45 protein-coding genes and 2 pseudogenes (2 of these 47 only partly in view) are annotated in these 57,122 nt (G+C 72.4%); 21 read left to right on the top strand and 26 right to left on the bottom strand.

The genetic code is table 11. The features are described from left to right. A protein-coding gene (locus tag ABZZ79_RS13615; protein ID WP_356689101.1) for a DUF6879 family protein crosses the window boundary here: on the bottom strand, positions 1–283 show its beginning. The gene continues 320 nt to the left of window position 1, outside the view; only the first 283 of its 603 coding nucleotides appear in the window; it begins with the start codon at positions 281–283; its stop codon lies beyond the left edge, outside the window. After that, positions 276–545, bottom strand: a complete 270-nt coding sequence (locus tag ABZZ79_RS13610) for a hypothetical protein (protein WP_356689099.1) — start codon at positions 543–545, stop codon at positions 276–278. The genes ABZZ79_RS13615 and ABZZ79_RS13610 overlap by 8 nt, the downstream gene beginning before the upstream one ends. A gap of 229 nt (positions 546–774) precedes the next feature. Here ABZZ79_RS13610 and ABZZ79_RS13605 point away from each other — a divergent pair, with 229 nt between their 5' ends. The 4 genes from ABZZ79_RS13605 to pglZ all read left to right on the top strand — a co-directional run bounded on the left by ABZZ79_RS13605 (position 775) and on the right by pglZ (position 10,487). Beyond that, the gene (locus tag ABZZ79_RS13605) at positions 775–1,188 is read left to right on the top strand and encodes a hypothetical protein (RefSeq protein WP_356689098.1); all 414 of its coding nucleotides are present in this window, start codon (positions 775–777) and stop codon (positions 1,186–1,188) included. After that, on the top strand, positions 1,185–3,320 hold the full coding sequence (locus tag ABZZ79_RS13600) for a tetratricopeptide repeat protein (protein ID WP_356689096.1): 2,136 nt from the start codon (positions 1,185–1,187) through the stop codon (positions 3,318–3,320). Before ABZZ79_RS13605 ends, ABZZ79_RS13600 begins: the two co-directional genes overlap by 4 nt. A gap of 352 nt (positions 3,321–3,672) precedes the next feature. Continuing rightward, entirely contained in the window at positions 3,673–7,563 is a 3,891-nt protein-coding gene (locus tag ABZZ79_RS13595) for a phage resistance protein (RefSeq protein ID WP_356689095.1), read from the top strand. After that, the gene (gene pglZ / locus ABZZ79_RS13590) at positions 7,560–10,487 is read left to right on the top strand and encodes a BREX-2 system phosphatase PglZ (RefSeq protein ID WP_356689094.1); all 2,928 of its coding nucleotides are present in this window, start codon (positions 7,560–7,562) and stop codon (positions 10,485–10,487) included. The genes ABZZ79_RS13595 and pglZ overlap by 4 nt, the downstream gene beginning before the upstream one ends. 48 nt (positions 10,488–10,535) lie before the next feature. On the opposite strand, the pseudogene ABZZ79_RS13585 reads toward pglZ, so the two are convergent. Beyond that, positions 10,536–11,216 (bottom strand): annotated as a pseudogene (locus ABZZ79_RS13585) (CBS domain-containing protein); the annotation flags it as partial. Positions 11,217–11,276: 60 nt separating this feature from the next. On the opposite strand from ABZZ79_RS13585, the gene brxD reads away from it, so the two are divergent. From brxD to ABZZ79_RS13570, 3 genes are all read left to right on the top strand, one after another. Next, positions 11,277–12,626, top strand: a complete 1,350-nt coding sequence (gene brxD, locus ABZZ79_RS13580; RefSeq protein WP_356689093.1) for a BREX system ATP-binding protein BrxD — start codon at positions 11,277–11,279, stop codon at positions 12,624–12,626. Next, positions 12,626–14,824, top strand: coding sequence for a DEAD/DEAH box helicase (locus ABZZ79_RS13575; protein WP_356689092.1), 2,199 nt, complete (start codon positions 12,626–12,628; stop codon positions 14,822–14,824). Before brxD ends, ABZZ79_RS13575 begins: the two co-directional genes overlap by 1 nt. Before the next feature lie 274 nt (positions 14,825–15,098). Then, positions 15,099–15,431, top strand: coding sequence for a MazG-like family protein (locus ABZZ79_RS13570; protein ID WP_356689091.1), 333 nt, complete (start codon positions 15,099–15,101; stop codon positions 15,429–15,431). A gap of 7 nt (positions 15,432–15,438) precedes the next feature. Here ABZZ79_RS13570 and ABZZ79_RS13565 read toward each other — a convergent pair whose 3' ends face one another. Further along, positions 15,439–16,005, bottom strand: a complete 567-nt coding sequence (locus ABZZ79_RS13565) for a DoxX family membrane protein (protein WP_356689090.1) — start codon at positions 16,003–16,005, stop codon at positions 15,439–15,441. Positions 16,006–16,174: 169 nt separating this feature from the next. Here ABZZ79_RS13565 and ABZZ79_RS13560 point away from each other — a divergent pair, with 169 nt between their 5' ends. Further along, positions 16,175–16,501, top strand: coding sequence for a nuclear transport factor 2 family protein (locus ABZZ79_RS13560; RefSeq protein ID WP_356689089.1), 327 nt, complete (start codon positions 16,175–16,177; stop codon positions 16,499–16,501). A 289-nt stretch (positions 16,502–16,790) separates the two neighbouring features. On the opposite strand, the gene ABZZ79_RS13555 is transcribed toward ABZZ79_RS13560, so the two are convergent. From ABZZ79_RS13555 to ABZZ79_RS13540, 4 genes are all read right to left on the bottom strand, one after another. Then, entirely contained in the window at positions 16,791–17,576 is a 786-nt protein-coding gene (locus ABZZ79_RS13555; RefSeq protein ID WP_356689088.1) for an SDR family oxidoreductase, read from the bottom strand. Between the two features lie 174 nt (positions 17,577–17,750). Continuing rightward, the gene (locus ABZZ79_RS13550) at positions 17,751–18,752 is read right to left on the bottom strand and encodes a small ribosomal subunit Rsm22 family protein (RefSeq protein ID WP_356689087.1); all 1,002 of its coding nucleotides are present in this window, start codon (positions 18,750–18,752) and stop codon (positions 17,751–17,753) included. Between the two features lie 409 nt (positions 18,753–19,161). Continuing rightward, positions 19,162–20,343 carry a serine hydrolase domain-containing protein gene (locus ABZZ79_RS13545; protein WP_356689086.1) on the bottom strand — a complete coding sequence of 394 codons (1,182 nt, stop codon included), beginning with the start codon at positions 20,341–20,343 and terminating at the stop codon, positions 19,162–19,164. Continuing rightward, positions 20,289–21,593, bottom strand: a complete 1,305-nt coding sequence (locus ABZZ79_RS13540; protein WP_356689085.1) for a multidrug effflux MFS transporter — start codon at positions 21,591–21,593, stop codon at positions 20,289–20,291. The genes ABZZ79_RS13545 and ABZZ79_RS13540 overlap by 55 nt, the downstream gene beginning before the upstream one ends. Before the next feature lie 108 nt (positions 21,594–21,701). Here ABZZ79_RS13540 and ABZZ79_RS13535 point away from each other — a divergent pair, with 108 nt between their 5' ends. From ABZZ79_RS13535 to ABZZ79_RS13525, 3 genes are all read left to right on the top strand, one after another. Beyond that, positions 21,702–22,697, top strand: a complete 996-nt coding sequence (locus tag ABZZ79_RS13535) for a Gfo/Idh/MocA family oxidoreductase (protein ID WP_356689084.1) — start codon at positions 21,702–21,704, stop codon at positions 22,695–22,697. Positions 22,698–22,958: 261 nt separating this feature from the next. After that, the gene (locus ABZZ79_RS13530; protein WP_356689083.1) at positions 22,959–23,597 is read left to right on the top strand and encodes a TetR/AcrR family transcriptional regulator; all 639 of its coding nucleotides are present in this window, start codon (positions 22,959–22,961) and stop codon (positions 23,595–23,597) included. Between the two features lie 228 nt (positions 23,598–23,825). After that, positions 23,826–24,554, top strand: a complete 729-nt coding sequence (locus ABZZ79_RS13525) for a bifunctional DNA primase/polymerase (protein ID WP_356689082.1) — start codon at positions 23,826–23,828, stop codon at positions 24,552–24,554. A 268-nt stretch (positions 24,555–24,822) separates the two neighbouring features. Here ABZZ79_RS13525 and ABZZ79_RS13520 read toward each other — a convergent pair whose 3' ends face one another. From ABZZ79_RS13520 to efeO, 4 genes are read right to left on the bottom strand one after another with little or no spacing between them, the layout of a single operon-like run. Beyond that, positions 24,823–25,827 (bottom strand): hypothetical protein, encoded by a 1,005-nt coding sequence (locus ABZZ79_RS13520; protein WP_356689081.1) that lies wholly within the window; start codon positions 25,825–25,827, stop codon positions 24,823–24,825. Continuing rightward, positions 25,787–26,659 (bottom strand): iron uptake transporter permease EfeU, encoded by an 873-nt coding sequence (gene efeU, locus ABZZ79_RS13515; RefSeq protein ID WP_356689080.1) that lies wholly within the window; start codon positions 26,657–26,659, stop codon positions 25,787–25,789. Before efeU ends, ABZZ79_RS13520 begins: the two co-directional genes overlap by 41 nt. A gap of 3 nt (positions 26,660–26,662) precedes the next feature. Beyond that, positions 26,663–27,973 (bottom strand): iron uptake transporter deferrochelatase/peroxidase subunit, encoded by a 1,311-nt coding sequence (gene efeB, locus ABZZ79_RS13510; RefSeq protein ID WP_356689079.1) that lies wholly within the window; start codon positions 27,971–27,973, stop codon positions 26,663–26,665. 17 nt (positions 27,974–27,990) lie between these two features. Beyond that, a complete protein-coding gene (gene efeO, locus ABZZ79_RS13505; RefSeq protein ID WP_356689078.1) occupies positions 27,991–29,151 on the bottom strand; it encodes an iron uptake system protein EfeO in 1,161 nt (386 codons plus the stop codon). A gap of 202 nt (positions 29,152–29,353) precedes the next feature. On the opposite strand from efeO, the gene ABZZ79_RS13500 reads away from it, so the two are divergent. After that, on the top strand, positions 29,354–30,181 hold the full coding sequence (locus ABZZ79_RS13500) for a hypothetical protein (protein WP_356689077.1): 828 nt from the start codon (positions 29,354–29,356) through the stop codon (positions 30,179–30,181). Continuing rightward, on the top strand, positions 30,174–30,818 hold the full coding sequence (locus tag ABZZ79_RS13495) for a PhzF family phenazine biosynthesis protein (RefSeq protein ID WP_356689076.1): 645 nt from the start codon (positions 30,174–30,176) through the stop codon (positions 30,816–30,818). Before ABZZ79_RS13500 ends, ABZZ79_RS13495 begins: the two co-directional genes overlap by 8 nt. A 239-nt stretch (positions 30,819–31,057) precedes the next feature. On the opposite strand, the gene ABZZ79_RS13490 is transcribed toward ABZZ79_RS13495, so the two are convergent. Continuing rightward, positions 31,058–31,705, bottom strand: coding sequence for a biliverdin-producing heme oxygenase (locus ABZZ79_RS13490; RefSeq protein ID WP_356689075.1), 648 nt, complete (start codon positions 31,703–31,705; stop codon positions 31,058–31,060). Positions 31,706–31,830: 125 nt separating this feature from the next. Then, positions 31,831–32,688, bottom strand: coding sequence for a type I methionyl aminopeptidase (map, locus tag ABZZ79_RS13485; RefSeq protein WP_356689074.1), 858 nt, complete (start codon positions 32,686–32,688; stop codon positions 31,831–31,833). A gap of 59 nt (positions 32,689–32,747) precedes the next feature. Between map and ABZZ79_RS13480 the strand changes: the two genes are divergently transcribed. Further along, the gene (locus tag ABZZ79_RS13480; RefSeq protein WP_356689073.1) at positions 32,748–32,984 is read left to right on the top strand and encodes a hypothetical protein; all 237 of its coding nucleotides are present in this window, start codon (positions 32,748–32,750) and stop codon (positions 32,982–32,984) included. A 168-nt stretch (positions 32,985–33,152) separates the two neighbouring features. On the opposite strand, the gene ABZZ79_RS13475 is transcribed toward ABZZ79_RS13480, so the two are convergent. Both ABZZ79_RS13475 and ABZZ79_RS13470 read right to left on the bottom strand, forming a co-directional pair. Continuing rightward, complete coding sequence (locus ABZZ79_RS13475; RefSeq protein ID WP_356689072.1) at positions 33,153–34,502, bottom strand: MFS transporter; 1,350 nt, start codon at positions 34,500–34,502, stop codon at positions 33,153–33,155. A 585-nt stretch (positions 34,503–35,087) separates the two neighbouring features. Further along, entirely contained in the window at positions 35,088–35,684 is a 597-nt protein-coding gene (locus ABZZ79_RS13470; RefSeq protein ID WP_356689071.1) for a hypothetical protein, read from the bottom strand. Positions 35,685–35,828: 144 nt separating this feature from the next. Between ABZZ79_RS13470 and npdG the strand changes: the two genes are divergently transcribed. Both npdG and ABZZ79_RS13460 read left to right on the top strand, forming a co-directional pair. Then, positions 35,829–36,536, top strand: coding sequence for an NADPH-dependent F420 reductase (gene npdG, locus ABZZ79_RS13465; protein WP_356689070.1), 708 nt, complete (start codon positions 35,829–35,831; stop codon positions 36,534–36,536). Positions 36,537–36,592: 56 nt separating this feature from the next. Further along, on the top strand, positions 36,593–36,799 hold the full coding sequence (locus ABZZ79_RS13460) for a hypothetical protein (RefSeq protein WP_356689069.1): 207 nt from the start codon (positions 36,593–36,595) through the stop codon (positions 36,797–36,799). On the opposite strand, the gene ABZZ79_RS13455 is transcribed toward ABZZ79_RS13460, so the two are convergent. Continuing rightward, positions 36,789–37,589: a site-2 protease family protein gene (locus ABZZ79_RS13455; RefSeq protein ID WP_356689068.1), complete on the bottom strand. Its 801-nt coding sequence runs from the start codon at positions 37,587–37,589 to the stop codon at positions 36,789–36,791. The genes ABZZ79_RS13460 and ABZZ79_RS13455 overlap by 11 nt on opposite strands. Positions 37,590–37,771: 182 nt before the next feature. Between ABZZ79_RS13455 and ABZZ79_RS13450 the strand changes: the two genes are divergently transcribed. Further along, positions 37,772–41,032: a BTAD domain-containing putative transcriptional regulator gene (locus ABZZ79_RS13450; RefSeq protein ID WP_356689067.1), complete on the top strand. Its 3,261-nt coding sequence runs from the start codon at positions 37,772–37,774 to the stop codon at positions 41,030–41,032. 10 nt (positions 41,033–41,042) lie between these two features. Here ABZZ79_RS13450 and ABZZ79_RS13445 read toward each other — a convergent pair whose 3' ends face one another. From ABZZ79_RS13445 to panB, 3 genes are all read right to left on the bottom strand, one after another. Then, entirely contained in the window at positions 41,043–41,855 is an 813-nt protein-coding gene (locus ABZZ79_RS13445) for an ABC transporter permease (RefSeq protein WP_356689066.1), read from the bottom strand. Continuing rightward, positions 41,852–42,877, bottom strand: coding sequence for an ATP-binding cassette domain-containing protein (locus tag ABZZ79_RS13440; RefSeq protein WP_356689065.1), 1,026 nt, complete (start codon positions 42,875–42,877; stop codon positions 41,852–41,854). The genes ABZZ79_RS13445 and ABZZ79_RS13440 overlap by 4 nt, the downstream gene beginning before the upstream one ends. A 537-nt stretch (positions 42,878–43,414) precedes the next feature. Beyond that, on the bottom strand, positions 43,415–44,290 hold the full coding sequence (panB, locus tag ABZZ79_RS13435; RefSeq protein ID WP_356689064.1) for a 3-methyl-2-oxobutanoate hydroxymethyltransferase: 876 nt from the start codon (positions 44,288–44,290) through the stop codon (positions 43,415–43,417). A gap of 262 nt (positions 44,291–44,552) precedes the next feature. Here panB and ABZZ79_RS13430 point away from each other — a divergent pair, with 262 nt between their 5' ends. Continuing rightward, positions 44,553–45,602 carry an endonuclease/exonuclease/phosphatase family protein gene (locus ABZZ79_RS13430; RefSeq protein ID WP_356689063.1) on the top strand — a complete coding sequence of 350 codons (1,050 nt, stop codon included), beginning with the start codon at positions 44,553–44,555 and terminating at the stop codon, positions 45,600–45,602. An 8-nt stretch (positions 45,603–45,610) separates the two neighbouring features. After that, positions 45,611–45,910: pseudogene (locus ABZZ79_RS13425) on the top strand (MFS transporter); the annotation flags it as partial. Between the two features lie 146 nt (positions 45,911–46,056). On the opposite strand, the gene ABZZ79_RS13420 reads toward ABZZ79_RS13425, so the two are convergent. The 3 genes from ABZZ79_RS13420 to ABZZ79_RS13410 form a co-directional block, all read right to left on the bottom strand. Further along, on the bottom strand, positions 46,057–47,811 hold the full coding sequence (locus ABZZ79_RS13420; protein ID WP_356689062.1) for an NAD+ synthase: 1,755 nt from the start codon (positions 47,809–47,811) through the stop codon (positions 46,057–46,059). A 643-nt stretch (positions 47,812–48,454) separates the two neighbouring features. Next, complete coding sequence (locus ABZZ79_RS13415) at positions 48,455–49,033, bottom strand: DUF305 domain-containing protein (RefSeq protein ID WP_356689163.1); 579 nt, start codon at positions 49,031–49,033, stop codon at positions 48,455–48,457. Positions 49,034–49,077: 44 nt separating this feature from the next. Further along, entirely contained in the window at positions 49,078–49,746 is a 669-nt protein-coding gene (locus ABZZ79_RS13410; protein ID WP_356689061.1) for a DUF3105 domain-containing protein, read from the bottom strand. A 328-nt stretch (positions 49,747–50,074) separates the two neighbouring features. Between ABZZ79_RS13410 and glnA the strand changes: the two genes are divergently transcribed. Beyond that, on the top strand, positions 50,075–51,436 hold the full coding sequence (glnA, locus tag ABZZ79_RS13405) for a type I glutamate--ammonia ligase (RefSeq protein WP_356689060.1): 1,362 nt from the start codon (positions 50,075–50,077) through the stop codon (positions 51,434–51,436). Between the two features lie 70 nt (positions 51,437–51,506). On the opposite strand, the gene ABZZ79_RS13400 is transcribed toward glnA, so the two are convergent. The 3 genes from ABZZ79_RS13400 to ABZZ79_RS13390 form a co-directional block, all read right to left on the bottom strand. After that, positions 51,507–53,666, bottom strand: a complete 2,160-nt coding sequence (locus tag ABZZ79_RS13400; protein WP_356689059.1) for an acyltransferase family protein — start codon at positions 53,664–53,666, stop codon at positions 51,507–51,509. A 435-nt stretch (positions 53,667–54,101) separates the two neighbouring features. Continuing rightward, complete coding sequence (locus ABZZ79_RS13395) at positions 54,102–54,551, bottom strand: VOC family protein (protein ID WP_356689058.1); 450 nt, start codon at positions 54,549–54,551, stop codon at positions 54,102–54,104. A 31-nt stretch (positions 54,552–54,582) separates the two neighbouring features. Further along, on the bottom strand, positions 54,583–55,095 hold the full coding sequence (locus ABZZ79_RS13390) for a pyridoxamine 5'-phosphate oxidase family protein (RefSeq protein WP_356689057.1): 513 nt from the start codon (positions 55,093–55,095) through the stop codon (positions 54,583–54,585). Positions 55,096–55,215: 120 nt separating this feature from the next. Between ABZZ79_RS13390 and ABZZ79_RS13385 the strand changes: the two genes are divergently transcribed. Beyond that, positions 55,216–57,122, top strand: partial view of a bifunctional [glutamine synthetase] adenylyltransferase/[glutamine synthetase]-adenylyl-L-tyrosine phosphorylase gene (locus ABZZ79_RS13385; protein WP_356689056.1) — the 5' portion only. The gene runs 1,093 nt beyond the window's last position; the window shows 1,907 of its 3,000 coding nt (coding positions 1–1,907); its start codon is at positions 55,216–55,218; its stop codon lies off the right edge, out of view.

Raw genomic sequence — 57,122 nt, 5'->3', positions numbered from 1 at the left:
GAAATTCCACCACGCGAAGACGGCGGTGCCTGACGCCCGACCTCGACGCCCGCAGGACTTCCTTCGCGTACTCCTCGCGCCTCTCGTCGGCGAGGGTCAGCGCCCTCGACCAGTCGCCGGCGGCGAAGGCTTCCCAGCTCGCGAAGCCGCGCTCCTGGAAGTGCTGGCCGCGCTCCAGCTTGTTGAGGAAGCCGATCCTGCCGCCGTAGATCCGGCTCAGGTCGGCGTGGTACGTGGGGCGGTCCAGGCGGTCGGAGGCGCCGTCCGCAAAGGAGTCAAACACTCGGGATGTCCGGCTTCGCCGCGATGAGCATGTTCCTGGGGATGACCACGAGGCGTTCGTCCGATCCGATCGAGACCCCGCCGGGCAGGTTCTTGCCGAGTGACTCGGTGAGGTCCCGGCCGATGACGGCGATGTCGCCGTTGTCGAGTTCCCAGATGTCGGGACAGTCGGGAGTTCCGGTGGTGTTGCCGAGTTCCTGGGGCGATTTTCCCAGCCGTCGCTTGAAACGCGTGGCCGGATCAGCTTCCCATGGCCTGGACATCCCCATCGCCCCCTCGATCGGTCGGGATGCGTCACTGTAGCCTGCAGTGCGACGACCTGACCAGGTGTCAGGCCTGGTCCGCAAGGGTATTGGCGAGGACTGATTCCTCCCTGTCCCATGCTGCTCGAGAAGGGAATGACAGGGACCGCAATGACGATCACATCACTTCTTGACGGGTGACAGTTTTCAGTTCTGCTGTCTGAAAAATCGGGTGAACGGAGGGGCGGCTGTGGACGCGGAAGTGGCATTGCTCGCACAGAGCGCGGGAACCACCCTGGTCGCGTTGATGGCGACCGACGCCTGGCAGCACATGCGGGACGGGATGACACGGCTCTGGCGCCGGACGCAACCCGAGCGCGCCGACACAGTCGCCGCCGAGTTGGAGGCCGGACGCGAGGACGTTCTGGCCGCCACGGTGGCCGACGACCAGCAGACCCTGGACGAACTGCGCCTCCGGTGGCAGGGGGCGGTCCAACGGCTGCTGGTCGCCCGGCCCGATGCCGTCGAGGAGCTGCGGGCACTGCTGGACCAACTCGATCCGGCGGAAGGCTCGGCCGCCCGACAGATCACGCAGCACGCCACCGCGTCCGGTCAGGGCAGGGTCTACCAGGCGGGACGTGACCAGCACATCACCGAGCGATGACGGGTGGCACGGACGGCCACGCCGAGGACCACGGGCGCGTCTACCAGTCGCGGGGAGACCAGCACATCACCGAGCACCACCACTACGGCGGTGCCGGACCGGAGCGCGGCGGACCGGACTCGGTACGACGCCCGGCGGTCGGCAGGCCCCCCGTCGCGCTCCGCGACCGCAGCGAGGTGATGGAACGCCTGCGGGCGAGCGTCAAGGCGGAGCGTGGCGGCCAGGTCTACGTGCTGTACGGCATGGGCGGCTCAGGTAAGACGGCGGTCGCCTGCGCCCTGTTCCAGGAGGTCACTGGAGAACAGGGCCGGGTGGGCCTGTGGGTCAACGCCTCCGACCGTGCGAGCCTGCGAGCCGGCATGCTCGCAGTCGCCGCCGACCGAGGGGCGGCCCACGGCGAACTGCTCGCCGCACGCAACGGCCTCAGACCTGCCGCCGATCTCACCTGGACGTATCTCGACCGTTCCTCCGAACCCTGGTTACTGGTCCTGGACAACACCGACGAGCCGGAGATCCTGCGGGACGGCAACTGGCTGCGCACCAGCCCGCGAGGCACCGTCCTGGTGACCACACGGCGAGCGGCGGCTCGGTGGTGGCCGGGCGCCGAGCTGCAGTACATCGGCGTACTGCCCCGAGAGGACGCCGCGCTCGTGCTGCACGATCTCGCACCGCACAGCGGTACGACGGAGCAGGCGGCGAGGGTCGCGGACCGGCTCGGGCGGCTGCCCCTCGCTCTCACCCTGGCGGGCGGCTTCCTCTCCCATCAGGTCATCGACCCCTGGACGATGGACGCCTACGGGGACCAACTCGACGGAGACGAACGGGTCCAGCTGATCGACCGGGGAGCCGACGCGCTGTCCGAAGCGGACCCCCGGCATCTGGTCGGCCTGACCTGGCAGCTGACCCTCGACGCCTTCGAAGGGCGCGGGCTGCCCGAAGCGGCGGCCCTGCTCAGACTGCTGGCCCGGTTCGCCGCCGAGCCGCTGCCGCTGACCCTGCTCAACCACGCCGACATCGGCGCCGTACTGCCTCGTGCCCGAACCGAGACAGCCCTCAGAGCCCTCCTCGACCAGTCGCTGTCCGAACTGGTCGACGCCGCCGACGCCCGCTGCGTACAGAGCCACGGCATCCTGCTCGACAGCGTCTCGGCGGCGACCCCCGCGGACCTGCTGCCCGCCCTCGACACGACAGCCGTCCGGCTGCTCGACGCGGCCGTGCCCGGCGTACCCGACGCGGGTCCGCACGATCCGCGACTGCGCCTGCTGGTACCTCACGCGCTGGCCCTGCTGAGGCACATCGGCGGGCCGTCCGCCGCCGACGCCCTGGCCGTCGCGACGCGACTGTCGGTCGCCCTGCACCGGACCGGTGACTACCTCTCCGCCTGGGAGACCGCCCGAAGCGCGGCGGACCTCGCAGAGCGACTCCTCGGCGCGGACCACCGTACGATCCTCGCCGCCCGCTCCAGGGCAGGGCGGGCACTGTTCCGGCTGGGCAGGTACGCCGAAGCCGAAGCGGCGCTCCGCGCGGTCCGGGACGCCCAGGAGCGGCTGTTCGGCGCCGACGACCCCGACACCACGGACAGCGGCTACGGCCTCCAACTTGTGCTGGCGAACCTCGGCAGACGCGAGGAATCCGTCGCACTGCTCCGCGACACCGTCGCCAGGCGCCGCTCGGCGCTGGGCCCCGTGCATCCGCTGACCCTGCGGGCCCGCGCCAGCCTGCTGGAGATGCTGCCCGCCGCCGAAGTGGTTACCGAGGAAGGCGGCACACTGCTCACGCTGCCGACGGAATGCGAGCGGTCCCTCGGCCCCGACCACACCGTGACACTGGGCGCCCGACACAACCACGCGTGGGCGCTGTACCTCCTGGGCCGCTTCGACGAGGCCGACCACGAGATCCGGCGGGTCGCCGAGACGTATGTGCGGCGCTTCGGGCCCGAGTACCCGATCGTGCTCGCCGCCCGGCAACTCCTCTCCAGGACCCGGGCCGCGCTCGGACACGTGGATGAGGGGATCGCGCTGATGACCGACGTCGTCGAGCGGCGTGAACGCGGCCTGGGCCCCGAACACCCCTTCACGGTCGCGAGCCGACAACTGCTGGACGCCTACCGGTCAGGGCGATGGCGGCCGTAGTGATGACGCCGGGATGGGAGCGACCCGCACCGACGGAGCGCGAGGGGACCGACAGGAGTACGGAGGTAGGCTGCTATGCGCAGGCCGTACGGGTGACGTTCAGTACGAGGGGGATGAAAGTGCAGACGCCGCGAACCCGTCTGGACTGACCTGACCGACGCCAGGAACGTCGGTCCTGTCCGGTCACCGCATGGCCGGTCCCGTCCGCGCCATCGGCCAGGAAAGCCGGCCCGCCGCACGGTCACGCGTACCCCCGAGCCCCGCGGACCGGCTTCCGGCCCCGGCGGCGGACCCGCACCACACCGAGTACGAGCAGCAGTACCGACCACCGTCAGGGAGAGCGAGACCCGCAATGGCCCAGCCGCCCCTCCTCCGCGATGTCATCGACATCAAGAAGAAGATCTCCACCTCGGACTTCGTTCTGTCCCTCGCCGAGGCGACGACACCCGAAGGCGCCCAGAACGCGCTGAAGGACTACGTCGTCACCGAGCGGCTGCTGGAGAACTTCGACGAGGCGCTGGCCCTCATCAAGTCCTCGCTCGACGGGCACCGTTCCAAGGCGGCCTACCTGCACGGCTCGTTCGGTTCCGGTAAGTCGCACTTCATGGCCGTGCTGTACGCCCTGCTCAGCGGCGACCCGGCCGCCCGTGCCCGTACCGAGTTCGACCCGGTGCTGACCAAGCACGAGTGGCTGACCACGGACGGCAAGAAGTTCCTGCTCGTGCCGTACCACATGCTCGGCGCGAAGGCCCTCGAACAGCGGGTGCTCGGCGGGTACGTCACGCACGTCAAGAAGCTGCACCCACAGGCCCCGACCCCGCAGGTGTACCGGACCGACTCCCTCTTCGCCGACATCCGGGCCAACCGTGCCACCTACGGCGACGAGGCGGTCATCCGTGGCCTGGGCGGCGGCGACGCGGGCGACGGCGAGACGGACGAGTGGGGTGAGGGCTTCGCCTGGACCCCGCAGCTCCTCGACACCGCCCTCGCCGCCGAGGAGGACCACGAGGGGGGCACCCCGCTCGACCTCCGCAACCCCTCCACCCCGGCCGAGCTGCGCGCCAAGCTGGTCAACGACGCCGGCACCAACCTCTTCCCCGGCTTCGCCCAGAACGCAGCCGAGAACGAGCACGGCTTCATCTCCCTGGACGCCGGTCTGTCCGTCATCGCCGAGCACGCCAAGTCGCTCGGCTACGACGGCCTGATCCTTTTCCTGGACGAGCTGATCCTCTGGCTCGCGACGCTCATCCACGAGCAGAAGTTCGTGGCCCGCGAGGCCAGCAAGATCACGAACTTCGTGGAGGGCGGTGACGCCCGACGCGCCATCCCCGTGGTGTCGTTCATCGCCCGCCAGCGCGACCTGCGCGAACTCGTCGGCGAAGAGGTGTCCGGCGCGGCGGAAGCCTCCATCCAGGACACCCTGAACCTGGCCTCCGGCCGCTTCGACAAAATCACCCTGGAGGACCGCAACCTCCCGCAGATCGCCCACGCGCGCATCCTCAAGCCGAAGGACGCCGAGGCGGAGCGGCTCGTCGACGCGGCCTTCGAGCAGACCAAGCGGGTCGGCACCCAGGTCTGGGACACCCTTCTCGGCTCGGAGAAGGGCACGACCGGCGCGGACGCGGAGTCGTTCCGGCTGACGTACCCCTTCTCACCGGCGTTCATGGACACCCTCGTCCACATCTCGTCCGCGCTGCAGCGTTCCCGTACCGGTCTGAAGCTGATGGGCCAGCTGCTCGCCGACCACCGCGACGAGATCCGGCTCGGGCAGCTCATCCCGGTCGGCGACCTCTACCCGGTGATCGCGGAGGGCGGCGACAAGCCGTTCACCGACAGTCTGAAGGTCGTCTTCGAGGCCGCCGACAAGCTCTACAAGACCAAGCTTCGGCCCTACCTCCTCAGCTCGTACGACATCACCGAGGACGACGTCAGGCAGTACCGCACCAACCCCGAGACCGTCACCGACGCGCAGCGTGCCAACCGCTGCCGGATGTTCGTCGGAGACAACCGGCTCGTGTGCACCCTGCTGCTGTCCGCGCTCGCACCCAGCGTGCCCTCGCTGGCCGAGCTGACCATCCGGCGGCTCGGCGCTCTCAACCACGGGTCGGTCCTCGCGCCCATCCCGGGCGCCGAGGTCGGGATCATCAAGAACAAGGTCGCCGAGTGGGCGGCCAGGTTCCCCGAGATCAAGGAGACCGGCACCGACGCCAACCCCGGCGTACGGCTGGAGCTGTCGGGCGTCGACGTCGACTCCGTCATCGCCAACGCCCAGGTCAACGACAACCCGGGCAACCGGGTCGCCCTCGCCCGCCGCCTGTTGTCCGAGGAACTGGGCGTCGAGCACGGGCAGTTGAGCGACCAGCTCAGCTTCACCTGGCGCGGTACCTCCCGCACTTCCGAGATCGTGTTCGGCAACGTCGCCGACGAGGACGAGCTGCCCGACCACGACCTGATGCCGCAGGAGGACGGCCGCTGGCGGATCGCCATAGACCTCCCCTTCGACGAGGGCGAGTGGGGGCCTGTCGACGACGTCAACCGGATCCAGCGGCTGCGCGAGCGCCAGCAGGGCGAGCGGTCCCGTATCGTCGCCTGGCTGCCCGCGCATCTGTCCGCTCAGCGCTTCGCCGACTTCCGACGGCTCGTCGTCATCGACAAGGCCCTCGCCGACGAGCACCGCTTCGACACCCAGTACGCGGGCCACCTCAACGCCGACAACCGCAGCCGCGCCAAGGGCCTCCTCGAGACCCAGCGCGAGGCTCTGCTCAAGCAGGTCAAGGGCGCCTTCAAGCAGGCGTACGGGCTCGCCCAGAAGCAGGCCGCCGACGTCGTGCCCGACTTCGACGACCATCTCGTCCCGCTGCCCGACGTGGACGGCCTCACCCTGGCCTTCGGGCAGAGCCTGCACGACGGCATCCGGCACGTCGCGGGCAAGCTGCTCGCCCACCAGTACCCGGCGCACCCCGACCTCGACCCCGACGGCACCGGCATCGCCGTCAAGGCCGCCGACACCAAGAAGGTGTTCAGCCACGTCCGGGCCGCCGCCGAGGCGCGTGACGGGCGGGTGGAGGTCCCGGCCGCCGACCGCAAGCTCATGCAGCGGATCGCCGGGCCCCTGCGCCTCGGGCAGCAGAAGGAGGCGTACTTCGAGCTGTCCCGCTACTGGGCCGACCACTTCCGGCAGCTCGCCAGCGCCCAGGGCGTCGCCGGGGACCTGTCGCTGATCACCCTGACCGACTGGACGGACAAGCCCGACCCGCGCGGCCTGCCCGACTTCCTCGCCCGGCTCGTCGTCGCCGCGTTCGCAGAGATGGACGACCGGGTGTGGGTGCGCGGCGGCACCGTCCTCGACCCCGCGCCCGAACTGTCCGCGATCAAGGACCACGACGCGCTGCGCAGCCAGCCGCTGCCCGCCGAGACGGACTGGGACACCGCACGGCAGCGCTTCGAGACGGTCTTCGGGGCGAAGCCGCCGGCCCTGCGGCGCGGCCGGATGGTCAACCAGTTCGCCCGCCAGATCATCGAGGCCGCCCGCGCCCACCGAGACCACGCGGCCGACCTGGTGCACCAGTTGGAGGCCCACGCCACCTTCCTCGGCCTCGACCAGACCGCCGACACCGGACGCCTCGCCCTCGCCCGCCGCTCCCTGCAACTCCTGGACGCCGTCACGGCGGAGGCCGGCAAGGGCGCGGCCGGGGCGAAGAAGACCGTGGAGGCACTCGCCTCCTTCGACCTGGGCGGGACCAGTGCCGACCGGTACGGGACCTCCATCAAGCAGGCACGCAGCGTCGCGGAAGCCGTCGCCTCCGCCCCCTGGAGCACCCTGGAACTCGCCGCCGGGCTCGGCCCCGAGGGTGAGGCGCTGCTCGACTCGCTGCGCAACGTCGCCCGCGACGACCAGCGCACCGCCGACCTGCGCGACGCCCTCGCCCGCACCCAGCGGGAGGTCGTCGCCCTCCTCAAGCGCAGCCAGGCCGCCGCCACCCCACCGCCCGCGCCGGTCGCACCCCAGCCCTCCACGGCCGACGGCCAGTCCCTGGACACGCCGACCAGCGATCCGCGCATCCCGTACACCCCGCCGCAGGAGCCCCCCTCCCCGGCGAGCGGAGGCGGCTCCGCGCGGAAGTCCGGCCGCCGCAGCACGACGGTGTCCCGGGCGGCCGCCGACCTCCAGGCGGAGCTGTCCGAACTGGCCGCCCGCCACCCGAACGCGACCGTCGAGATCACCTGGCAGGTCGTCGAATGACGGACACCGCAACCGCGACCGCCGCCCCGGGCGCGGTCCGGCTGAACACCGCGACCGTCACCCAGTACCTGTCGTCGCAGTCCTCCCTCGCCGCCTCTCTGACCGGTGAAGGCGGGGGCAGGCGCCGGGTGGTGCTGCTGCGGTCCGCGCCTCAGTGGGACGGGCCGGCCGAACCCGCCTGGGGCGAGAGCCGCACGGCCGGTGTCGCGGTGGCGCCGTCGCCGCTCGCCGTCCACGAACTCGTCCTCGATCATCTGGCGGGACGCCGTCCCGGCCCCGCCGTGCTGGTCGTCCTCACCGACCGGGAGCAGAGCGAACTCGACCCGGCGATCCTCGCCCGCGTCCACAAGCTGCGCATCGACACCGTCGACAGCTGGGACGTCGTCCGCGAGGCGTTCGGCGCCCGGCAGATCGACCCCAGGCTCAAGGACTTCAACTGGGCCGCCGAGGCCCTCCTCGACGCCACCCCGCCCGGCGGCTGGCCGGCTGTTCCCGGCGGTTGGCTGTCCCGTCAGTACGCCCTCACCGCGCTCGCCCAGCGCCGCCTGCGCCTGGCCCGCTTCGACACCGAAGGCGGCCCGCGCCGCCCGGGCGACGACCGGCTCGACGCCGGGGCCCTGCTGCACTGGTCGACCAGGCCCGGCGCCCCCGAGCGGTTCCTCGCCCTTCGAGGCCCCGAGCGCGCCGGGCTGGCCGCCTTCCTCGGCGAGCAGGACCAGGCGGGCCTCGCCGGACGCGCCCTGCTCGCCCTCGTCGACACCGAACGCGGCGCGGACGCCGCCGCCTTCGGCCTGGTGTGCACGGCCCTGTGGAAGCATGCCGCCCCCGCCCCCGAGACGTACCAGGCCCGAGGGCGCGCCGAACGTTACTTCGGCGACCGGCCTCCGGCACTCGGCGAACAGCTCGACGCCCTGGTGACCGTCTTCGGGCAGACCGCCGAGGAGTACGTCACCGCGCTGCTGGCGGCCGGACACCGCACCGGTGGCAGCGAGGCCGACCAGGCCCGCGAGGCACGCCGCACCACCGGCATCGTGCTCGACCGCGCGGCCGTACTGGCCCGCCAGTTCGGCGCGGAACACGCCGTCGCGGCGAGCCCTGTCCTGCGTGGTGGCCTCGATGCCCGGTTCACCGCGGTCGGCCAGGCCCTCGCGGCGGGTGACACGCCTGCGGTCGCGGACGCCGTACGCCGCCTCCAGGACCATCGTCTCGCCGTGGAACCCGAGGAGTCGGCCCGTGTCGAACGCGCCCGCATGGGACAGCGTCTCGCCCGCTGGCTGGCCACCGACCCGCCTGCCGAGGCCCCCACCGTCGCCGACGCCATACAGCGGCACGTAGACGAGACCGGCTGGGTGGACCTCGCGCTGGAGCACGTCGAAGCGGGGGGCGATCGGGACCCCGTCCTCAAGGCTGCCTACGACACCCTCGGCACCCGCGTCAGGGACCGCCGTCGGCAGATCGACGTGTCGTTCGCCGGGAACCTGGCCACCTGGACGCAGGCGGGCACCCAGCCGGGTCGCATGCTCACCGTCGAGACCTTCCTCGACCGTGTGGTCGGACCGCTCGTCCCGCGCGGTGAGGAACGCCGGGTGCTGCTGCTCGTGCTCGACGGCATGAGTGCGGCCATCGCGAACGAACTCGGCGAGGAACTGCGCCGTTCCTGGGCGGAGTTCGACCCGCTCTCCGGGCAGGGCGCGCCGCGGCGGCGGGCGATGGCCGCCGCCCTGCCCACGGTGACGGCCGTGTCCCGCACCTCGCTCTTCGCGGGCACCCTGACGAAGGGCACGCAGGCCGACGAGAAGCGGCTCTTCCCCACGCTGAAGCTGTGGGGTGGAGCCCCGGCCGCCGTCTTCCACAAGGACGACCTGCGCACCGAGACCGCGGGCGACACCTTCGGTCCCGCGCTCACGGAAGCGCTCGAAGACGGCAGAACCCATGTCGCCGTCGTCCTCAACGCCATCGACGACCGGCTCGCCAAGGAGCAGAAGCTCGGCGACGGCGCCTGGCGGGTCGCCGACGTGCCCGGCCTGCGCGACCTGCTGAGAGTGGCGGCGGACCAGGGCATGGCGGTGCTCCTCACCAGCGACCACGGTCACGTCGTCGACCGGCACGGCACGAAGGTCGACATCGCGGCCGACCCCGCGTCCGCACGTCACCGCCTGCCTGGGGCGGGTCCGCTCGCCGAACGAGAGATCGCCCTCAGCGGACCGCGCGTCGTGTGGCCCGAGCCGGGCGCTTCCATCGTCGCGCTGTGGGACGCCGACTCCCGCTACACCGCCCTCAAGGCCGGCTACCACGGCGGTGCCTCCCTCGCCGAGGTCACCATCCCCGTGCTCGCCTTCCTGCCGTTCGGGGCGGAACCCCCGAAGGGCTGGCGGGAACTGGGCGACCAGCGGCCGCCGTGGTGGGCCCCGGAGGAGACCGCGACGGCACGGCCGAGAAGCGAGCTCGCCGCCGCACCGACTGCCGGAACGGGCCCCGCTCCCAAGAAGCCGGCGGGGAGGGCGAAGAAGGACCAGGCGGACGTCGCCCGGACGCACGACGCGCTCTTCGACGTCGCGCCGACCGCCGGAGCGGACGACGCCCTGCTCACCCCGACCGCCGTCTCGCACGTCGAAGTACTGGTGACGGCAGTGCTCGACTCGGAGACCTACCAGGCACAGCTCGGCGGGCTGGCCCGCAAGCCGCAGCAGGAACAGGTGCACAAGGCCCTCACCGCCCTGCTGGACGCGGGTGGCACCCTGCCCGTGACCGCCCTCGCCCAGCGCACCGGCATGCCGGTGACCCGGAGCGACGGCTTCGCCGCCGTCCTGCGGCAACTCCTCAACTACGACGGCGTACAGGTCCTGGAGACCCTGCCGGACGGCCGCACCGTGCGGCTCCACGAGGCGCTGCTGCGCGAGCAGTTCGCCCTCGGGACGGGCTGACCGACGACACGGCCCGGGGCGCCTCGGTGAGCGCCCCGAGCCGTTGCCTCACGGCGCGAACGCCCGCAGCACGTTCGCGAAGGTCGTCAGCTCGTCGAGCATCTCCCGCGGAAGCGGCTTCTCGTCGAAGTGGGCGATCCGGTTGCGGATGTCCTTCACTCGCTTCAGCAGGCCGATGAACTGCTCCCGGGGCATGTTGGGCCACTTCAGCGCCGCCCAGTTGCGGTCGGCCCGCTCGGCGAGGGACTGCCGAGCCTGGTCGCCGTCGAGGAGTCTCAGGTAGTCGCCGAACATCAGGTCCGACACCTGGCCGGTGCGGTTCTCCGGCTTCTTGTTCGTCTGGACCGCCCTGATGGTCTCCGTGTCCAGGGCCGCCCCCAGACAGCGGCGCAGCAGCGACTCGATCTCGCCCACGATGAAGAAGGGGCGCGCCGTCCCCTCGAAGCGGTCGGTAACGTCCGAGGCGGTGACGATGCCCGAGAGGCAGCCGTCGTCACCGCGGACGAGCAGGTAACCGTGCTCGCGGATGACGGGGAGGGCGGCGAAGAACTCCTGGCGGGCGTCGTGGACGGGCAGCGAGTCCTTCTCCATGGCGTTGTCGAGCGTGGCAATCTTCCCCGCCTCGTACATCTTGGCGACGGACCCCCAGGTGACGACACCGTGCACCTGGGCCATGCCGGTGGTCACCGGAATCTGGGAGAGTCCCTTCGTGCGCATGAGGAACGTCGTGGCGGCCCGGAATGTACCGCTCTCGTACGTCGATGCCCGAGGGGGTGAAAGACTGTTCCGGTGAGCACCATCGGATCCAGGCGCCCCGCGCAGGTCAGCGCGGCCCGCCGCCGTACCGTCCTCGATGCCCTGCGCCGCGGCGCCGTACCCGAGAGCGGGCTCGATCTGCTCGCCACGGGGCTCGACCGGTTCGAGGCGGCCCTCGACGCCGAACTGGACGCCGTCGAGTCCGGCGGGTCCGTGTTCAAGGCTGTGCGCGGTGAGTACGGATCCGGCAAGACGTTCTTCACGCGCTGGCTCGGGGAGCGGGCCAAACGCCGCAACTTCGCGGTGGCCGAGATCCAGATCTCGGAGAGCGAGACACCGCTGCACAAGCTGGAGACCGTCTACCGGCGGCTCACCGAACGCCTCACCACCTCCAGCTTTCCTCCCAGCGCACTGCGGCCCGTCGTGGACGCCTGGTTCTACGCCCTGGAGGAGGACGCTCTCGCCGACGGCGCGACCGAGGAGGAGCTGCCCGGCGAGGTGGAGAAGCTGCTCGTCGCACGGCTCGCCGAGGTCTCCCGGCACGCTCCGTCCTTCGCCACCGCCCTGCGCGGCTACCGTGCCGCCCTCGCCGACGGCGACGAGGCGACCGCCGCGGGCGTGCTGGCGTGGCTCGGCGGCCAGCCGCACGTCGCCGCCTCCGCCCGCAGGTCCGCCGGGGTGCGCGGCGACCTCGACCACTTCGGGGCGCTGGGCTTCCTGCAGGGACTGCTCACCGTGCTGCGCGACTCCGGGCACACCGGGCTCTTCGTCGTCCTCGACGAGGTGGAGACGCTCCAGCGCGTCCGCTCCGATGCCCGAGACAAGGCGCTCAACGCCCTGCGGCAGCTCATCGACGAGGTGCACTCCGGCCGCTTCCCCGGCCTGTACCTGGTCATCACCGGCACCCCCGCCTTCTACGACGGTCAGCAGGGCGTGCAGCGTCTGGCGCCTCTCGCTCAGCGGCTGGCCACCGACTTCACCACCGACCCGCGCTTCGACAACCCTCGCGCCGTGCAGATCAGGCTCCCCGGCTTCAACCAGCGGTCCCTGGTCGGACTCGGCCTCACCATCCGTGACCTGTACGCCGATGCCGCGGAAGTGCCCGAGCGCGTGCGGAAGGTCGTCGACGACGCGTATGTCGCCGACCTCGCGGTGGCCGTCGGAGGGGCGCTGGGCGGGAAGGTCGGAGTGGCTCCCCGGCTGTTCCTGAAGAAACTCGTCGGGGACGTGCTCGACCGCGTGGACCAGTTCGACGACTTCGACCCCCGGCGGCACTACCGGCTCACCGTCGCCGGCAGCGAACTCACCGATGTCGAGCGGAACCTCGCCGCCACGGTCTCCGGGGACTCCGCGTCTGCCGATGACATCGACCTGGAGCTGTGATGGCGGACGCGGGACGCCCAGCCGGGAAGGACCTGGGTGACGAAGGTGCCGACGTACTGGACCGACTTGACCCCGTAGTCCTGCATCACATCGTCAACACCCTCGGCTGGCCCGATCTGCGCCCCCTGCAGCGGGCGGCGATCACACCGCTCATGGAGGGCCAGGACGCCGTACTGCTCGCGCCGACGGCGGGGGGCAAGACCGAGGCGGCCTGCTTCCCCCTGCTGTCGGCGATGACCGAGCGGAGGTGGACCGGCACGTCCGTGCTGTACCTGTGTCCGCTCAAGGCGCTTCTCAACAACCTGGTCGTCCGCGTCGACTCCTATGCCCAGTGGCTGGGGCGACGCGCTGCGCTCTGGCACGGCGACACCAAGGAATCGCAACGGCAGCGCATCCGGACCGAGGCGCCGGACATCCTGCTGACCACGCCCGAGTCGCTCGAAGCCATGCTGATCGGTGTCAAGACCGACCACGCCCGCCTGCTGGGTAGTGTCCAGGCCGTCGTCATCGACGAAGTGCACGCGTTCGCAGGCGACGACCGGGGATGGCACCTGCTCGCCGTGCTCGAACGGCTGGAGCGGGTCACCGGACGCCCCATCCAGCGCGTCGGGCTCTCAGCGACCGTCGGCAACCCGGCCGAGTTGCTGCACTGGCTGCAAGGCGCGGGCGTCGGCAGCCGCACCGGTCAGGTGGTCGCCCCCGGAGTGCATCTGCCGGCCACCGACGGCAGCGGACACGGCGACGAAGCGAGTCCCGAGCCGTCCAGCAGGCCCGCGGGCGAAGTGGAACTCGACTACGTCGGCTCCCTCGACAACGCGGCCAAACTCATCGCGGCGCTGCACAGGGGAGAGAAGCGGCTCGTCTTCTGCGACTCGCGCCGCCAGGTCGAGGAGTTGGGCGCGGCGCTGCGCGCGCGCGAGGTGACTGTCTTCCTGTCCCACGCCTCGCTCTCCGTCGACGAACGCGCCCGTTCCGAGCAGGCGTTCGCCGAGGCACGCGACTGCGTCATCGTCTCCACATCAACCCTTGAGCTCGGCATTGACGTCGGTGACCTGGACCGCGTCATCCAGATCGACTCACCGGCCTCCGTCGCCTCGTTCCTGCAGCGCATCGGCCGCACCGGCCGGCGTCCCGGCACTGTGCGGAACTGTCTGTTCCTCACCACCCGCAAGGACACACTGCTGCAGGCGGCAGGCTTGTTGCTGCTCTGGTCGCGGGGCTGGGTGGAACCGGTCGTCCCCCCGCCCGAGCCGCGTCATCTCGTGGCCCAGCAACTGCTCGCCGTCACCCTGCAGCAGCACAAACTCGGCGACCAGTTGTGGGACCGGCAGTGGAACGGCCTCGCCCCCTTCGACAGGTCGGCGGCGCCCATCTTGCGCTTCCTCACCGAGGAGGGCTTCCTCGACAGCGACGGTGGGATGCTGTTCGTCGGCCCAGAGGCGGAACGCCGCTTCGGCAAAAGGCACTTCATCGAACTCACCGCCTCCTTCACCGCACCTCCGCAGTTCACCGTCCTGTCCGGGCGCACGGAGATCGGCCGCACCGACCCGAGCGTGCTCACAGAGGAACGCCCCGGCCCCAGGCGGTTGCTGCTCGGTGGACGCAGTTGGCAGGTCACGTACATCGACTGGCTGCGCAAACGCGTCTTCGTCGAGCCGGCCGACGGCGGCGGAATCGCCAAGTGGATGAACGGCGGCGTCGCCGGACTGTCGTACGCCCTGACGCGTGCCATGCGCGAGGTGCTGCTGGGCACGGCCCCGCCGGTCTCCCTCACCCGGCGTGCGGAGGCGTGCCTGGCCGAACAGCGCGAAACCGACGCACCTGGCACCGTCCACCCGGGCGGCACATTGATCACGCGCGTCGGCTCCGATGTCCGTTGGTGGACCTGGGCCGGCTACCGCGCCAACGCCACCCTGGCGGCCACCCTCCAGTCGGTCACCGACCCCCTGCAACGACCCACCGACAGCTGGTTGCGCCTGCGCGAGAACCTCACCCCGGCCGACTGGCGTGCGGCCCGGGAGAACGTCGGCGAGAACCTCGTCCTGCCCGACGTGGACCGCCGGGCCGTACGGGGGCTGAAGTTCTCCACCGCCCTCCCGGAGCGCCTCGCCGTGGCCACGGTGGCCGCCCGTTTGGCCGACTTCGACAGCGCCCGCTCGGTGCTCGGCGAGCCGGTGCGCTTTCAGAACGGCGGCTGAGCAGGAAGAGCCGCCAAGGCACCCTCAAACGGACGCCGAGTGTTACGCCGTCCCGACTTTTCCGATTTTGCGTAGCCATCAAGGTAGCCACGGAGGCGTCCTACGTACCTGCTTGCGCAGGTGCTGGCGATGCCGTGACTCTCCCCGGCGTACAGCCCGACTCGTCTGCCGCTCGCATGCCCTTCGAGCCGCCGTCCCGTCCCCCTCGGGGCGCGGCAGCGCGGGCGTGCAGACTCCCGGCGGCCGGTCCCCGTGCCGTGACACGCTGCCCGGCATGACACACGAACAGACACCGGTCGGCGACCTCTGGGACGGCGTGGACGCCCTGTGGGAATGGCTCGACCAGAACCCCGACTACGGCGGCCGGGAAGGCCTGCTGCTGCGGCTGCTGAAGATCCAGGAAGAGGTCGGCGAGGTCGCGCAGGCGGTGATCGGGGTTACCGGGCAGAACCCGCGCAAGGGCGTCACCCACACCTGGGACGACGTCCAGGCGGAGCTGTGCGACGTGGTCATCACCGCGATGATCGCCCTGCGTTCGCTGACCCCCGACGCCAGGGAGACCTTCACCCGGCATCTGGCACGGGTGACGAAGCGCTCCCTGGGGTGAGGACCCGCTACTCCCCGAGCAGCGCCTCCTGCTCGTCGAACAGGGCCTGCTGCTCGGCCTGTTCGTCCTTGCGGAGCTGCTTGTTGCGGGTGCCCACCACCACCGCGGTCGCCGCGGCCGTCACCGCGAGAGCCGTGGGGACCATCCAGCCGCGGTCGACGACATGGCCGAGGGCGTGGTCGAGGGAGAGGCGGCCGGGGCCCGTGATCGCGAGGCCGGTGGCGGCCAGGCCCAGGGTGGCCGCGTACTCGTAGCCGCCGGACTGGTTGAAGAAGCCGTTCGGGGCGTGCACCGCCGCGGCGCCCGTCATCGCGCCGGCCGCCGCCGCGCCCGCGGCCGGGGTGGCCAGGCCCAGCATCAGCAGCGTGCCGCCGCCCGCCTCGGCGAGCCCGGCCGCGGTCGCGCTGGCCCGGCCCGGCCGGTAGCCCACGGACTCCATGAACTGGCCCGTGCCCTCGATGCCGTGGCCGCCGAACCAGCCGAACAGCTTCTGCGCGCCGTGCGCGGCGAGCACCCCGCCGGCGGCCAGCCGGAGCAGCAGCAGGCCCAGATCACGTCGTTCGTAACAGGTCACGATGGCTCCCGAAGAGACGTCCCCCGTAGTGCGTGTCGTCCCTCCACCGTCCCACCGGGACCCTGAGGCGGCTGTGTCCGTACGGCCGTTCGGGTGGCGGACGGGCCGGGCGCGGGGGCGGCCGCGTACTCCGGTGGCGGGGCCGTGGGGCCGGTGTGAGGCTGACCGCATGACGATTCAGACCGCCAAGCTCCGCGACCCGGCCGTCCGCGCCTTCGTCACCGCCGTCAACGCGCACGACCGGCAGATGTTCATGGATCTGCTGGCGCCCGGCGCGACCATGTCCGACGACGGTTCCGACCGGGACCTCACCGACTGGATCGACCGGGAGATCTTCTCCTCGCACGGCCACATGGACGTGGACCGGGAGATGAACAACGGCCGCGACCTGCTCGCCGGCTACCGCAACGACACCTGGGGCGAGATGCGCACCCGCTGGCACTTCGAGGTGTCCGAGGACGGCAGGATCTCCCGTTTCGAGACCGGCCAGGCGTGATCCGCAGGGATCACCTGGTCATGCGGCAGCCGTTCCACGTGCCGGTGCGTACCCCGTCGTCCCGGACGGGGTCCACCCCCATCCGGCGCCGTGGAACGGCTGCCGCCTCCCCCCTCGGGTTGGCCGGAATCACAGAGCCTCAAGTGTGAAGCTGTTGTGTAGGAGAGTTGAGCATAAGCCTCCTACCGGCCGCAATAGGGCGGAGTTTCAAAATCCGGTTGGGCAATTCGCCGAGCAGGCAAGCGTCGTGGGCGCCGACCCGTGGCCGCGGCCGGCCGAGGTGCGGTTCTCAGCCGCGGCCGATGTACGGCATCGCGGTGGCCAGCACCGTCGTGAACTGCACGTTCGCCGCCAGCGGCAGCTCCGCCATATGCCGTACCGTGCGCGCCACATCGGCCACATCCATCACCGGCTCGGGCGCCACGCGCCCGTCGGCCTGGAGCGCCCCCGTCTGCATGCGGACCGTCATGTCCGTCGCCGCGTTGCCGATGTCGATCTGCCCGACCGCGATGCCGTACGGCCGCCCGTCCAGGGAAAGCGACTTGGTGAGCCCGGTCAACGCGTGCTTGGTGGCCGTGTAGGCGACCGAGTGCGGGCGCGGGGTGTGCGCCGCGATCGACCCGTTGTTGATGATCCGGCCGCCCCGCGGGTCCTGCTCCTTCATCTGCCGGTACGCCGCCTGCGCGCACAGGAACGCCCCGTTGAGGTTGGTGTCCACCACGTGCCGCCACGCCTCGTAGGGCAACTCCTCCACGGGCACGCCGCCCGGTCCGAACGTGCCCGCGTTGTTGAACAGCAGGTCCACGCGGCCGAAACGGCCGACGGTCGCGGCGAACAGCGCCGCCACGTCCTCGGGCCGTGAGACGTCCGTCCGTACGGGGATCGAGGTGCCCTCGGGGGCCAGCGCCGCCGTCTCCTCCAGTGTCTCGGCGCGGCGGCCCGCGAGCGCCACCGACCAGCCGGCGTTCAGCAGTTCCACGGCGACCGCGCGGCCGATGCCGGAACCCGCGCCCGTCACCACCGCGATCCCACGCGTCCCCGAGGTGTGCGCCTCGTCCGTCTCCACAGCGTTCATGGCCCCGCAGCGTACGCGACGGTCCGGAATGCGGGACTTGTTCGTCCGGTGTTTGGGTGTTATGTACATGTTAATGGGTCGGTCGACGCGTCGTACGTGACCGAGGCCGGGGAGCCGGGTCCCAGGCCGGTCTGATCCCGGCCCGCGCGGCCTGATCTCCCGTGTCCCGGGGGCTCAGTCCGCCGGGGGCCAGGCGTCGCCCCACTCGGCGTCGCGGGCCGCCTTGTAGAGGTCGCCGTGGCGCTTGGTGACCGTCGTGCGGCGCAGATGCTCGTCGGCCTCGCACAGGTCGAGGAGCACCTGCCCCTTGCGGATCTGCGGCCGTCGTACGACCCGGGCGGGCGCGGGGGAGACGGGAGAGTCCGCGGCGGGCAGGCGCGTCGCCGCCACATAGGCGAACTTCTCGTCCTCGTACGGCAGCGAGCCGCCCTTGACCTGCCGGTGCAGGGAGGAGCGGCTGACCCGCGCCGCGAAGTGGCACCAGTCCTCGCCCGGCACGATCGGGCAGGCCGCGCTGTGCGGACAGGGCGCGGCGACGCGGAAGCCCGCGGCGATCAGCCGGTCCCGGGCCTCGATGATCCGGGCGTAGCCGTCCGGAGTGCCGGGCTCGACGATCACGACGGCCTGCGCGGCGCCCGCGGCGGCGTCCACGAGGGCCGTGCGGTCGGCCTCGGCGAGTTCGTTGAGGACGTAGGAGACGGTGACGAGATCGGTGCTCTCGATGGTGAGCGCCGCTCCGATCCGAGAGCGCCGCCACCGTACGCCGCCCAGCGCCGGGTTGGCCGCCGCGATCTCCCGGCCCAGCGCGAGCGCGGGCTCGGCCCAGTCCAGCACGGTTACCTCGCGCGGTCCGTCCCAGGTCGCGCTCACCGCCCAGGTCGCGGCGCCCGTCCCGCCGCCGACGTCGATCTGGCTGCCCGGCACCCAGCCGGGCACGGCCCGCGCGAACGCCTCCAGCGCCGCCGACACCGCCTCGAAGGTGGCCGGCATCCGGTACGCGGCGTACGCCGCCACGTCCGCCCGGTCCCGCAGGATCGGGGCGTCGGTGGGGGTGGCCCCCCGGTAGTTGGCGATCAACCGCTCGACCGCCTGCGCGGCCTGCCGCGGCGGGAGACCGTCGAGCAGCCCGGCGAGAGCGGCACGCAGGGTTTCGGCGGGGCTTACGGGGGCGTTCACCCCGCGATTCTCTCAGCTCCCGCCGGCCCTTTCGCCGCGGCTTCCTCGGTCCCTTCGCGGCGGCTTCCTCGGTCCCTTCGCGGCGGCTCCCGTCGTCCCGCGCGGCTCCCGTCGTCCCCCTGTGACCCGTCCCGCCGTCCCCTCCGTGCGGTCCCTGCCGACCGCTGTGCCCCGCGGCCCCCGCCGCCCCTCCGCCGCGGCTCCCGCCGTCCCTGCCGTGCGGTCCGTGCCGCCCGCCCCTGCGCCCCGCCCCGCCGCCCCCTCCCTGAGGTCCCTGCCGCCCCTGCGCCCCGGCCCCCGCCGTGCCCTCCGTCCCGGCCCCCGCCGTCCCCTCCGTGCGGTCCCCGCCGACTGCTGTGCCCCGGTCCCCGCCGTGCCCTCCGTCCCGGCCCCCGCCGTCCCCTCCGTCTCAGGCCTTCGCGGCCGCCCGTGCCAACCGGGTCGCCGCCGCCGCCCTCGGGCGGCTGTCCGGAGGCCGTCGGCACGGATGCACGGTGTTGGCCAGCAGGACCAGGAACGTGTCCGTCGCGGGGTCCAGCACCAGGGACGTCCCCGTGAAACCGGTGTGGCTGGCCGCGCCCCGGCCGGCCAGCTCACCCATGAACCACGGCTGGTCCAGCGCGAACCCCAGCCCCGGCGGAGTCAGCAGCAGCTCCACGAAGTCGGGGCCGAGGATCCGGGCGGGCCCGTGCGAGCCTCCCGCCAGCAGGGCCCGGCAGAACACCGCCAGATCACGGCCCGTGGAGAACAGCCCCGCGTGCCCGGCGACCCCGCCCAGCGCCCACGCGTTCTCGTCGTGCACCTCGCCGCGCAGCATCCCGCGGTCCGCCTTCGCCCACGGCCGCCGCTGGTCCTCGGTGGCCGCGGCCCCCGGGCACGGCCCGAACCGGGTGGCCGTCATGCCCAGCGGCCGGGTGATGCCGTCGTGGATCAGCACGTCCAGCCCGCGCCCGGTGATGCGTTCCAGGACGTGCTGGAGCAACAGCATGTTCAGGTCGGAGTAGACGTACTCGCCCGGCACGCCCACCGGCGCCTCGGCCCGCAGCATCGCGAGCCGCTCGGTGGCGTCGGCGCAGTCGTACAGCGGCAGCTCCGGCCGCAGCCCCGAGGTGTGCGTGAGCAGCTGCCGCACGGTGATGCCGTGCTCGGCCGCCGCGCGGAACTCCGGCAGATACGCCCCCACCAGCGCGTCGATGCCCAGCGTGCCCCGTTCGATCTGCTGCACCGCCGCCACCGAGGTGAACAGCTTGGTCAGCGAGGCCAGGTCGAAGGGTGTGTCCACGGTCATGGCGACCCGTCGCTCGACGGGCAGCTCGACCCCGGCGCCGGTCACCGGGTCCCAGGCCGCGTACCGCACGGCCCACCCCGCCGCCTCGGCCACCGCGAGCACCGGGCCGCGCCCGGCGACCACGACGACGCCCGCGGCCCAGGGCCGCTCCCCGGCGGTCAGCCCGCGCACCTGGCTGACCAGGGCGTCGATCTCCCCGGGGTCGAGGCCCGCCCGCTGCGGCGTGCCCTCGCGAAGTCTCGGCGTGCTCAGTTCTCCTCCCCGGACCCGTAGTTCCCGCTCTCGGCCGCGCCCTCGCGCCACCGTCGCCCCGCCAGGCAGCCCACCGCCGCCACGGCCGCCGCCAGCTGGACCACGGCCATCGGCACGGCGGTGTCCTCCCCGGCGATGCCGACCAGCGGGGAGGCGACGGCGCCGACCAGGAACGAGGACGTGCCGATCAGCGCGGACGCCGACCCGGCCGAGTGCCGGGTGCGCAGCAGTGCCAGCGACTGGGCGTTGGGCAGGATCACGCCCATCGACGTCACCAGCACGAACAGCGCGGCGGCGACCGGCACGAGCCCCGTCTCGCCGAACACGCCCAGCGACATCAGCAGCAGCGCGGCCGCGGCGAGGGCCACCACCGCCAGTCCCGCGGCGAGCACCCGTTCCAGCCGGACCCGCCCGACCAGAACCTTCCCGTTGAACTGCCCGGCCGCCACCAGCCCGACCGAGTTCAGGCCGAACAGCAGGCTGAAGGTCTGCGCCGAGGCGCCGTGGATCTCCTGGACGACGAAGGGCGAGGCCGAGATGTAGGCGAACAGCGCGGCGAAGGCGAAGGACCCGACGAGCATGTACCGGGTGAACGCCCCGTCGGCCAGCAGGGACCGGATCGAGCGCAGGGTCTCCCCGATGCCGCCGCGGTGCCGTTCCCCGGGGGCCAGGGTCTCGGGCAGCCGGGTCCACACCAGTCCCAGCAGCAGCACCCCGATCACCGTCAGGATCACGAACACGCCCCGCCAGTCCGTCACCCGCAGGACCTGACCGCCGATCAGGGGCGCGACGACGGGGGCCGCGCCCGAGATCAGCATCAGCGTGGAGAAGAACCGGGCCATCGCCATGCCGTCGTACAGGTCGCGGACCACGGCCCGCGCGACGACGATCCCGGCGGCGCCCGCGAGCCCCTGCGCGAGCCGGAAGGCGACCAACGTCCCGACGGTGGGCGCCACGGCGCACAGCGCGGTGGCGACGACATAGACGGCGAGTCCGGCCAGCAGCGGGCGGCGGCGGCCCCAGCGGTCGCTCATCGGACCGACCACGAGCTGGCCGAGCGCCATGCCGGCCAGACACGCGGTGAGCGTGAGCTGCACGGTCGCGGCGGACGCGTGCAGACCGCGGGTGACCTCCGGCAGCGCGGGGAGGTACATGTCCATCGCCAGCGGCGGAGTCGCCGTCAGGCCGCCGAGGACGAAGGTGACGAGCAGGCCGGTCCGGCGCGCCGCAGGGGCGGGCGGCCGCTGCGTCGGTGCGGCCGCCCGTGACAGTTCAGGCGTCGAGGCTCCGCCTTCGCCCATGCGCTCCTCGCTCTCAATCCCTCTTCCAGCCGTGCTCCACCGGCTTATGCTCTCAGCTCGAACACAGTGCTGATTGATTGATTGTGGCCGACCGAGGATGGGGCGGGAATGGCTGACAGTGTGCGGTGGGGGATTCTGGCGACCGGCGGCATCGCGGCGACCTTCACGGCGGATCTGGTGGATCTGCCGGACGCGGAGGTGGTGGCGGTGGCCTCGCGCACCGAGGCCTCGGCGAAGGCGTTCGCCGAACGCTTCGGAATACCCAGGGCGTACGGCGACTGGGCGTCGCTGGCCCTGGACGAGGACATCGACGTCGTGTACGTCGCCACCCCGCACGCCTCGCACCGGGCGGCCGCGGGACTGTGCCTGGAGTCCGGGCGGAACGTGCTGTGCGAGAAGGCGTTCACACTGAACGCGCGCGAGGCCGAGGAACTGGTCGGGCTCGCCCGGGAGCACGGGCGCTTCCTCATGGAGGCCATGTGGACGTACTGCAACCCGCTGGTGCTGAGGCTGAAGGCGCTGGTCGAGGACGGCGCGATCGGCGAGGTGCGCACGATCCAGGCGGACTTCGGGCTCTCGGGCCCCTTCCCGCCGGACCACCGGCTGCGTGACCCGCTCCAGGGCGGGGGCGCGCTGCTGGACCTGGGCGTGTACCCGGTGTCGTTCGCGCAGCTCCTGCTCGGCGAGCCCTCGGACGTCGTGGCGAGAGCGGTGCTCTCGAAGGAGGGCGTCGATCTCCAGACGGGTGCACTGCTCTCCTGGGAGAGCGGCGCTCTCGCTTCGGTGCACTGCTCCATCGTCGGCGGTACACCCGTCCGGGCCTCGGTCACCGGCTCCCGCGGCCGCATCGACATCCCCGACGGCTTCTTCCATCCGGACCGCTTCGTCCTGCATCGCGACGGCAGCGAGCCCGAGGAGTTCGCCGCCGATCCCGCGCACGGGCCGCGCACCACCCTCAAGCATGAGGCGCGCGAGGTGATGCGCGCCCTGAGCGCCGGCAAGACCGAGTCGCCGCTCGTCCCGCTGGACGGCAGCCTCGCCGTCATGCGCACGCTCGACGCGATCCGCGAGCGCATCGGCGTGCGCTACCCGGCGGAAGGCTGAGCCCGGGGGTGGGCTGAGCCGGGGCGGCGAGCTGAGCCCGGGGGTGGGCTGAGCTGGGTGGAGGCCCCTGAGCCGGGGTGGAGGGCTGAACCCGTACGGGGGCGCCGGACGCCGGCTCGGATGGCTGGGTCGAGGTGGTGGCCCGGGTCGAAGTGGTGGCCCGGGTCGAAGCGGTGGCTCGGGTCGACTCGCCGCCCGGGTCGACGTCGCCGCCCGGTCGAGGCGAGACGCTCCGTCTCGCCTCCTGATATCGTCGACGGCATGGTCGACAAGCCCGCCCCCGACGCCAGTCGCCGCAGCGAGAAGTCCCGCCGCGCGATCTACGACGCCGCCCTCGCCCTCGTCGGTGAGGTCGGCTACCCCAAGACCACCGTCGAGGGCATCGCCGCCCGCGCCGGGGTCGGCAAGCAGACGATCTACCGCTGGTGGTCCTCGAAGGCCGACGTCCTGCTGGAGGCCTTCCTGGACCTGGGCGAGCAGGCGGCCCTGGCGGCGCGCGAGGCCGGGCAGGGCGCCCCGCGGACCTACGCCCTCCCGGACACCGGAGACCTCGCCGCCGACCTCAAGCTCGTCCTGCGGGCCACCGTCGACGAACTCCTCGACCCCCGCTTCGAGGCCCCCAGCCGCGCCCTGGCCGCCGAGGGCGTGGTCAACGAACAGCTCGGCCGGGAGTTCGTCACCAAGCTCCTGGAGCCCCAGCTCCAGCTCTACGTCGACCGGCTGCGCGCCGCCCAGGACGCCGGGCACGTCCGCCCCGGGGTCGACCCGCGCATCGCCCTGGAGCTGTTCGTCTCCCCGCTCGCCCAGCGCTGGCTCCAGCGCACCGCGCCGATCTCCCACGAGTACACCGACACCCTCGTCGACTACGCCCTCCACGGCCTCGCCCCGCGCGACGCCTAGGAACCCGGATCACCCCGGCCCGCGACATCTGGCACGCGGTGCCGCCCCGGGCGTCGCGAGGTCCGGGAACAAGTCCCGGAAATCCCGGCAAAGCATGCCATCGTCGCTGATCCCGGTGTGGGGTATGTCTCGCCCCACCCTTCCCGGTTGTCGGCTCCGGCCCCCCGGAGCGCAGGATGGTGGGACCATGAGGCATGCTGTCCGCACCACAGCGAGGCGAGGGGACAGATGAGCGCGGAGTTCGCCGGCCGGACCGGCCTGCGGGGCAAAATCTCCCAGTGGCTGCGCCGAAGCGGCCCGGCACAGGCCGCCGCCGACGACGGCCGTGAGGCCCTGCTGCTCGCCACCGCCGAGGCGGGACTGCCGCTCGCGCCCGCCGCCCACCCCGCTCCCGGCTACGGCTGTTCCTGCGACCGCGTCGGCTGTCCCACCCCCGCGCGGCACCCGGTGTCGTTCGCCTGGCAGACGCAGTCCACCACCGACCGCGCCCAGGTCGAGCGCTGGGCCCGGCACCAGCCCGAGGCCAACTTCATCACCGCCACCGGCATGACCCACGACGTCCTCGACGTCCCGCTCGAAGCCGGCCGCGAGGCCCTGGAGCGGCTGCTCGCCGCCGGTGTCGAGGTCGGCCCGGTCGCCGCGAGCGACGACGGGCGCATGTACTTCTTCACCCTCACCCGGGGCACCCCCGAGGACGAGGACGAGTGGTGGCCGTGCGAGCTGGACTGCCACCCCGAGACGATGGACGAGCACCCCGGGCTGCGCTGGCACTGCCGCGGCTCCTACGTCCTCGTGCCGCCCGCGCAGCTCCCCGGCGACGGTGGCAAGGCCGTGCACTGGGTACGCGGCCCGGAGCACGCCCTGCCCGAACCCCTGACCCTGCTGGAGCACCTCACGGATGCCTGCGCGCGGCACGTGGGCGGCCATACGGCAGCGGTGTGGCCGCTGCGGCACTAGGGTCTGTCGGCGGGAGTTACGTCCGCGACGTGGTGCTCGCGTGCGTTCGCGAGGGCACCGTCGTGGCTGGTCGCGCAGTTCCCCGCGCCCCTTAAGGCTGTCGCGCAGTTCCCCGCGCCCCTTGAGGTAGCCGGTGGCTCGTGTACGGCTTTTCTGCGGGTCGCGTGTGGCTGGTCGCGCAGTTCCCCGCGCCCCTTAAGGCTGTCGCGCAGTTCCCCGCGCCCGTAAAAGCTGTCGCGGGGTTCTCTGTGCCCCTGGAATGTTGGTGTCACTCGCCCTTTGCTGCCGTGAGTCCCTGGATCCGACCGAGCATCTTCACCTGGGGGCGGCCCGCGCCCTTCCTCGGGTTCAGCACCACCTCGTTGGAGACGAACTCCATCGTCAGCGACTGCTTGATCTCCCCGGTGGTCAGAGCCAGCACGTCGTCGTTGGGAACGGGCACCTCCGCCCCCGCCGCGGCCGTCTGCTTCTCGTAGTGGTGCGTACTGAAGAAGACCAGGGCGCCGCCGTCGGCCGTGCGCAGCGCGAGCGGGGCGTAGTCGCCCCGGGACAGCGGCTCGTCGATGTACTGCCGGACGAGACCGGGCCGCCTGGCGTTCCGCTCGCGCAGGTCGCGCCAGTCGGAGGTGTGCGTGCCCTCGGCGAAGGCGGTGCCGCCCTCCTTCAGGTAGGTCGCATACCCCTGGCTCAAGTCCGCGGGGGCGACGGCCAGTTCGGGTGAGTCGGCCGGGACGGCCTCGACATGGCCGTCCTCGTCCTTCTTGAACCGCGGCACGTCACCGGGCGCGACGAGCGTCAGATACGCGACCTCCCAGGGCGCGTCCCGGCGGTCACGTGTGAACACCAGCAGCCAGCGGGCGTCGCCGCCCTTGTTGCCCCTGGCGTCGGCGAGGAACCAGCGCGGCCAGCCGGGCTTCTCCACGACCGTGAACTTCGCGTCCGTCAGCTCCAGCGGGGTGTGCGCCGGGTTCCCGTCGGGGTGGTTGGCGCGGCCCGCCTTCAGCCGGGCCCCGTCGATGTCGGCGAGCGCGCCGGTGACATGCCCGGCGTCCAGGGAGCTGTCGTAGGTCTTGTCGGCGGCGTTGTACGCGGTGGTGAACTCCTGAAGGGCCTTGGCGGCCTCGGCGGCGGTGGCCGCGGGGAGGACTTCGCGCTCCCCGTGCACCACCACACATCCGTTCGCCGTGAACGACAGAACGGCCAGCACGGCCGCCGCTGTCAGGCCCCTGCGGTCACGCCTGCGAAGTCTCAGACGGCTGCGATCCCTGGTCATCGGGCTCCTTCACCTTCCCCTTCCCGGAGGCGAACCCTACCGGGGCGAGGAACAGCGCGAGCGTCGGGATCAGGTACAGCAGCCACACCGTGACCTGGAGAACGGTCGGTTCGGGCTGGAAGTTGAACACGCCCTTGAGCAGCGTGCCGTACCAGCTGTCCGGCGGGATCGTGCCGCTGATGTCGAAGGCCTTGCTGGTCAGACCCGGTAGGAAGTCTGCCTCCTGGAGGTCGTGCACGCCGTACGCCAGCACGCCCGCCGCGACGACGACGAGCATGCCGCCGGTCCAGGTGAAGAACTTCGCCAGGTTGATGCGCAGGGCGCCCCGGTAGAACAGCCAGCCCAGCAACACCGCGGTGGCCAGGCCCAGTCCGGCGCCGACCAGCGGGCGCGGGGAGCCGTCACCGGCCGCGCGCACCGACGTCCACACGAACAGGGCGGTCTCCAGGCCCTCCCGGCCGACGGCGAGGAAGGCGGTGGCGACCAGCGCGGCCGTGCCCATCTGGAGGGCGGAGTCGAGCTTGCCGTGCAGCTCCGCCTTGAGGTGCCGGGCGGTGCGCCGCATCCAGAAGACCATCCAGGTCACCAGGCCGACCGCGACGATCGACAGCGAGCCGCCGAGCATCTCCTGCGCCTCGAACGTCAGCTCCTGGGAGCCGAATTCGAGGGCGCAGCCGAAGCCGAGGGCGAGCGCGACCGCGACGCCGATGCCGGCCCAGATGGGCCTGAGGGCGTCGCGCCGGCCGGTCTTGACCAGGTAGGCGATCAGGATGCAGACGACGAGGCTGGCCTCCAGGCCCTCCCGCAGGCCGATCAGGTAGTTGGAGAACACCGCTCACGCCTCCTTGGCGAACAGCGTGCGTCCCCACCAGTCGTCCTTGTCGCGGACGCCGGGCGGGACGGCGAAGACCGCCGAACCCACGTGCTGGATGTACTCGTTGAGGGCGTCCGTGGCGAGGTTGCGCTGGACCGGGATGAAGCCCTTGCGGACGTCCCGCTGGTAGGCGAGGAAGAACAGGCCCGCGTCCAGGCGGCCGAGGCCGTCGGTGCCGTCGGTGAAGGAGTAGCCGCGGCGCAGGAGGGTCGCCCCGCTGTTGGCGTCGGGGTGGGCGAGCCGTACGTGCGCGTCGGGCTTCATGGCCTTCAGGAACGGCTCGTCGCGCTCCTTGGCCTTGCCGACCGGGGCGCCCTCGCCCTTGTCGCGGCCGAAGATGTCCTCCTGCTCCTGGAGCGAGGTGCGGTCCCAGGTCTCGATGTGCATCCGGATGCGCCGGGCGACGAGGTAGGACCCGCCGGTCATCCAGTCGCTGCCGTCCTTGGGGCCGACCCAGACCAGCTTCTCCAGGCGGTCGGTCTCGGTGCCCGCGATGTTGCGGGTGCCGTCCTTGAAGCCCATGAGGTTGCGCGGGGTCTGCGCCTCGGGCGTGGTGGAGGAGGTCTTGCCGAAGCCGAGCTGGGACCACTTGACGACGACCTTGCCGAAGCCGATGCGGGCGAGGTTGCGCACCGCGTGCACGGCGACCTGGGGGTCGTCCGCGCAGGCCTGGATGCACAGGTCGCCGCCGCTGCGGTTCTTGTCGAGGTTGTCGCCCGCGAACTTCGGCAGGTCGACCAGGGCCTCGGGGCGCAGGCCGGTGAGGCCGAACTTCTCGAACAGCGACGGGCCGAAGCCGATCGTGAGGGTCAGCCGGGAGGGCTTGAGGCCGAGGGCCTCGCCGGTGTCGTCCGGCGGCGCCTCGGGCAGGCCGCCGAAGCCGCCCTCGCCCACGGGCTGTCCGGCGGTCATCCGGCGGGCGGCCTCGGTCCAGTCCTTGAGCAGCTGGACGAACTCCGCGCGGTCCTCGGTGGTGACGTCGAAGGCCGCGAAGTGCAGACGGTCCTGCACCGGGGTGGAGATACCGGCCTGGTGGGCGCCGTGGAAGGCGATCGCGGCGCCCGCCTCGGCGGCCGGCTGCGCGTCGTCGCCGGCGTCACCGCCGCGGGCCATGGCGACCGCGCCGCCGGCCGCGGCCGCGCCGAGCGCGAGGCCCGCGCCGCCCCAGCCGAGCAGCGAACGCCGGGAGGGCGTGGCGCGGGTGCCGTCGTCGCCGGTCGCCGGGTCGTCCGTGCCGGCCGTGGCGGTCGCAGAGGTGTCCTTGTCGGTCATGTCCGTTTGTCCCTTGCTCACTTGACGACGACGGCGGCGGCGAGCTGGGAGAGCGGCTCGGCGAGCGCGTTCACGGCGTCCGACAGCTCCTTGCGGTCGGCCTTGCCGACCTTGTCGTACGAGGTGAACTCGTACGAGTCCTTCTTCGCGCGGTACTTGTCGAGCAGGGTGTTCAGCGCGGCGAACTGCTTGTCCAGTTCGGCGGTGAGCTTCGCGTCGTTCTCCTGGGCGACCGCCTTGAGGAGCGCGTAGGACTTCTCGGCGCCCTCGACGTTGGCCTTGAAGTCGACCAGGTCGGTGTGCGAGTAGCGCTCCTCCTCGCCGGTGACCTTGCCGGTGGCGACCTCGTCGAGCAGTTCCTTGGCGCCGTTGGCCATGGAGGTCGGGGTGATCTCGGCCTTGCCGACCCGGTTCTGCCAGTCCTTCAGGTCCTTGACGAGCAGGTCGGCGAGCTCCTTCTCACGGTCGCCGATCTTCTTGTCCTGCCACAGGGCCTTCTCCAGGCGGTGCCAGCCGGTCCAGTCGGTGGCCGGGTCCTGGCCGTCCTCCAGGCCGTCCTCGCGCACGTCGACCTTGGGGTCGATGTCACCGAAGGACTCGGCGACCGGCTCGGTGCGCTCCCAGCCGATGCGGGAGGCGGCGTAGGCGGCCTGGGCGGCCTTCAGGTCGCCGTCCTTGACGGCCTGGGCGAACTTCTCGGCGAGCGGCAGCGTCTCGTCGGCCTGGGCCTGGACGTAGGCGCGGTACTCGGCCACGGCCTTGTCCAGGCGCGGGTCGCGCTCGGCGGCGGCGTTCCCGCCGGTGGCCTTGATGGACTGGCGGATGCCGTCGCCCTTCATGCCGGGCTTGCAGGCGATCTGGTAGTCGCCGGCCTTCACCTCGGCGGTGACCCGCTGCTTGGTGCCGGGGCCGATGTTCTCGCGCTCGGTCACCACACGGTCGTCCGGGAAGAGGACGTAGACCTCGGTGACCTTCGAGCCCTTGTTCTCGATGGCGAGTTCGAGGTGCCCGGCGGGCACCTCCTTCTTCGACACCTCGCACTTGTCGTCGGTGGCGGTCACGTTGATGACGTGGTCCGAGCTCTCGCCGCCCTTGCTCTTCTCCGTGCACCCCGTAACGGCGGTCAGAGCTGCCGCGGTGGCGGCGGCGGTCACGACGGTGAGGCGGGCGGCACGCATACGGACTCCAGACAAGCGGCGGAAAAACGACGTGACCCACGCCACATGGTGTGGGTAGGCTCACCTAACTTATCTGAGGCTTACCTGCGTGATACCCATGCGTGCGGTGATTCAGCTCTCATAGACGGTGTACGAGCACGGGCCGATCACGGTGACTCAAACCGGTTGCCATGAGGAGGTCAAGGTAAGGCAAAGGGGCGAGTTGGCAAGGGCCACCAGGGAATCGCTGCCCGGGCTCGTGCTGGACGTGACGGGCCGCCCCGGACCACCGCCGCTGCGCTTCGAGACCGACGGGCGCGGCGGGATCGCCCTGCGCCAGGGCGACCGGCCCGTCCTGCTGGGCCGCTACGACGGCGACCACTGCTGCCGCGAACTGGATCCGCACCGCCTGCCCGGCTACCGCTCCCCGCTGCCGCCCCTGCGCGCCGCCTGGCAGCGGTCCCGTGGCCCCGACCGGTCCCACTGGTACGCCCGCCGGCTGGAGGACGCCCCGCGGTCCCCGCTGCACGACGGGCGGTGGCAGCTCGCCGAGCGTCCCTCCCTCGCCCCCGGCGTCTGGACCGAGGACTTCGTGAGGGACCGGCCCGGGGCCCGGCTGGAGCTCCTGTGCGGCGGAGGATGGCACGGCGTCCTGCCCCTGCGGCGGCTCTCGCCGCCCGACGCGCCCAGGGTCAAGGCGTACCGCAAGCACGCCCGCGACGGCACCCTCGCCCCGGTCCTGCTGTGGCGGGTGTCCCCGCTCGACGGCTGGGTCCTCCTCGACGGCCACGACCGGGCCGTCGCCGCGCTCGCCGAGGGCCGGGAACCGGCGTCCGTGGAGCTGATCCGGCTCCGCGCCGAAGAGGCATGGAGGCGGACCGCCGCGGAGATCACCGAGGCGTACGAGGAGTGGACGGCCCGCCCGGGTTCGTACCCGCACCGGTCCGCGGACCGGGAGCGCGGCCACGGGGCCGTACTCGCCTCCCTGCCCTACGACGAGGACCGCACCCCGCTGTGGCCCGGTCCGGTGGTTCAATTCCCCGGTGACTGACTACGACGTGCTGCGCGTCTTCTGCGCGCCGAACGGCGGATACGGCAACGAGCTGGGCGTCGTCCGCGAAGGCTCCACGATCCCCGAGCGCGAGGACCGCCAGACGTTCGCCGCCAAACTCGGCTTCAGCGAGACCGTGTTCGTCGACGACCCCGAGCGCGGTGTCGTCGACATCTACACGCCCACGCTGCGGCTGCCGTTCGCCGGTTATCCCTGCGTGGGCGCCGCCTGGCTGCTGGACGTGCCCGAACTGATCACCCCTGCCGGGCAGGTGGGCGCCCGGCAGGACGGCGAGTTCAGCTGGATCGAGGCCCGCGCGGAGTGGGCCCCGCCGCGGACCCTGCGTCAGTACGCCTCGGCCGCCGAGGTGGACGCCCTGCCGATCCCGCCCAAGGGCGAGTGGATCTACGCCTGGGCCTGGGAGGACGAGGCGGCGGGCCGGATCCGTGCCCGTGGCTTCCCCGGCCGCGACGACGGCATCCACGAGGACGAGGCGACCGGCGCGGCCGCCCTGCTCCTCACCGCGCGACTGGGCCGCGCCCTGAACATCACCCAGGGCGCGGGCTCCCAGATCCTCACCGCACCCCAGCCGTACGACTGGGTGGAAATCGGCGGCCGAGTCGTCCTGGAGCGCTAGCGCCGGGGCCCCCGGAGAACGCGGGTTCTGAAGCGCGGCGCCCTCGGTGCGCGGCAACCCATGACGCGCTTGGGGGCACGGGGAACTGCACGAGGGCGCCGCGCGAGCTTACGGGGCGGGGCGCGGCGGTTCAGGGGCGCGGGGAACTGCGCGACGAGCCGCGACGGCGCCGCGCGGGCTCACGGGCAAGGGGCGATGGCGCCGCGCGGCCTCACAGGGCAAACCGCGCACGGCGGTGCTCAGGCACTGAGCGGGTACTCCTCGCCCAACGCCCTGAACACCGCCGTATTCAAAGCGAAAGCGTCCCGGCACTCGGCCACGATCCGCAACCGCTCCAACTCGTCCGCGGCGACACAATCCAACCGCTCGCGATAGCCCCGCTTGAAGGCGGCGGGGTTGGCGATCTCCTCGAAGACGTAGAACCGCACCCCGTCGCCCTTGCGCGCGAACCCCCACGCCCGCTCGGCCCGGTCCCGGATGATCTGCCCGCCCGAGAGGTCACCGAGGTAGCGGGTGTAGTGATGGGCGACATAACCGCCGGGCCACCGCTCGGCGCACTCGCGCACCCGGTCCGCGTACGCGCGCGTGGCCGGCAGCGCGCTCAGCGTGGACCGCCAGCCGGACCCGCGCAGATGCTCCAGATCCCGCTCCAGCGCCCCCAGCCGGAACAGCTCCGGCCGGACGAACGGCCCCGCGACGGGGTCGGCCGCGAGCCGCCCGACCTCGGCCTCCAGCGCCTCGTACACGAACCACAGCTGCTCGGTGTAGCGGGCGTAGGCGTCGACGCCCAGCCGGCCGCCCAGCAGGTCGCTCATGAACGTCGAGGTCTCCGCCTCCGTGTGCTGCTCGTGGGACGCGGTCCTGATCACGGTCGAGAAGGAGTCCATACGTCCATCCTTCTAGGTTAGGGTTGCCTAAGTCAATAGGTTGCCGACGGCCTGTCGGTAAGACGCTACAAGAGAAAACCCGCCCTCACCAGGGGAAACAGGTGAGGACGGGTCATCGGCCCCGGTCACGGCAGGGTGAGGATCTCCGTACCCGACTCGGTGACCACCAGCGTGTGCTCGAACTGCGCCGTGCGCTTGCGGTCCTTGGTCACGACCGTCCAGCCGTCGTCCCACATCTCGTACTCGTGGGTGCCGAGCGTCAGCATCGGCTCGATCGTGAACGTCATCCCCGGCTGGATCACGGTCGTCGCGTGCGGGCTGTCGTAGTGCGGGACGATCAGGCCCGAGTGGAACGACGAGTTGATCCCGTGCCCGGTGAAGTCCCGGACCACGCCGTAGCCGAAGCGCTTGGCGTACGACTCGATGACACGGCCGATGACATTGATCTGGCGCCCCGGCTTGACCGCCTTGATCGCGCGGGTGAGCGACTCGCGGGTGCGCTCCACCAGCAGCCGGCTCTCCTCGTCGACGTCACCCACCAGGTAGGTGGCGTTGTTGTCGCCGTGCACCCCGCCGATGTACGCCGTGACGTCCAGGTTGACGATGTCGCCGTCGCGCAGGACGGTCGAGTCCGGGATGCCGTGGCAGATGACCTCGTTGACGCTGGTGCACAGCGACTTGGGGAAGCCGCGGTAGCCCAGCGTGGAGGGGTAGGCGCCGTGGTCGCACAGATAGTCGTGCGCCACCTTGTCCAGCTCGTCCGTGGTGACACCCGGCGCGATGATCTTCGCGGCCTCGGCCATCGCCCGCGCGGCGATCCGGCCCGCGAGGCGCATCGCCTCGACCGTCTCGGGAGTCTGCACCTCCGGGCCGGTGTACGGCGTGGGCGCCGGCTTGCCGACGTACTCGGGGCGCCGGATGTTTCCGGGTACGGAACGGGTGGGAGAGAGCTCCCCTGGTACGAGCAGCGACTGGCCAGACATGCCAGCGAGTCTAAGACAGCGGTCATGGGGGACCATGTCCGTGGCGAAAGGAGCCGGTCATGGCCCTGTTCAAGAAGCGCACCGTCGGCAAGCCGGGCGAGTGGTACTACTGCCTGGAGCACAAGAAGGTCGAGGAGGGGCCCGAGTGCCCCAACAAGGACCGCTTCGGCCCGTACGCCACCCGCGCGGAGGCCGAGCAGGCGATGGCGACAGCCCGTGAGCGCAACCTGGAGTGGGAGAACGACCCGCGCTGGCACGACGCGCCCACGCCGGGACCGGGCCCGGACGAGGACTGACCGCCCGATCGCGGGGCCGCCCGGCGCCCCAGGTCCCGACCCCTGTGCAGTCGGCTCGGCCGGACTCTGGCCCGGGACCGGCCCACCGCGTCGCGCCCCCTTGCGGCGGCGTGGGCCGGTCCGGGGTCCGCGGCCGGTTCTCCCTCTCGCGGAGCGTCCTCGCGACGGTCAGGCCTCCGCTTTTGCCTCCGCCTCCGCCTTCGCCTGCGTCTCGCGGCGCGCTTGCGCGGCCTTCTGCCGCTGCTCGCGCACCCGGGCCGCGTGCACGTCGGTGCGGGCGTCGTACGTCATCAGCTTCGGCAGGCACAGCGCCAGCAGGCCCACCCCGCCCGCGCACAGCAGCCCGCCGGACCAGACCGACGCCCGCACACCCCACCACGCGGCGAAACCGCCCGACCTGACCTGGCCGAGCGTCGGCCCGACCGAGTACGACAGCAGCTCGATCCCGGCGAGCCGGCCGCGCAGCTCGTCGGGGATCGTCTGGTTCCACATCACCCCGCGGAAGATCCCGCTGACCATGTCGCAGCCGCCGGCGACAGCCAGGAACAGCAGCACCAGCCACACGTTGCCGCAGACGCCCGCCGCCGCGATCGCGAGGCCCCACAGCGCGGCCGCGAGCACCACCATCCGCCCGTGCCGGTGGATCCGCGCGCTCCAGCCGCTGGTCACGCTCACCAGCAGCGAGCCGAGCGGCACCGCCGCGTACATCAGCCCCAGCGCCCACTCGGCGTCCAGGTCGTCCGCGAGGAACGGCAGCACGGCCAGCGGCATCGCCAGGAACATCGCCGCGAGGTCGACGGCGTAGGTGCCGAGCAGTTCCTTGCGGCTCCAGGCGTACCGGGCGCCCTCGGCGATGGCCTTCAGCGAGGGCCGGGCCGCCTCGTGGGCGGCGGGGGAGGAGGCGAGGGGGACGATCAGCGCGACCGACACGACGAAGGTGAGCAGGTCCGCCGCGTACGCCCAGCCCAGTCCCGCGTACGCCACGACCACACCTGCCAGGGCCGGGCCCGCGACCCCGCCGACGGTCCACCGCAGCGAGTTCAGCGAGGCGGCGGCGGGCAGGTGCTCGTGCGCCACGATCCTGGGCCACAGCGAGTCCAGCGCGGGACGCTGAACGGAGCCCAGCGCGGAGGACAGCGCGGCGACGAGATACAGCGGCCAGACGGCCGGCTCCGGCAGCAGCGCGTTGACCAGCAGGACCGCGCTCAGCAGCCCCTGCCCGGCCTCGGACCACAGGATCAGGCCCCGCTTGTCGAGCGCGTCGGCCAGCGCCCCGCCGTAGAGCCCGAACACGATCAGCGGGATCAGCTCCACGGCCCCGATCGCCCCGACCGCGGCTGCGGAACCCGTCAACTCCTTGATCTGCACGGGCAGCGCGACGAACGTCAGAAAACTGCCGAAGTTCGAGATCGCCCCCGACACCCACAGCAGCCGGAAGTCCCGGGAGGCCCGCCAGGGGGACAGATCGGGAAGCAGTCCGCGCCGGCGGGAGGGGGAATCGGGGGAGTCGTCGGTCACGACGGGCCATGCTCGACGGCACACCGGACCAGCGCAAGCGAGTTTCCCCGCCCGGGGCCGGGGCGAGTTCCGGCAGCAGCGGCTTCCCGGCGCGCCGCCGAGCGGCGGGCCTTGGCGATCTCGCTTCCCGCGCCCCCGCAACAGGGGCGCGGGGAACTGCGCAACCAGGTCCGCGCAACCCGCACCCCCCCCGGCGCACGCCCGCCGCAGAAGGGGCGCGGGGAACTGCGCGAGCAAGTCCGCGCAACCCGCACCTGCCCCCCGGCCCACGCCCGCTGCAGAGGGGGCGCGGGGAACTGCGCAAAGTCCCCACGGCCCGCACCTGCCCCCGGCGCACGCCCGCCGCAGAAGGGGCGCGGGGAACTGCGCAAAGTCCCCACGGCCCGCACCCGTCCCACAGCCCGCGCCCGCCCGAGGGGCGCGGGGAACTGCGCAACCAGGTCAGCGCAACCCGCACCCGCCCCCCGGCCCACGCCCGCCGCGGAAGGGGCGCGGGGAACTGCGCAAAAGGCCCCACTACCCGCACCGCCCCCACACGCGAGCCGTACTCCCCCAACCCACCCGCCGCTTCGCCCCGCCCCCGCCTCACCACCCCGCCGGCGGCGGTGCCGTCAGCGCGTCCGCCAGGCGGGACAGGCGGTCCCGAAACCGCCGCCGACCCCGCTGGGACGGCACCACGTTCTCGCCCGCCGCCGCGCTGACCAGGTGCTGGACGCTGTCCAGGTCCAGCTCGGCGCCCCGCGGCACGGGCAGCGACTCATGGGACATGGCGTCCAGCTCCCGCCCCGAGCCCAGGGCCAGAACGGTCGCGCCCGCCCGCCGCGCCCCGTGCACCCGCTCCAGCAGGGCCGCGTCCTCGTCCGGGGCGACCACCAGCAGCGTCTCGCCCCGCCGGGCCGCCTCGATCCGGCCCAGCCCGACGGCGAGATGGGCCGGATCGGAAGGGCGCGCGGCATGACGGACGAGTGTCGGGGCCAGCTCGGGGGTGCCCGACCAGGCGGCCTCGTCCACCAGATGCGCGGCGAGGTGCCACGGCTCGTGGCGCTCCGTACCGACCAGCAGCAGCCCGCCCCCGTGCGACACCACCGACCCGCGCAGCACCCCGGCGAACCGGCGGGTGGCGGCGGGCCACTCCGTCCCGGCGAGCACCTCGCGCAGCAGCGCGACCCGTACGGCGTCCATGAGGCCGCATCCTGCCCCAACGACCCGGCCCGGACCGCCGGTTCGCCATGATTTCGCCCGAACCGGGCACACCCCGCGGCCGCCCCCGGCGGTCTCGCTCCCCTGACCGGCCGGGAGCCGCGGCCACGGACGTAGAGTCGGCCCATGACCTCTAGCGACAGTGCTGCACAGAAGGCCCCCGCCAAGGACCCCTGGGACCTGCCCGACGTCTCCGGGCTCGTCGTCGGCGTGCTCGGCGGGACCGGCCCGCAGGGCAAGGGCCTGGCCTACCGGCTCGCGCAGGCCGGCCAGAAGGTGATCATCGGCTCCCGGGCCGCCGAGCGCGCCCGCGCGGCCGCCGAGGAACTCGGCCTCGGCATCGAGGGCGCCGACAACGCCGAGACCGCCCGCCGCAGCGACATCGTCATCGTCGCCGTGCCGTGGGACGGCCACGGCGCGACCCTGACCTCCCTGCGCGAGGAACTGGCCGGGAAGCTCGTCGTCGACTGCGTCAACCCGCTCGGCTTCGACAAGTTGGGCGCCTACGCCCTCAAGCCCGAGGAGGGCAGCGCCGCCGAGCAGGCCGCCGCCCTGCTGCCGGACTCCCGTGTCACCGCCGCCTTCCACCACCTGTCGGCCGTCCTGCTCCAGGACCCGAAGATCGAGCGCATCGACACCGACGTGATGGTCCTCGGCGAGGAGCGCGCCGACGTCGAGATCGTGCAGGCCCTGGCCGGCCGCATCCCCGGCATGCGCGGCGTCTTCTCCGGCCGGCTGCGCAACGCCCACCAGGTCGAGTCCCTGGTCGCCAACCTGATCTCCGTCAACCGCCGCTACAAGGCGCACGCGGGACTCCGCGTCACGGACGTATGAGCCGATGGGGGACACTGATGGACATCAGCAGTGTCCCCCGACAGGAGCCGACCCCCATGCCTCCCGTGCCCTCGCCCCGCCAGGCCCGGCGTCTCGCCCTCTACGCCCTGACCGTCTGCGTCCTCGCCGTGGCCGCGGCCGTCGTCTCCTTCGCGCAGGGCAGCTGGATCGGGATCGTCTGGGTGCTGCTCGCGGGTCTGTCGTCGAACATGACCTGGTACTACTTCAAGCGCCAGAAGACACGGTCGTCGGTCACGGGCTGACCGAGCACACCTCGGCCGTACCGCGCCAGAAGCGGTACAGGTCGTAGCCGCAGTACGTGTCGAAGTCGCTGATCCCGAGCCCTCGCAGGATCGCGTCGATCATGTCGAAGAACGCGCTGTTCGCCGAGGGGATCCACAGCAGCGCGAACACGATCAGCAGCCCGAAGGGCGCCAGCGGCTCCACCTGGCGCCGCACGTTGTACGACAGCCAGGGCTCGATCACGCCGTAGCCGTCCAGGCCCGGCACCGGCAGGAAGTTCAGGATCGCCGCGGTCACCTGGAGCAGCGCCAGGAACGCCAGCGCGAACCGGAAGTCCCGCGGCACGCCGTCCAGCGCGTCCAGCCAGAACGGTGCCGTGCACACCAGCGCGAACAGCACGTTCGTCAGCGGGCCCGCCGCCGAGATCAGACTGTGCCGCCAGCGGCCCCTGATCCGGCCGCGCTCGATGAACACCGCGCCACCGGGCAGACCGATCCCGCCCATGATCACGAACAGCACCGGCAGCACGATGCTCAGCAGCGCATGGGTGTACTTCAGAGGGTTCAGGGTCAGATAGCCCTTCGCGCCCACCGAGATGTCCCCGCTGTGCAGCGCGGTGCGCGCGTGCGCGTACTCGTGCAGGCACAGCGACACGATCCACGCCGCCGTCACGAACAGGAACACGGCGAGCCCCGGCTGCTCCGCGAACCCGGTCCAGGTGGCCCATCCGGTCACCGCCGTCACGGCCGCGATCCCGACGAAGACGGGACTGATCCTCCGGTCGCTGTGCCGGCTCGTGGCGGTCGTCATGGCGCGGGGCACCTCCGTACTCGGGCGACTGGCCTGCCCGACCGTACCTGTCGTACCGGGACAACGTAACGGGAACGGGGGAGGGTTCCTGAGAAGGAGGACCCCGGCCGGCGGCCCCAGGACCCCGGCCGGCGGCCCCCGCCGGAAAACCCCGTGCCGAGCCCCCCGGCCCACCGGAGAGAATGGACCCCGTGCGCTACCGCATCCTCGGCACCACCCAGGCGCTCCGCGCCGACGGCACCCCCGTCCCGGTCGGCGGGGCGCGGCTGCGTGCCCTGCTGACCGTGTTCGCCCTGCGCCCGGACCGGGTCGTACCGGCCGGACTGCTGGTGGAGGAGGTGTGGGAGGGCGACCCGCCCGCGAACGCCGCCGGCGCGCTCCAGGCGCTGGTGGGCCGGCTGCGCCGGGCTCTCGGCGCCGACGCGGTCGTCTCGGCCGACGGCGGCTACCGGCTCGCCGCCGCCCCCGACGACATCGACCTGCACCGCTTCGAGCGGCTCACCGGCGAGGGCCTGCGCGCCCTGGCCGACGGCGACCCCGGCAAGGCCACCGCCGTCCTCGACGACGCCCTCGCCCTGTGGCGCGACCCGGCCCTCGCCGACCTGCCCGACCGCACCGCGGAGGCGGCCCGCTGCGAGCAGCTGCACCTCGACGCCCGGCGCGCCCGGCTCACCGCCGCCCTCGCCCTCGGCCAGGCCGACCGGGCGCTGTCCGAGCTGACCGCCCTGTGCGACGCCCACCCCCTCGACGAGCCGCTCCAGGCGCTGCGTCTGCGCGCCCTGCGCGACACCGGCCGCACCGCCGAGGCCCTGGCCGCCTACGACACCGTGCGCCGGCTCCTCGCCGAGTCCCTCGGCTCCGACCCTGGGGCCGAACTGCGCGCCCTGCACAACGAGTTGCTGACCGCAGGGGAGCCGCCGCCGACGGCCCGGCCGCGCGGCAACCTGCGCGCCCGGCTGACCTCGTTCGTCGGCCGCGAGGACGACATCGCCGCGCTGCGCGAGGACCTGGCCGCCGCCCGGCTGGTCACCCTCCTCGGGCCCGGCGGGGCAGGCAAGACCCGGCTGTCGCAGGAGGTCGCCGAGGGCGTCACCGAGCTGGCGCCGCACGGGGTGTGGCTGGCGGAGCTGGCCCCGGTCGACGACCCGGCCGCGGTGCCCGAGGCCGTGCTCACCGCGATCGGCGCCCGCGAGACCGTCCTGTACGGCGCCGGCGCCGAGAGCATCCGGGCCGCGGTCTCCGACCACCACCACGACGACGCCGTCACCCGGCTCGCCGAGCACTGCGGCCGCCGCCGCATGCTGATCGTCCTCGACAACTGCGAGCACGTCGTCGACGCCGCCGCCCGGCTGGTGGCCGAGCTGCTGGCCCGCTGTCCCGGCCTGACCGTGCTGGCCACCAGCCGCGAGCCGCTCGGCGTGCCCGGCGAGCTGGTACGCCCGCTGGAGCCGCTGCCCGAGCCCTACGCGCTGCGGCTGCTCGCCGACCGCGGCGCGGCCGCCCGGCCCGGCTTCCGCCCCGACGAGGACCCGGAGGCCGCCGCCGAGATCTGCCGCCGCCTGGACGGCCTGCCCCTCGCCATCGAACTGGCCGCCGCCCGGCTGCGCATGCTCACCCTGCGGCAGATCGCCGACCGCCTCGACGACCGCTTCCGGCTGCTGACCACCGGCAGCCGCACCGTCCTGCCCCGCCAGCAGACCCTGCGAGCCGTCGTCGACTGGTCCTGGGACCTGCTGAACGCGGACGAACGCGAGGTCCTCGGCCGGCTGTCGGTGTTCGCCGGCGGCTGCGACCTCGCCGCCGCGGAGGCCGTGTGCGGGCCCGCGGCCCTCGACGAGCTCGGCCAGCTCGTCGACAAGTCCCTGGTGGTGGCGGCCCCTTCGGGCACCGGCGGGATGCGCTACCGGCTCCTGGAGACCGTCGCCGAGTACGCCCGCGAACGGCTGGCGGAGGCCGGGCAGCGGGCCGCCGCCGAGCGCGCCCACCTCACCCACTACCGCGAACTCGCCCGCACCACCGACCCGCTGCTGCGCGGCCCCGGCCAGCGCGCCGCCATCGGTCTGCTGGAGCTGGAGTACGAGAACCTGCGCACCGCCCTGCGGCACGCCGTCGCCGAACGCGACGAGCAGGAGGCGCTCAGCCTGGTGCTGTCGCTGGTCATGTACTGGCAGATGCGCGATCTGCGCCACGAGAGCCGCAACTGGTGCGCCGAGGTCATGACCCTGGGCCCCGACCCCTTCGCCGAGCCCCTGCGGCGGGCCGCCCCCGTGTGGGAACGCCTGACCTCCGCGCCGCCGCCGCTGACCGGGGAGGCCCTCACCGAGGCCCGGCGCGGAGTGCATCTGGCGCACCTGGCCTGCATGGAGACCGAGCTGCAGGCCTGGCAGACCCCTGAGGCCCAGGCCAAGATGCGGCTCATCGCCGGCGCCTACGAACCCGGCCAGCCGCAGACCTGCCGGGTGCCCGGCATTCTCTGGTTCTACGCGGTGATGCTGACCGGCGACATCGACCGCGTGTACGAGATCGTCGACGCCTGCGTGAACACCTGCCGCACCACCCCCGGCTTCGACTGGGAACTGGCCGTGAGCCTGCAGATGCGGGCCAACTTCCGCGCCAACCACAGCGCGTGGGCCGCCGACGCCGAGCGCGACGCCGAAGAGGCACTGGCGATCTTCCGCCGTATCGGCGACGACTGGGGCTACGCCGAGGCCCTCTCCGCGCGCGGCGAGGCCCGCGAGCGGCACGGCCGGTTCACCCTGGCCGCCGCCGACTACCAGGAGGCCCGCGGCTACGCCGAGCAGCTCGGCGCCCGCTCCCACACCGCGGTGCTGGCCTCCCGGCTCGGGGCCGCGCTGCTGGAGGCGGGGGAGACCGAGCGCGGCGAGCGGATCCTGCGCGAGGTGATCGCCGAGCACGAGGGCACGCTCAGCGAGGGCATGCCCGCCGCCCGGCTGTTCCTGGCCGGCTGGCTCGGCGTGACCGGCCGCACGGCCGAGGCGGGCGAGCAACTGCGGCTGTTGCGCGTGGAGTTCCAGCTGGCGCACTTCATCGTCTTCGACGCGTTCATCCTGGGCGCCGAGGCCTGGCTGGACGTGTGCGAGCACCGGTACGCGCAGGGCCTGGACAAGCTCCGCGAGGCGCTGCGGATGGCCGCCGACCCGCTGGCCCAGGCCATGCGGCCGAGCATGCGCTCGGCCTATCTGGGCGTCGCCGCGCTGGCCCTGGCCGAGCACGAGGAGGGCCGCCGGGCCAGCGACGCCGCCCGCTGCCTGGGCGCCGCCGACGCCGCGCTGCCGCCCGCGCACGTGCCCTCCCTGCTGGAACGCACCGGCCGCGAGCGCGCCGAGGCCGCCGTCCGGGCCGTACTGGACCCCGGCGCCTACGACACGGCGTACGCCGAGGGCGGCGGCCTCTCACCCGAGGAGGCCGCCGCCCTGCTGTGAGCGCTCGCGCTCAGGTCTTGGTGCGGAACTTGTGGATGGCGACCGGCGCCATCACCGCGGTGATCGCCACCGACCAGGCCACCGTCACCCACAGGTCGTGGGCGACCGGGCCGCCGATCATCAGCCCGCGGGCCGCGTCGGCGAGCGTGGACAGCGGGTTGTAGTCGGTGAAGGCCTGGAGCCAGCCCGGCATCGACTGGGTGGGCGCGAAGATCGACGAGCCGAACTGCAGCGGGAACAGCACCAGGAAGCCCATCGCCTGCACGGACTGGGCGTTCTTCAGCACGACACCCAGGGTGAGGAACACCCACATGATCGAGGAGGCGAACAGCGAGGCCAGTCCGACGGTCGCGAACACGCCCGGCCAGCTGGTGATCTCGAACCCGACCAGCACGGAGACCACCATCAGGATCGCCGTCGCGAACAGCATCCGCGCCAGCTCCACCGTGATCTTCGCGAACAGCACCGAGCCGCGCCCGATCGGCAGCGACCGGAAGCGGTCCATGACACCGCTGTTGAAGTCCTGGCTGAAGCCGGTGCCGACGCCCTGGGACAGCGTCATGCTCATCATCGCGACCATGCCGGGGATGACGTACTGCACGTACTGGTCCTGGCCGCCGCCCAGCGCCTGGCCGATCGAGCCGCCGAAGACGTAGACGAACAGCAGGGTGAAGACGATCGGCATCAGCAGCGCGTCGAACATCGACTCCGGGTCCTGCCGGATCCACAGCAGGTTGCGCCGGACCAGCGCGCCGGTGTGCCGCAGGTGCCCGCGCAGCGTGATGCGGGAGTCGACGGGCGAAGAGGCGGTGGCGGCGCTCATACGGCGACCTCCTGGAGGGCGTCGGGGGACTCGGTGGACAGCGGGATGCTCGCCCGCTCGCCGGTGAGGCTCAGGAAGACCTCGTCCAGGCTGGGAAGTTCGGTGGTGACGGAGGCGAGGGTGATGCCGAGCGCGACGGCGGCGCCGACCGCGGCGGTCAGCTGCTCGTCGCTGAGCACGGGCACCAGCACCGAGCCGTTGTGCGTGTCGACCTCGGTGGTCGCCAGGCCCGTGATGCCCAGCTCGTCCAGCGCGGAGGCGAGCTGCCGCACCCGCAGTGGGTCGGCCGGCCTGATCCGCAGCCGGCGCCCGCCGACCCTGGACTTCAGCTCGTCGATCGCGCCGCCGGCGATGACCCGGCCCCGGTCGACGACCGTCAGCTGCGAGGCGAGCTGCTCGGCCTCCTCCATGTACTGGGTGGTGAGCAGCACGGTCACGCCGTCGCCGACCATCGCCTTGACCTCGTCCCACACCTCGTTGCGGGTGCGCGGGTCCAGACCGGTGGTGGGCTCGTCCAGGTACAGCACGGCCGGGCGGCCGATCATCGACGCGGCCAGGTCCAGCCGCCGCCGCATACCGCCGGAGTACGTCGACGCCGGGCGCTTGGCGGCCTCCGTCAGCGAGAACCGCTCCAGCAGCTGGTCGGCACGGGTGCGGGCGTCCTTGCGGGACAGGTCCAGCAGCCGGCCGATCATGTAGAGGTTCTCCCAGCCGGGCAGCTTCTCGTCCACCGAGGCGTACTGCCCGGTCAGCCCGATCACCCGGCGCAGTTGCCGGGGCTGCCGTACGACGTCGTACCCGGCCACCGTCGCCTGCCCGGCGTCCGGGGCCAGCAGCGTCGACAGGATGCGCACGAGGGTGGTCTTGCCGGCGCCGTTCGGCCCGAGCACCCCCATCACGGTCCCCTCGCGCACGTCCAGGTCGACGCCGTCCAGCGCCTTCGTCTCGCCGTAGTGCTTCACCAGCCCCCGCACGGTGACGGCGGCGCCCGTTCCTCCGGGCCTGTTCTCGATTCGCGTCATGCCGATGACAGTGCCAGCGCCGACCGACAAACCACCGACAGACCGCCGACAGCCGCCCTACAGACGCCCCCTCCACAGGTCCGGCGCGCTCCCGCACCCCGTCCGACGTCCCCCTCCACCGGTCCGTCGTCCCCGGCGCCCCGCTCCGTCCCCCTCCACCGGTCCGGCGTCCCCGGCGCCCCGCTCCGTCCCCCGCACCCCGTCCGGCGTCCTCCCTCAGCCCGTCCGGCATCCCCCCGCACCCCGTCCGACGTCCCCTCTCAGCCCGTCCGACGCTTGAGGACGAGGCCGTTCAGGCCGACCCCCAGCCCGTCCGGCGTCCCTCTCCACCGGTCCGGCGCCCCCCGTCAGCCCGTCCGGCGTCCCCTCTCAGCCCGTCCGGCGTTTGAGGACGAGGCCGTTCAGGCCGACGGGGGTCCAGGGGGCGGAGCCCCCCGGGGGGTGCGCCACCACGGGAAAGGGGACAGCCCGTCGACGGGGGAAGATCGACGGGCTGTCCGTGGTGTCGTGTTGGCTCAGCGCAGCGTTCCGCTCCGCTCAGTGGACGGAGTGCTCCTCAAGCGGGAACGTTCCGCCGACGACGTCCTCGGCGAAGGCCTTCGCCGCGTCGCCCATGACCGTGCGCAGGTCGGCGTACTGCTTGACGAACTTCGGCACGCGGCCGCCGGTCAGCCCGAGCATGTCGGTCCACACCAGCACCTGCGCGTCCGTCTCGGCACCCGCCCCGATCCCGACGGTCGGGATGTGCAGGGTGCGCGTCACGTCGGCGGCCAGTTCGGCCGGGACCAGCTCCAGCACGACCGCGAAGGCGCCCGCGTCCTGCACGGCCTTGGCGTCGCGCAGCAGCTTGTGGGCGGCCTCCTCACCACGCCCCTGGACGCGGTAGCCCATGGCGTTGACGGACTGCGGGGTCAGGCCGATGTGGGCCATCACCGGGATGCCGGACTCCACCAGCAGCCGGATCTGCTCGTACGACCGCTCGCCGCCCTCCAGCTTCACGGCGCCGACCCCGGCCTCCTTCACCAGCCGGGTCGCCGTGCGCAGCGCCTGCACCGGACCCTCCTGGTAGGACCCGAAGGGCAGGTCGCCGACGATCAGCGAACGCTTCGTGCCGCGCACGACGGCCGCGGACAGCATGGTCATCTCGTCGAGGGTGACGGGCACGGTGGTGTCGTAGCCCAGATGACAGTTGCCCGCCGAGTCGCCGACCAGGATCACCGGGATCCCGGCCTCGTCGAACACGGACGCGGTCATCGCGTCGTAGGCGGTGAGCATGGGCCACTTCTCGCCCCGCTCCTTGGCGAGGGCGATGTCGCGGACGGTGATGCGGCGAGTGCCCTTGCCCCCGTACAGCGCCTTGCTGCCGTCGGAGGGTGTCTGCTGCGCAGGCTGGGCAGCCGAAAGCTGCGTCATTGCAACGGCTCCTTACGTCATCTCGAGGCGCCCTGACGGCGTCCCCGGACCACGTCCATGGTGGCACCTCGTCCCACGGAGAGCCAGGGCGCCTCGGAGAGACGCGGCGCACGCCCCGCTCCCGCCGAATGTGCGCGTTTCGTTACAAGGGGAACTGGACCCGGGAGGAAGGCCGTCGTGCAGGGCAGGAACGGAGCCGATCATCCCCTAGGGTCTACGCGAGGGGGACGACGGTGTGCACTGCAGGTAGCGAGGCGACGGTATGGCGCAACAGGCGTACGCAACGGAGACGGACAACGGCGGGCCGGGGTCCGACCGCCCCGGCTCTCTGCTCCGGCGCCTGGCCCTCAGACTGACCGACGGCTGGCGCGGCGACCCGCGCGTCTGGCGCCGGGGCGTCGTCGTCGCCGTCCTCGCGGTGCTGCTGGCCCTGGTGATGCTGCTGCACGCGCAGATCCCGAACGTGGTCGGCAACCTGGGCAGCCTCAGCGAGACCTTCCTCCCGTGGTTCGGGGTGTTCGTCCCCGTCCTGCTGATCCTGGCGTTCGTCCGCAGGTCGGCCACCGCGCTGATCGCGCTCCTGCTGCCGACGGTGGTCTGGCTGAACCTCTTCGGCGGGCTGCTCACCGACAAGCCCGCCACCGGCGGCGACCTGACCGTGGCCACGCACAACGTCAACGCCGGGAACGCCGACCCCGAGGGCACCGCGAAGGACGTGGCCGCCTCCGGCGCGGACGTCGTCGCGCTGGAGGAACTGACCGCGGCGGCGGTGCCGGTGTACGAGAAGGCGCTCGCGACGTCGTACAGGTACCACTCGGTGCAGGGCACGGTCGGGCTGTGGAGCAAGTACCCGCTGAGCGGGGTCCGGCCGGTCGACATCAAGCTCGGCTGGACCCGCGCCATGCGGGCCGCGGTCTCCGCGCCGGGCGGGCAGGCGGCGGTGTACGTCGCCCATCTGCCCTCGGTCCGGGTGAAGCTGGAGGCCGGGTTCACCGCCCGCCAGCGCGACAAGAGCGCCGACGCGCTGGGCGAGGCGATCGCCGGCGAGCCGCTGAAGCAGGTGGTCCTGCTCGGCGACCTCAACGGCACCATGAACGACCGCGCGCTCAACGCCGTCACCGCGCAACTGCGCTCCACCCAGGGCGCGGCGGGCAGCGGCTTCGGTTTCAGCTGGCCCGCGTCCTTCCCGATGGCCCGCATCGACCAGATCCTGGTCCGCGGCATCGAGCCGGTGAGCTCCTGGACCCTCCCGCAGACCGGCAGCGACCACCTTCCGCTGGCGGCCAGGCTCCGGCTCGCCTCGTCCGGCTGACGTCCCGGACCCCGCTCCAGCTGATGGTCATGGAGAAGGCATCCGCCGGCCCCTCCCTGGCCTCCTTCGCCAACCAGGCGGCCTTCGACCTCGCCAACGCCGGCGGCGCCTGGATCGGCGGCCCGGCCCTCGCCGCGGGCTTCGGGGTCACGTCCCCGGCCCTGGCGGGCGCGGCGCTCGCGGTGCTGGGCATCGGGGTGGCGGCCGTGGCGTACGCGGTGGACCGGCGCGCGGGCACGGTCACGGGCGGCCGGGCGCTGCTGGTGGCCGGGTCGGCGCGGCAGGAGACGGAGCGGGTGGCGGGCTGAGGCCCGTTCACCGGAACGACGACGCCGGGTGCCCCGTGGCACCCGGCGTCGCCGTTCTCGCGTTCTCGCGGTCAGTCGGTCAGTCGGTCAGTCGGTCAGTCCGTCAGTCGGTCAGTCCGTCAGCCGGTCAGGGGGTCAGCACGTCGTCACAACGACTCGCGCCAGCCGTTGGTGATCGGCAGGCGGCGGTCCTTGCCGAAGCCCTTCGGGGAGATCTTCGTGCCCGGCGGGTACTGGCGGCGCTTGTACTCGGCCGTGTCGACCATGCGCAGCGTCTTGGTCACCAGCGCGGCGTCGAAGCCCGCGGCGACGATCCGGTCGGCGCCCTCGTCCCGGTCGACGTACCGCGCGAGGATCGCGTCGAGGACCGGGTAGTCGGGCAGCGAGTCCGTGTCGACCTGGCCGGGGCGCAGCTCGGCGCTCGGCGGCTTGGAGATGGAGTTCTCGGGGATCGGCGGGGTCTGGCCGCGCTCCGCCGCCGCCCGGTTGCGCCACTCGGCGAGCCGGAAGACCGAGGTCTTGTAGACGTCCTTGATGGGGCCGTACGCGCCCACCGAGTCGCCGTACAGCGTCGAGTAGCCCACCGCCAGCTCGGACTTGTTGCCGGGCGCCAGGACGATGTGGCCCTCCTGGTTGGAGATCGACATCAGCAGCGTGCCGCGCAGCCGGGACTGGAGGTTCTCCTCCGCGAGGCCGGTGAGCCCGAGCGAGCCCATGTAGGCGTCGAACATCGGCTCGATCGGTACGGTGCGGAAGTTGAGGCCGGTGCGCTTGGCGAGCTCGGCCGCGTCACCCTTGGAGTGCTCGGAGGAGTACTTCGACGGCATCGAGACGCCGTGGACGTTCTCCGCGCCGACCGCGTCGCAGGCGATGGCCGCGACCAGCGCCGAGTCGATGCCGCCGGACAGGCCGATCAGGACCGACCTGAACCCGTTCTTCCTGACGTACGCCCGCAGGCCCACGACCAGCGCCGAGTAGACCTCCTCGTCGTCGTCGAGGCGCTCGGCGTACGCGCCGGTGTGCTGCGGCTCGTAGGCCGGCACCGGGTCCTCGGAAAGGACCACCCGGTCGATGCGCAGGCCGTCGTCGACCACGCCCTCGGGGGCCTCGGCGGCCGCCGCGGGGAGGTCGAGGTCCAGGACCACACAGCCCTCGGAGAACTGCGGCGCCCGGGCGATCACCTCGCCCGAGGCGTCCACGACGATCGAGTCGCCGTCGAAGACCAGCTCGTCCTGGCCGCCGACCATGGCCAGATAGGCCGTGGTGCAGCCGGCCTCCTGGGCACGCTTGCGCACCAGTTCCAGACGGGTGTCGTCCTTGTCGCGCTCGTAGGGCGAGGCGTTGATCGACAGCAGCAGCCCGGCCCCGGCCGAGCGGGCGGCGGGCACCCGGCCGCCGTCCTGCCACAGGTCCTCGCAGATCGCGAGCGCCACGTCGACGCCGTGCACGCGCAGCACCGGCATGGTGTCGCCGGGCACGAAGTAGCGGAACTCGTCGAAGACGCCGTAGTTCGGCAGGTGGTGCTTGGCGTAGGCGAGGACGACCTCGCCGCGGTGGAGCACCGCGGCCGCGTTCTGCGGGGCACCTGCCGGCTGGCCGAACTTCGGGCGGGCCGTCCCGCTGCGGTCGAGGTAGCCGACGACCACCGGCAGCTCCCCGAAGCCCTCCTCGGCGAGCCGCGCCGCGAGGGCTCCGAGGGCCGCGCGGGAGGCCTCGACGAAGGAGGAGCGCAGGGCCAGGTCCTCGACGGGATACCCGGTCAGCATCATCTCCGGGAACGCCACCAGGTGGGCTCCCTGCTCGGCGGAGTGCCGGGTCCAGCGGATGACCGTCTCGGTGTTCCCGGCGAGGTCACCGACGCGCGAGTCGATCTGGTTCAGGGCGAGGCGAAGTTGAGGCACGCCCCCAGTGTAATCGTCAGACCGACGCGATGGGGTGGGCGAGGGGTGTGGTCCGGCCCACGGCGGGGCCGGGGCCTACGCGGCTGGGAGTGGCAGCGGGCCCACGCCGGGGCCGGGGCCAGGTGTCCGGGGCGGCGGCGGGCCCATGGCGGGGCCGTGTGGCCGGGGAGGCTGGGTCTGTGGTGGGCCGGGTCAAGTGTCGGGCGGCGAGGGCCGGGTCCAGGTGTCCGGGGTGGCGGCGGGCCCATGGTGGGGCCGCCTACACGAGTCCGGGGAGGCGCCGGGGCCGGTCCACGCGTCCGGGCGGTGGCGGGCCCATGGCGGGGGCCGGTCCAAGTGTCCGGGGCGGCGTCAGGCCTATGGCGGGGCCGGGTCCACGAGTCCGGGGAGGCGCCGGGCATGGCGCGGCCGGGCCTATGAATCCGGGGCCGCGTCCCCGAGTCCGAGCGGGCGGCGCGGCCGGGCTCCACGAGTCCGGGGCGGCTGCGAGCAAGGGCCTTGCGCGCCCGGGGCGGCGGCGAGGAAGGCCCCTGCGCGTCCGAGTGGGCGGTGAGGCCGGGCCCTGCGCGTCCGAGCAGGGGGCCGGGCCCTGCGCGTCCGAGCAGGGGGCCGGGCCCTGCGCGTCCGAGCTGGAGGCCGTGCCCTACGCGTCCGGGGAGGCGCCCCGCTCCTTGAGCATCCCCGCCATCAGGTCGATCTCCGACTGCTGGCCCTCGACCATGCCCTGAGCGAGCTGCTTCTCCACCTCGACCCCGCAGCGCTGGACGCAGCCCTCGGCCATATGGATGCCGCCCCGGTGGTGCTTGGTCATCAGCTGGAGGTAGAGCACCTCGGCCTTGCGTCCGCCGAGCGTCTGGAGCTTCTTCATCTGCGCGTCCGTGGCCATGCCGGGCATCAGCGCGCCCTCGCCCTCGGAGGGCATTTCACCCATGCCCATCCAGGCCATCGGCGGCTTCGCCGACACCTTCGGCAGCTCCCACAGGTCCAGCCAGCCCAGCAGCATGCCGCGCTGGTTGGCCTGCGTCTGCGCCACGTCGTAGGCGAGGCGCCGCACCTCCTCGTCGTCGGTGCGGTCGCGCACGATGTACGACATCTCCACCGCCTGCTGGTGGTGGATCGCCATGTCCCGGGCGAACCCGGCGTCGGCGGAGCCCGCCGACGGCGTCGGGTCCGCGCCGTGGTCCCCGGCGACCGTGTAGGTGAGCGCGCCGACCGCGACCATCACCGCGGCGGCGGCCCCGGTGATCCACCCGGCCTGCGCCCGCCTCACTCCGACAGCCCACCCTGGCAGGCGGCGCCCTTCTCGGGCGTCTGGTCACCCTGGACGTACTTCTCGAAGAACTTGTCCACGTTCGGGTCCTTGGAGCTCGTCACCGTGCGCTGGTGGCCCCAGGCGCTCAGCATGATGGGGTCCTTCTGCTTCTCGTCCGGGCTCATCAGGGTGTACGGCGTCTTCTTGACCTTGGCCGCGAGCGCGTCCACGTCGGCCTTGGCCGCCTTGGAGGTGTACGTCACCCAGACCGCGCCGTGCTCCAGGGAGTGCACGGCGTGCTCGTTCTTGAGCTCCTTGGGGTAGACGTCGCCGTTGCAGTTCATCCACACCTGGTTGTGGTCGCCGCCGACCGGGGGCTCGGCGGGGTACTTCACATCGGTGCCGACGTGGTTGCGGGACAGCGTGCCCTTCCAGGCCTTCACCCCGTCCGCGCCGGTTACGAACTTCCCGGCGGTCGTCTTGCCGTCGCTCGCGGTGTCGTCCTTGTCGTCGCCCTGGGTCTGCACGAGGACGACGCAGCCGATGACGAGGCCGGCGACGACCACGGCGCTGGCGGCGATCGTGAGGATCCTGCCGCGGCGCTCGCGTGCACGCTCGGCGCGGCGCATCTCCTCTACGCGGGCCTTGCGCTCGGCGCTGTTCTTGTTCTTCGCGGAACCCATGGGGGAGCCCCTTCTGGGGAAAGAGAGGACGGTCGGGTCGCCTGATCGTAATGGGATACGACAGTCTGTTCGTAGGGAGGGCTCCGGATTGGCTGGTCCGGCGGTCCGCGCCACTCTGTGGTCACCCATTACGCCCGAGCCTCCCAGCAGGCAAGATGGACTTCGGAGTGTCCATCCGCCGTCCTCCGGGCGTTCAGCGGGGAGTCGGCCGGACGATCATGGTCCGCAACGCGCATGAAACGCTGTTGTGGTGGGATGCTCAGGTGCCCGACCGCCGCTCTTGGCGCGGGAGCAGGCGGCCTGACCAGCAAGGATGGGGAAGCGGAAGATGGACAAGCAGCAGGAGTTCGTGCTCCGGACGTTGGAGGAACGCGACATCCGGTTCGTACGCCTGTGGTTCACGGACGTGCTGGGCTTCCTCAAGTCCGTCGCCGTGGCCCCGGCCGAGCTTGAGCAGGCCTTCGACGAGGGCATCGGCTTCGACGGCTCCGCCATCGAGGGCTTCGCCCGGGTCTACGAGTCCGACATGATCGCCAAGCCGGACCCGTCGACCTTCCAGGTGCTGCCGTGGCGCGCGGAGACCCCGGGCACGGCCCGGATGTTCTGCGACATCCTGATGCCCGACGGCTCCCCGTCCTTCGCGGACCCGCGCTATGTCCTCAAGCGCGCCCTCGCCCGCACCTCCGACCTGGGCTTCACCTTCTACACCCACCCGGAGATCGAGTTCTTCCTGCTGAAGGACCGCCCGCTGGACGGCTCCCGGCCCACTCCGGCCGACAACTCGGGCTACTTCGACCACACCCCGACCAACATCGGCATGGACTTCCGCCGCCAGGCGATCACCATGCTGGAGTCGATGGGCATCTCGGTGGAGTTCTCCCACCACGAGGGCGCCCCGGGCCAGCAGGAGATCGACCTGCGCTACGCCGACGCGCTCTCCACGGCCGACAACATCATGACCTTCCGACTGGTCATGAAGCAGGTCGCGCTGGAGCAGGGCGTGCACGCGACCTTCATGCCGAAGCCGTTCTCCGAGCACCCCGGCTCCGGTATGCACACCCACCTGTCCCTCTTCGAGGGCGACCGCAACGCGTTCTACGAGTCCGGCGCCGAGTACCAGCTCTCCAAGGTCGGCCGCTCCTTCATCGCGGGCCTGCTGCGGCACGCGGCGGAGATCTCCGCGGTGACCAACCAGTGGGTCAACTCCTACAAGCGCATCTGGGGCGGCTCCGAGCGCACCGCTGGCGCGGGCGGCGAGGCCCCCTCCTACATCTGCTGGGGCCACAACAACCGCTCCGCCCTGGTCCGGGTCCCCATGTACAAGCCGGGCAAGACGGGCTCCGCCCGGGTGGAGGTCCGCTCCCTGGACTCCGGCGCCAACCCCTACCTCGCCTACGCCGTCCTGCTGGCCGCCGGCCTCAAGGGCATCGAGGAGGGCTACGAACTGCCCCAGGGCGCCGAGGACGACGTCTGGGCCCTGTCCAACGCCGAACGCCGCGCCCTGGGCATCGAGCCCCTCCCGCAGAACCTCGGCGAGGCCCTGACCCTCATGGAGGGCAGCGACCTGCTGGCCGAGACCCTCGGCGAGCACGTCTTCGACTTCTTCTTGCGCAACAAGAGGTCGGAGTGGGAGGAGTACCGCTCCGAGGTGACCGCGTTCGAGCTGCGCAAGAACCTGCCGGTGCTGTAAGGGCAGGTCCTGCGAGGGATATGCCGAAGGGGGCCGACGACGGATCGTCGGCCCCCTTCGGCGTGTGTGCCTATCGGCGCTGGCTGAGGTCCGCCCCGAACAGGCGCACCAGTTCGTTCTCCACGACCGGGGTGAGTGCCTCGACGTAGGGGTCGGCGAGGTGGCCGTAGTCGCGGTAGACCATGGTGTTGCCGACGACGACCGGGCAGTTGCCGGAGGGGGCGCAGACCCAGTCGTAGGGGTCGATGGTCGCGACCTTCTCGGCCTTGGCCGCCGCGAGGATCGCCTTCGTGACGGCGGGGTTGCGGTCGGCCTCGGAGCGGTCGCGGGCGCAGGCGCCGAGGTCGTCGGGGTGGGCCACCGCGCAGTCCACGGAGTTGTTCTTCGGCCAGGGGGTGTCCAGCAGCGTCAGCACGCGGGTGCGGCCCTGCTGGAGCATCCGGTAGGTCTCGGCCTGGCCCTTGCCCCAGACCTCGGCCATGTCGCCCTCGCCCCACAGCTTCGCGGACTGGGAGCTGGAGGTGATGACCAGCTCGGGCCGCATCTTCCGGATCTTGTCGATGGTGACCTGCCGCCATGTGTCGCAGGTGGAGTACGGGCCGCCGTTGTACGCGATGGTGATCTGGGAGACCTTGCAGGCGTTCTTGGTGAACGAGTACAGCTTCCAATGGTGCTTGCGGGCGATCGCGTCGAACGCCGGGAACCACTGTGCGACGTGCGAGTCGCCGAAGAGGACCACGCTGCGCTCGCCGGTCTTGTCGCCGTACAGGCAGGGCTGGGTCTGCACCTCGTCGGTCATGGTCAGGGCGCAGTCGTCGGTGTAGACCGCGGACCGCTTGTACGCCACGTCGCGCATGCTCGGTTCGAGGTTGGAGGGCAGCTTGTCGATCCGCTCCTCCAGCAGCCGGGTCAGCGCGGCCTGCGGGTCGGAGGTGCCGGTGAGGGCCTCGCGGGTGTTCTGGCGGGCGGAGCCCGAGGCGAGGCCCGGCGGGAACTGCGCGGCGACGACCGCGGTCAGGGCGGCGAGAGCCGACAGGCCGAGGCCCAGGGCCAGACCCCGGTTCGCGCGGGCCTTGAACGCGCGGTGGAAACGCATCGGGTTCTCGACCAGGTGCAGGGTCAGCCAGGCGAGCGGGATGCCGCACAGCGCGGCGATCAGCCGCAGCGGGCCGTCGTGCTCACCGAATCCGACGGCGGCCGGGACGATGAGGATCAGCGGCCAGTGCCACAGGTACCAGGCGTAGGAGATGCCGCCGATCCAGACGGCCGGGCGCAGCGAGAGCAGCGCACCGGCGCCGTAGCGGCCGCCCGCCGCACCGCAGGCCAGGACCGCGGCGGCGCCGACGACCGGGACGATCGCGTTGTAGCCGGGGAAGCGGGTGGTCTCGTCGAAGGCGACTGCGCCGTAGGCGATGGCCGCCAGGCCCGCCCAGCTCAGCACCGCCGCGATCGGCTGCGGGATCTCGTGCAGCCGGTGCGCCGCCAGGGCCAGCAGGGCGCCGACCGCCAGCTCCCAGATGCGTCCCTGGGAGGCGAAGTAGGCCCAGGAAGGGGACGTCTCGGTGAGGTCGAGGTTCACCGCGAAGGAGCCCGCGGCGAGGGCGAGCAGCGGGATCGCCAGCAGGGCCCGGCGCCGGAACAGCTTCAGCGCGACGATCAGCAGGATGGGCCAGATCAGATAGAACTGCTCCTCGACCGCCAGCGACCAGAAGTGCTGGAACGGCGAGGGCGGCACATCCGTGTTGAAGTAGTCGGTCCCGGCGTCGGCCAGCCGGAAGTTGACGACGTACCAGGCGGAGGCGATGGCGTCCTTGGCGTAGTCCGCGAAGCGCAGGGGGCCGAGGAACAGCCAGGAGCCCGCGAGTGTCGCCAGCACCACGAGGGTGGAGGCGGGCAGCAGACGCAGCGCGCGGCGGGCGTAGAACTTGCCGAGGGCGATCTTGCCGGAGCGCTGGTGCTCGCGGAGCATCAGCGAGGTGATCAGGAAGCCGGAGATGACGAAGAAGACGTCCACGCCGATGTAGCCGCCCGCGACCTGGGTCACCCCGGCGTGGGAGAGCGCCACGAGGGAGACGGCCACCGCGCGCAGGCCCTGGATGTCGAGCCGCATCCCCGCGTTGCCGGCCGGGGCAGCCGGCCTGCCGCCGGTACCGCCCTCTCTCGCTTCCGGAATCGGCGGGGCTTCGTCGGCTGCGGACCGAGGCTGGCGCGCGATGCGGAGGACGGGCACCGTGAGGTTCTCCTTGCTCGTGGGCGTCGCCGAGACACGCGCTTGCGCTCACGCCCGCCCCGGCACGGTCCGGGGCTCGTCATCGGCGGGCAGTTCGTCCCGGCCGGAACCGGTGAGGGGCCGACGCCGGTGATCGCCCCGGAGGCAGACGAACGAACTTACCGTCCACCGGGTCCGAGAGCGATCGCATGGCAGTCACATAGTCATAACAAAGGGGGTCGCTGGGTTTGAACGCAGGTGAACTCGGCCCCGCACGGGCCTGCCGAGTGTCGTAAGTCACGCCCCGGGCCGGGTGGCCGGGGCACTTCGTGCGGTGCGGTGCGGGCCGTGACGTAGACACCGGCGGCCGGGCCGGGCCGCCGCCGGCACCCGCGTCATGGCCGGGCGGACCGTCGCCGGCGCCCGCGTCACGGCCGGGCGGAACCAGGGACCTGCCTACTCGCCCTGCTCCGCCCGCTCCGCCTGCTCCGCCAGAAGCTTGTGGAGCGGCTCCGTCAGCCGGCGCCGGTACTCCTGGATCGACCAGCCGTTGCCGTCCGGGTCCTTGAAGTACATGAACGTCGCGCCGTCCTGCGGTGCCCACTGCTGGGGCTCGGAGACGTCCAGGCCCCGGGCGGTGAGCTCCTCGTAGGCGGCCTTGGCGTCGGTGACGCACAGCTGGAGCCCGTGGTAGGTGCCCGGCTTCGGAGTGCCCGTGGGCACTTGGAGGCCGTCCACCAGGGCGATCGAACAGCCCGAGCCGGGCGGGGTGAGCTGGACGATCCGGACCCCGGGCATCACCTCGCCGTCCAGGTCGACATGGAAGCCGACCTTGTCCTGATAGAACTCCTTGGCCCGGTCCACGTCGGACACCGGCAGAAGGACGACTTCGAGGCTCATCTGCATGGCGTGACTCCCTTGTCGCGTCATCCGAAGGTCAGCCGAACCGCCACCGCGTCTGGCTGAACGGCTCCCCCTTACCGAACCCGAAAACCGTGCCCGGCGCCACCGAGTAGACGACGGCGCGCCCGGCGCCGTGCTGGAAATGGCCCTCCCGGACCTCGAAGTGCCAGAAGCTGCCGTACTTCGCCTCCCACGCCGCCGCCAGTTCGCGCAGACGCGCCTCGTCCGTCACCCGCACCGCCTCGCCCTCGACCACCACGTCGTAGCCCCGGTCCCAGGTGTTGGTGCCCGTGGTCAGGACGACCCGCGGGTTCGCCGCGAGGTTGCGCGCCTTGCGTTCCTCCGGGCCCGTGCAGAAGTGCAGCGCCCCCCGCGACCACACCGCGGGGAGCGGGGTGACGTGCGGCCGCCCGTCCGGCCGTACGGTCGAGATCCAGAACAGCTCGGCGGCGGCCAGCAGCTTCTCGGCCTCCGCCCAGTCGGTCGCGGTGGCGGCGGGGTCGCTGTACCGGGTGTCCAGCCTGGTCCGCGGTGTCGTGTCGGGCATCGCCTCTCCTTCCGTGTGCCTGAGGTGGGGACCCGTCTCACGGACGGAACTCATCGGCGCCCGTGAGGCGGACTGCGGTTAGTCTCGAACGGACGACCTTGATCGGACGGGAGGCGGGGCATGACGGCGCCGGGGCGCAGGAGCAGTACCTTCACTCGGCTGCTGCGGCACGGCTTCACCGATCCGTCCGCCGCCGAACGGCTGCTGGACAGCCCGGAGCTGACCGCCGTACGCAGCGACCCGGTGCTGCTGGAGGCCCTCGGCGGCACCGCCGACCCCGACCTCGCGCTGCACGGCCTGGTCCGGCTGCTGGAGGCGCAGTCCGCGCCCACCGACCGCCGCGAGCTGGTCGACACGCTGATAGCGGCAAAGCCGCTGCGTGACCGCCTGCTGGGCGTGCTCGGCGCCTCCGCGGCCCTCGCCGACCACCTCGTCCGGCACCCGGGGGACTGGCGGGAGCTGGTCACGTACGAGCCGCGCGACCTGCACCCGGGCGTGGAGGAGTTCGAGCGCGGCCTCGCCGAGGCCGACGACCCCGTGACGCTGCGCGTCGCCTACCGGCGGTGTCTGCTGTCCATCGCGGCCCGTGACGTGTGCGCCACCACCGACGTCGCCCAGACCGCGGCCGAGCTCGCCGACCTCGCCACCGCCACCCTGCGCGCCGCCCTCGCCATCGCCCGCGCGGCCGCGCCCGGTGACGCCGCGCTGTGCCGGCTCGCGGTGATCGCGATGGGCAAGTGCGGCGGCCACGAGCTGAACTACGTCTCCGACGTCGACGTCATCTTCGTCGCGGAGGCCGCCGAGGGCGCCGAGGAGGACAAGGCGCTGCGCGCGGCCACCAAGCTGGCCTCGCACATGATGCGGGTCTGCTCCGAGACCACCGTCGAGGGCTCCATCTGGCCCGTCGACGCCAACCTGCGCCCCGAGGGCCGCAACGGCCCCCTCGTCCGCACCCTCAGCAGCCACCTCGCGTACTACCAGCGCTGGGCCAAGACCTGGGAGTTCCAGGCCCTGCTCAAGGCCCGCCCGGTCGCCGGCGACCTGGAGCTGGGCGAGGAGTACGTGGCCGCCGTGTCGCCCCTGGTGTGGCAGGCGGCCGAGCGGGAGAACTTCGTCGCCGACGTGCAGAAGATGCGCCGCCGGGTGGTGGAGAACATCCCCGCCGCCGAGCTCGACCGTGAGCTCAAGCTCGGCCCCGGCGGACTCAGGGACGTCGAGTTCGCCGTGCAGCTGCTGCAGCTCGTGCACGGCCGCGCCGACGCCGGCCTGCGCAGCGGCACCACCCTCGACGCCCTCCAGGCCCTCGCCACCGGCGGCTACGTCGGCCGCGCCGACGCCGTGCAGCTCGACGAGGCCTACCGCTTCCTGCGCTCCCTGGAGCACCGCATCCAGCTCTACCGGCTGCGCCGCACCCACCTCGTCCCCGAGGGCGAGGCCGACCAGCGGCGCCTCGGCCGCTCGCTGGGCCTGCGCACCGAGCCGGTCACCGAGCTGAACCGCGAGTGGCGCCGCCACACCGGCGTGGTGCGCCGGCTGCACGAGAAGCTGTTCTACCGCCCGCTCCTGGACGCCGTCGCGCAGCTCGCCCCCGGCGAGGCCCGGCTCAGCCCCGAAGCGGCCCGCGAGCGCCTCATCGCCCTCGGCTACGCCGACCCCGCGGCCGCCCTGCGCCATCTGGAGGCCCTCGCCTCCGGCGTCACCCGCAAGGCCGCCATCCAGCGCACCCTGCTGCCGGTGCTGCTCGGCTGGTTCGCCGACTCCGCCGACCCGGACGCGGGCCTGCTGAACTTCCGCAAGGTCTCCGACGCGCTGGGCAAGACGCCCTGGTACCTGCGGCTGCTGCGGGACGAGGGCGCCGCCGCGCAGAACCTCGCCCGTGTCCTGTCCGCCGGGCGGCTCGCCCCCGACCTGCTGATGCGCGCCCCCGAAGCGGTCGCGCTGCTCGGCGACGGGGACGGCGGCGGTCTCGGCCCGCGCACCCGAGCCCATCTGGAGCAGGAGATCCTCGCCGCGGTGGGCCGCGCGGA

It is taken from the genome of Streptomyces sp. NPDC006458, assembly GCF_040612135.1.
In the GTDB taxonomy this organism is placed as follows: domain Bacteria; phylum Actinomycetota; class Actinomycetes; order Streptomycetales; family Streptomycetaceae; genus Streptomyces.
This window is presented reverse-complemented; position numbering and strand designations above follow the sequence as displayed.

Excerpts from the sequence above, each read along its gene's own strand:
- ABZZ79_RS13445 (WP_356689066.1), bottom strand. The coding sequence starts at position 41,855 with ATGAGCGCCGCCACCGCCTCTTCGCCCGTCGACTCCCGCATCACGCTG.
- ABZZ79_RS13410 (WP_356689061.1), bottom strand. The coding sequence starts at position 49,746 with ATGGGTTCCGCGAAGAACAAGAACAGCGCCGAGCGCAAGGCCCGCGTA.
- ABZZ79_RS13555 (WP_356689088.1), bottom strand. The coding sequence starts at position 17,576 with ATGAACGCTGTGGAGACGGACGAGGCGCACACCTCGGGGACGCGTGGG.
- ABZZ79_RS13560 (WP_356689089.1), top strand. The coding sequence starts at position 16,175 with ATGACGATTCAGACCGCCAAGCTCCGCGACCCGGCCGTCCGCGCCTTC.
- efeO (WP_356689078.1), bottom strand. The coding sequence starts at position 29,151 with ATGCGTGCCGCCCGCCTCACCGTCGTGACCGCCGCCGCCACCGCGGCA.
- ABZZ79_RS13480 (WP_356689073.1), top strand. The coding sequence starts at position 32,748 with ATGGCCCTGTTCAAGAAGCGCACCGTCGGCAAGCCGGGCGAGTGGTAC.
- ABZZ79_RS13490 (WP_356689075.1), bottom strand. The coding sequence starts at position 31,705 with ATGGACTCCTTCTCGACCGTGATCAGGACCGCGTCCCACGAGCAGCAC.
- ABZZ79_RS13595 (WP_356689095.1), top strand. The coding sequence starts at position 3,673 with ATGGCCCAGCCGCCCCTCCTCCGCGATGTCATCGACATCAAGAAGAAG.
- ABZZ79_RS13525 (WP_356689082.1), top strand. The coding sequence starts at position 23,826 with ATGAGCGCGGAGTTCGCCGGCCGGACCGGCCTGCGGGGCAAAATCTCC.
- ABZZ79_RS13540 (WP_356689085.1), bottom strand. The coding sequence starts at position 21,593 with ATGGGCGAAGGCGGAGCCTCGACGCCTGAACTGTCACGGGCGGCCGCA.
- ABZZ79_RS13450 (WP_356689067.1), top strand. The coding sequence starts at position 37,772 with ATGGACCCCGTGCGCTACCGCATCCTCGGCACCACCCAGGCGCTCCGC.
- ABZZ79_RS13390 (WP_356689057.1), bottom strand. The coding sequence starts at position 55,095 with ATGCCCGACACGACACCGCGGACCAGGCTGGACACCCGGTACAGCGAC.
- ABZZ79_RS13520 (WP_356689081.1), bottom strand. The coding sequence starts at position 25,827 with ATGACCAGGGATCGCAGCCGTCTGAGACTTCGCAGGCGTGACCGCAGG.
- ABZZ79_RS13395 (WP_356689058.1), bottom strand. The coding sequence starts at position 54,551 with ATGCAGATGAGCCTCGAAGTCGTCCTTCTGCCGGTGTCCGACGTGGAC.
- map (WP_356689074.1), bottom strand. The coding sequence starts at position 32,688 with ATGTCTGGCCAGTCGCTGCTCGTACCAGGGGAGCTCTCTCCCACCCGT.
- npdG (WP_356689070.1), top strand. The coding sequence starts at position 35,829 with ATGACCTCTAGCGACAGTGCTGCACAGAAGGCCCCCGCCAAGGACCCC.
- glnA (WP_356689060.1), top strand. The coding sequence starts at position 50,075 with ATGGACAAGCAGCAGGAGTTCGTGCTCCGGACGTTGGAGGAACGCGAC.
- ABZZ79_RS13440 (WP_356689065.1), bottom strand. The coding sequence starts at position 42,877 with ATGACGCGAATCGAGAACAGGCCCGGAGGAACGGGCGCCGCCGTCACC.
- ABZZ79_RS13530 (WP_356689083.1), top strand. The coding sequence starts at position 22,959 with ATGGTCGACAAGCCCGCCCCCGACGCCAGTCGCCGCAGCGAGAAGTCC.
- ABZZ79_RS13570 (WP_356689091.1), top strand. The coding sequence starts at position 15,099 with ATGACACACGAACAGACACCGGTCGGCGACCTCTGGGACGGCGTGGAC.
- efeB (WP_356689079.1), bottom strand. The coding sequence starts at position 27,973 with ATGACCGACAAGGACACCTCTGCGACCGCCACGGCCGGCACGGACGAC.
- ABZZ79_RS13430 (WP_356689063.1), top strand. The coding sequence starts at position 44,553 with ATGGCGCAACAGGCGTACGCAACGGAGACGGACAACGGCGGGCCGGGG.
- ABZZ79_RS13470 (WP_356689071.1), bottom strand. The coding sequence starts at position 35,684 with ATGGACGCCGTACGGGTCGCGCTGCTGCGCGAGGTGCTCGCCGGGACG.
- panB (WP_356689064.1), bottom strand. The coding sequence starts at position 44,290 with ATGACGCAGCTTTCGGCTGCCCAGCCTGCGCAGCAGACACCCTCCGAC.
- ABZZ79_RS13535 (WP_356689084.1), top strand. The coding sequence starts at position 21,702 with ATGGCTGACAGTGTGCGGTGGGGGATTCTGGCGACCGGCGGCATCGCG.
- ABZZ79_RS13455 (WP_356689068.1), bottom strand. The coding sequence starts at position 37,589 with ATGACGACCGCCACGAGCCGGCACAGCGACCGGAGGATCAGTCCCGTC.
- ABZZ79_RS13460 (WP_356689069.1), top strand. The coding sequence starts at position 36,593 with ATGCCTCCCGTGCCCTCGCCCCGCCAGGCCCGGCGTCTCGCCCTCTAC.
- pglZ (WP_356689094.1), top strand. The coding sequence starts at position 7,560 with ATGACGGACACCGCAACCGCGACCGCCGCCCCGGGCGCGGTCCGGCTG.
- ABZZ79_RS13610 (WP_356689099.1), bottom strand. The coding sequence starts at position 545 with ATGTCCAGGCCATGGGAAGCTGATCCGGCCACGCGTTTCAAGCGACGG.
- ABZZ79_RS13600 (WP_356689096.1), top strand. The coding sequence starts at position 1,185 with ATGACGGGTGGCACGGACGGCCACGCCGAGGACCACGGGCGCGTCTAC.
- ABZZ79_RS13575 (WP_356689092.1), top strand. The coding sequence starts at position 12,626 with ATGGCGGACGCGGGACGCCCAGCCGGGAAGGACCTGGGTGACGAAGGT.
- ABZZ79_RS13415 (WP_356689163.1), bottom strand. The coding sequence starts at position 49,033 with ATGGTCGCGGTCGGCGCGCTCACCTACACGGTCGCCGGGGACCACGGC.